Source organism: Streptomyces sp. NPDC002564 (assembly GCF_042889645.1).
Classification (GTDB): Bacteria; Actinomycetota; Actinomycetes; order Streptomycetales; family Streptomycetaceae; genus Streptomyces.
Genome location: NZ_JBIARE010000001.1, coordinates 845,960 through 902,960 on the forward strand (window position 1 = coordinate 845,960; position 57,001 = coordinate 902,960).

The 57,001-nt window shown below is 73.0% G+C and carries 46 protein-coding genes and 1 pseudogene (2 of these 47 cut by a window edge); 24 read left to right on the top strand and 23 right to left on the bottom strand.

The window, feature by feature from the left end; translation table 11 throughout:
• A protein-coding gene (locus ACFYXE_RS03870) for a Na+/H+ antiporter (RefSeq protein WP_389308518.1) crosses the window boundary here: on the top strand, window positions 1-1,029 show its 3' portion. Its footprint begins 570 nt before the window's first position; the window shows 1,029 of its 1,599 coding nt (coding positions 571-1,599); its start codon lies off the left edge, out of view; it ends in the stop codon at window positions 1,027-1,029.
• A gap of 18 nt (window positions 1,030-1,047) precedes the next feature.
• Here ACFYXE_RS03870 and ACFYXE_RS03875 read toward each other — a convergent pair whose 3' ends face one another.
• The 4 genes from ACFYXE_RS03875 to ACFYXE_RS03890 form a co-directional block, all read right to left on the bottom strand.
• Entirely contained in the window at window positions 1,048-1,992 is a 945-nt protein-coding gene (locus ACFYXE_RS03875; protein WP_389308520.1) for a 1-aminocyclopropane-1-carboxylate deaminase/D-cysteine desulfhydrase, read from the bottom strand.
• Between the two features lie 90 nt (window positions 1,993-2,082).
• Window positions 2,083-2,673: an N-acetylmuramoyl-L-alanine amidase gene (locus ACFYXE_RS03880; RefSeq protein ID WP_389308522.1), complete on the bottom strand. Its 591-nt coding sequence runs from the start codon at window positions 2,671-2,673 to the stop codon at window positions 2,083-2,085.
• A 138-nt stretch (window positions 2,674-2,811) separates the two neighbouring features.
• On the bottom strand, window positions 2,812-3,048 hold the full coding sequence (locus ACFYXE_RS03885; RefSeq protein ID WP_361167808.1) for a hypothetical protein: 237 nt from the start codon (window positions 3,046-3,048) through the stop codon (window positions 2,812-2,814).
• A 115-nt stretch (window positions 3,049-3,163) separates the two neighbouring features.
• Window positions 3,164-5,755, bottom strand: coding sequence for a bifunctional lysylphosphatidylglycerol flippase/synthetase MprF (locus tag ACFYXE_RS03890; RefSeq protein WP_389308525.1), 2,592 nt, complete (start codon window positions 5,753-5,755; stop codon window positions 3,164-3,166).
• Window positions 5,756-5,939: 184 nt separating this feature from the next.
• Here ACFYXE_RS03890 and ACFYXE_RS03895 point away from each other — a divergent pair, with 184 nt between their 5' ends.
• The 7 genes from ACFYXE_RS03895 (at window position 5,940) to ACFYXE_RS03925 (ending at window position 14,410) form a co-directional block, all read left to right on the top strand.
• Window positions 5,940-7,346, top strand: coding sequence for a family 2B encapsulin nanocompartment shell protein (locus ACFYXE_RS03895; protein WP_389308527.1), 1,407 nt, complete (start codon window positions 5,940-5,942; stop codon window positions 7,344-7,346).
• 102 nt (window positions 7,347-7,448) lie between these two features.
• Window positions 7,449-8,591, top strand: a complete 1,143-nt coding sequence (locus ACFYXE_RS03900) for a family 2 encapsulin nanocompartment cargo protein polyprenyl transferase (RefSeq protein ID WP_389308529.1) — start codon at window positions 7,449-7,451, stop codon at window positions 8,589-8,591.
• 709 nt (window positions 8,592-9,300) lie between these two features.
• Complete coding sequence (locus ACFYXE_RS03905; RefSeq protein ID WP_389308531.1) at window positions 9,301-9,933, top strand: GNAT family N-acetyltransferase; 633 nt, start codon at window positions 9,301-9,303, stop codon at window positions 9,931-9,933.
• 98 nt (window positions 9,934-10,031) lie between these two features.
• A complete protein-coding gene (locus ACFYXE_RS03910) occupies window positions 10,032-10,784 on the top strand; it encodes a GAF and ANTAR domain-containing protein (RefSeq protein ID WP_389308533.1) in 753 nt (250 codons plus the stop codon).
• Between the two features lie 511 nt (window positions 10,785-11,295).
• On the top strand, window positions 11,296-12,270 hold the full coding sequence (locus tag ACFYXE_RS03915) for a hypothetical protein (RefSeq protein ID WP_389308536.1): 975 nt from the start codon (window positions 11,296-11,298) through the stop codon (window positions 12,268-12,270).
• 275 nt (window positions 12,271-12,545) lie between these two features.
• Entirely contained in the window at window positions 12,546-13,172 is a 627-nt protein-coding gene (locus tag ACFYXE_RS03920) for an HAD-IA family hydrolase (RefSeq protein ID WP_389308538.1), read from the top strand.
• 296 nt (window positions 13,173-13,468) lie between these two features.
• Window positions 13,469-14,410 carry an oxidoreductase gene (locus tag ACFYXE_RS03925; RefSeq protein WP_389308540.1) on the top strand — a complete coding sequence of 314 codons (942 nt, stop codon included), beginning with the start codon at window positions 13,469-13,471 and terminating at the stop codon, window positions 14,408-14,410.
• A gap of 61 nt (window positions 14,411-14,471) precedes the next feature.
• On the opposite strand, the gene ACFYXE_RS03930 is transcribed toward ACFYXE_RS03925, so the two are convergent.
• On the bottom strand, window positions 14,472-15,383 hold the full coding sequence (locus ACFYXE_RS03930; RefSeq protein WP_389308542.1) for an aminoglycoside phosphotransferase family protein: 912 nt from the start codon (window positions 15,381-15,383) through the stop codon (window positions 14,472-14,474).
• A 158-nt stretch (window positions 15,384-15,541) separates the two neighbouring features.
• Window positions 15,542-15,979, bottom strand: a complete 438-nt coding sequence (locus tag ACFYXE_RS03935; RefSeq protein ID WP_389308544.1) for a carboxymuconolactone decarboxylase family protein — start codon at window positions 15,977-15,979, stop codon at window positions 15,542-15,544.
• Window positions 15,980-16,071: 92 nt separating this feature from the next.
• On the opposite strand from ACFYXE_RS03935, the gene ACFYXE_RS03940 reads away from it, so the two are divergent.
• On the top strand, window positions 16,072-17,046 hold the full coding sequence (locus ACFYXE_RS03940) for a sigma-70 family RNA polymerase sigma factor (protein ID WP_389308546.1): 975 nt from the start codon (window positions 16,072-16,074) through the stop codon (window positions 17,044-17,046).
• 61 nt (window positions 17,047-17,107) lie between these two features.
• Here ACFYXE_RS03940 and ACFYXE_RS03945 read toward each other — a convergent pair whose 3' ends face one another.
• Entirely contained in the window at window positions 17,108-19,228 is a 2,121-nt protein-coding gene (locus ACFYXE_RS03945; protein ID WP_389308548.1) for a GTP-binding protein, read from the bottom strand.
• A 199-nt stretch (window positions 19,229-19,427) separates the two neighbouring features.
• Between ACFYXE_RS03945 and ACFYXE_RS03950 the strand changes: the two genes are divergently transcribed.
• Window positions 19,428-19,901 (top strand): hypothetical protein, encoded by a 474-nt coding sequence (locus ACFYXE_RS03950; protein WP_389308550.1) that lies wholly within the window; start codon window positions 19,428-19,430, stop codon window positions 19,899-19,901.
• 99 nt (window positions 19,902-20,000) lie between these two features.
• Here the strand turns inward: ACFYXE_RS03950 and ACFYXE_RS03955 are convergent.
• Window positions 20,001-21,086 (bottom strand): annotated as a pseudogene (locus ACFYXE_RS03955) (CPBP family intramembrane glutamic endopeptidase).
• Between the two features lie 273 nt (window positions 21,087-21,359).
• Between ACFYXE_RS03955 and ACFYXE_RS03960 the strand changes: the two are divergent.
• Window positions 21,360-23,789, top strand: a complete 2,430-nt coding sequence (locus ACFYXE_RS03960; RefSeq protein ID WP_389308552.1) for a histidine kinase — start codon at window positions 21,360-21,362, stop codon at window positions 23,787-23,789.
• The gene (locus ACFYXE_RS03965) at window positions 23,789-24,442 is read left to right on the top strand and encodes a response regulator (protein WP_389309512.1); all 654 of its coding nucleotides are present in this window, start codon (window positions 23,789-23,791) and stop codon (window positions 24,440-24,442) included. The genes ACFYXE_RS03960 and ACFYXE_RS03965 overlap by 1 nt, the downstream gene beginning before the upstream one ends.
• A 152-nt stretch (window positions 24,443-24,594) precedes the next feature.
• Here ACFYXE_RS03965 and sodN read toward each other — a convergent pair whose 3' ends face one another.
• Window positions 24,595-24,990, bottom strand: a complete 396-nt coding sequence (sodN, locus tag ACFYXE_RS03970; protein WP_361176538.1) for a superoxide dismutase, Ni — start codon at window positions 24,988-24,990, stop codon at window positions 24,595-24,597.
• Between the two features lie 144 nt (window positions 24,991-25,134).
• Here sodN and sodX point away from each other — a divergent pair, with 144 nt between their 5' ends.
• Window positions 25,135-25,569, top strand: coding sequence for a nickel-type superoxide dismutase maturation protease (gene sodX / locus ACFYXE_RS03975; RefSeq protein WP_389309514.1), 435 nt, complete (start codon window positions 25,135-25,137; stop codon window positions 25,567-25,569).
• On the opposite strand, the gene ACFYXE_RS03980 is transcribed toward sodX, so the two are convergent.
• Window positions 25,452-26,102 (bottom strand): CGNR zinc finger domain-containing protein, encoded by a 651-nt coding sequence (locus tag ACFYXE_RS03980; RefSeq protein ID WP_389308554.1) that lies wholly within the window; start codon window positions 26,100-26,102, stop codon window positions 25,452-25,454. The two genes, sodX and ACFYXE_RS03980, sit on opposite strands and share 118 nt — an antisense overlap.
• Before the next feature lie 91 nt (window positions 26,103-26,193).
• Here ACFYXE_RS03980 and ACFYXE_RS03985 point away from each other — a divergent pair, with 91 nt between their 5' ends.
• Complete coding sequence (locus ACFYXE_RS03985) at window positions 26,194-26,979, top strand: class I SAM-dependent methyltransferase (RefSeq protein ID WP_361176534.1); 786 nt, start codon at window positions 26,194-26,196, stop codon at window positions 26,977-26,979.
• A gap of 118 nt (window positions 26,980-27,097) precedes the next feature.
• On the opposite strand, the gene ACFYXE_RS03990 is transcribed toward ACFYXE_RS03985, so the two are convergent.
• Genes ACFYXE_RS03990 through ACFYXE_RS04000 form a run of 3 tightly spaced genes read right to left on the bottom strand, consistent with a single transcriptional unit; the run spans window position 27,098 to window position 29,794 of the window.
• A complete protein-coding gene (locus ACFYXE_RS03990; protein WP_361176532.1) occupies window positions 27,098-27,859 on the bottom strand; it encodes an amino acid ABC transporter ATP-binding protein in 762 nt (253 codons plus the stop codon).
• A complete protein-coding gene (locus ACFYXE_RS03995) occupies window positions 27,856-28,797 on the bottom strand; it encodes an amino acid ABC transporter permease (protein WP_389308557.1) in 942 nt (313 codons plus the stop codon). The genes ACFYXE_RS03990 and ACFYXE_RS03995 overlap by 4 nt, the downstream gene beginning before the upstream one ends.
• 40 nt (window positions 28,798-28,837) lie before the next feature.
• Window positions 28,838-29,794: an ABC transporter substrate-binding protein gene (locus ACFYXE_RS04000; RefSeq protein WP_389308559.1), complete on the bottom strand. Its 957-nt coding sequence runs from the start codon at window positions 29,792-29,794 to the stop codon at window positions 28,838-28,840.
• A gap of 707 nt (window positions 29,795-30,501) precedes the next feature.
• Between ACFYXE_RS04000 and ACFYXE_RS04005 the strand changes: the two genes are divergently transcribed.
• The 4 genes from ACFYXE_RS04005 (at window position 30,502) to ACFYXE_RS04020 (ending at window position 33,720) form a co-directional block, all read left to right on the top strand.
• On the top strand, window positions 30,502-31,716 hold the full coding sequence (locus ACFYXE_RS04005) for an NADP-dependent malic enzyme (RefSeq protein WP_361176526.1): 1,215 nt from the start codon (window positions 30,502-30,504) through the stop codon (window positions 31,714-31,716).
• A gap of 177 nt (window positions 31,717-31,893) precedes the next feature.
• Window positions 31,894-32,856 carry a zinc-binding dehydrogenase gene (locus ACFYXE_RS04010; protein WP_389308562.1) on the top strand — a complete coding sequence of 321 codons (963 nt, stop codon included), beginning with the start codon at window positions 31,894-31,896 and terminating at the stop codon, window positions 32,854-32,856.
• A gap of 55 nt (window positions 32,857-32,911) precedes the next feature.
• On the top strand, window positions 32,912-33,121 hold the full coding sequence (locus ACFYXE_RS04015; protein WP_355802881.1) for a sigma factor-like helix-turn-helix DNA-binding protein: 210 nt from the start codon (window positions 32,912-32,914) through the stop codon (window positions 33,119-33,121).
• Window positions 33,121-33,720 carry a Clp protease N-terminal domain-containing protein gene (locus ACFYXE_RS04020; protein WP_389308565.1) on the top strand — a complete coding sequence of 200 codons (600 nt, stop codon included), beginning with the start codon at window positions 33,121-33,123 and terminating at the stop codon, window positions 33,718-33,720. The genes ACFYXE_RS04015 and ACFYXE_RS04020 overlap by 1 nt, the downstream gene beginning before the upstream one ends.
• Before the next feature lie 67 nt (window positions 33,721-33,787).
• On the opposite strand, the gene ACFYXE_RS04025 is transcribed toward ACFYXE_RS04020, so the two are convergent.
• Window positions 33,788-35,029: a helix-turn-helix transcriptional regulator gene (locus ACFYXE_RS04025; RefSeq protein WP_389308567.1), complete on the bottom strand. Its 1,242-nt coding sequence runs from the start codon at window positions 35,027-35,029 to the stop codon at window positions 33,788-33,790.
• A 1-nt stretch (window position 35,030) separates the two neighbouring features.
• Window positions 35,031-36,002: a DUF4097 domain-containing protein gene (locus ACFYXE_RS04030; protein WP_389308569.1), complete on the bottom strand. Its 972-nt coding sequence runs from the start codon at window positions 36,000-36,002 to the stop codon at window positions 35,031-35,033.
• A gap of 201 nt (window positions 36,003-36,203) precedes the next feature.
• On the opposite strand from ACFYXE_RS04030, the gene ACFYXE_RS04035 reads away from it, so the two are divergent.
• Window positions 36,204-37,082, top strand: coding sequence for a hypothetical protein (locus ACFYXE_RS04035; protein WP_389308571.1), 879 nt, complete (start codon window positions 36,204-36,206; stop codon window positions 37,080-37,082).
• 178 nt (window positions 37,083-37,260) lie between these two features.
• Here the strand turns inward: ACFYXE_RS04035 and ACFYXE_RS04040 are convergent, their stop codons facing one another.
• A complete protein-coding gene (locus ACFYXE_RS04040) occupies window positions 37,261-37,443 on the bottom strand; it encodes a DUF6104 family protein (protein WP_003961784.1) in 183 nt (60 codons plus the stop codon).
• Window positions 37,444-38,110: 667 nt separating this feature from the next.
• Here ACFYXE_RS04040 and ACFYXE_RS04045 point away from each other — a divergent pair.
• Complete coding sequence (locus ACFYXE_RS04045) at window positions 38,111-39,448, top strand: FxsB family cyclophane-forming radical SAM/SPASM peptide maturase (RefSeq protein WP_389308573.1); 1,338 nt, start codon at window positions 38,111-38,113, stop codon at window positions 39,446-39,448.
• Window positions 39,449-39,548: 100 nt separating this feature from the next.
• Here the strand turns inward: ACFYXE_RS04045 and ACFYXE_RS04050 are convergent, their stop codons facing one another.
• The 4 genes from ACFYXE_RS04050 to ACFYXE_RS04065 all read right to left on the bottom strand — a co-directional run bounded on the left by ACFYXE_RS04050 (window position 39,549) and on the right by ACFYXE_RS04065 (window position 46,213).
• Complete coding sequence (locus ACFYXE_RS04050; RefSeq protein ID WP_389308574.1) at window positions 39,549-43,361, bottom strand: multifunctional oxoglutarate decarboxylase/oxoglutarate dehydrogenase thiamine pyrophosphate-binding subunit/dihydrolipoyllysine-residue succinyltransferase subunit; 3,813 nt, start codon at window positions 43,359-43,361, stop codon at window positions 39,549-39,551.
• A 275-nt stretch (window positions 43,362-43,636) separates the two neighbouring features.
• The gene (locus tag ACFYXE_RS04055; RefSeq protein ID WP_389308575.1) at window positions 43,637-44,716 is read right to left on the bottom strand and encodes a sensor histidine kinase; all 1,080 of its coding nucleotides are present in this window, start codon (window positions 44,714-44,716) and stop codon (window positions 43,637-43,639) included.
• Window positions 44,717-44,729: 13 nt separating this feature from the next.
• Window positions 44,730-45,470 carry a response regulator transcription factor gene (locus ACFYXE_RS04060; protein ID WP_389308577.1) on the bottom strand — a complete coding sequence of 247 codons (741 nt, stop codon included), beginning with the start codon at window positions 45,468-45,470 and terminating at the stop codon, window positions 44,730-44,732.
• Between the two features lie 65 nt (window positions 45,471-45,535).
• Complete coding sequence (locus tag ACFYXE_RS04065) at window positions 45,536-46,213, bottom strand: spermidine synthase (protein ID WP_389308579.1); 678 nt, start codon at window positions 46,211-46,213, stop codon at window positions 45,536-45,538.
• Between the two features lie 162 nt (window positions 46,214-46,375).
• On the opposite strand from ACFYXE_RS04065, the gene ACFYXE_RS04070 reads away from it, so the two are divergent.
• Window positions 46,376-47,383, top strand: a complete 1,008-nt coding sequence (locus tag ACFYXE_RS04070; RefSeq protein WP_389308581.1) for a rhomboid-like protein — start codon at window positions 46,376-46,378, stop codon at window positions 47,381-47,383.
• Between the two features lie 102 nt (window positions 47,384-47,485).
• Here ACFYXE_RS04070 and ACFYXE_RS04075 read toward each other — a convergent pair whose 3' ends face one another.
• Complete coding sequence (locus tag ACFYXE_RS04075; protein ID WP_389308583.1) at window positions 47,486-48,523, bottom strand: methyltransferase; 1,038 nt, start codon at window positions 48,521-48,523, stop codon at window positions 47,486-47,488.
• Window positions 48,524-48,831: 308 nt separating this feature from the next.
• Between ACFYXE_RS04075 and lon the strand changes: the two genes are divergently transcribed.
• Entirely contained in the window at window positions 48,832-51,252 is a 2,421-nt protein-coding gene (gene lon, locus ACFYXE_RS04080; protein WP_389308585.1) for an endopeptidase La, read from the top strand.
• A gap of 103 nt (window positions 51,253-51,355) precedes the next feature.
• Here lon and ACFYXE_RS04085 read toward each other — a convergent pair whose 3' ends face one another.
• Window positions 51,356-52,189, bottom strand: coding sequence for a lysozyme (locus ACFYXE_RS04085; RefSeq protein ID WP_389308587.1), 834 nt, complete (start codon window positions 52,187-52,189; stop codon window positions 51,356-51,358).
• A 258-nt stretch (window positions 52,190-52,447) separates the two neighbouring features.
• Here ACFYXE_RS04085 and ACFYXE_RS04090 point away from each other — a divergent pair, with 258 nt between their 5' ends.
• The gene (locus tag ACFYXE_RS04090; RefSeq protein WP_389308589.1) at window positions 52,448-52,936 is read left to right on the top strand and encodes a MarR family winged helix-turn-helix transcriptional regulator; all 489 of its coding nucleotides are present in this window, start codon (window positions 52,448-52,450) and stop codon (window positions 52,934-52,936) included.
• 36 nt (window positions 52,937-52,972) lie between these two features.
• On the opposite strand, the gene ACFYXE_RS04095 is transcribed toward ACFYXE_RS04090, so the two are convergent.
• Window positions 52,973-53,818 (bottom strand): protein phosphatase 2C domain-containing protein, encoded by an 846-nt coding sequence (locus tag ACFYXE_RS04095; RefSeq protein WP_389308591.1) that lies wholly within the window; start codon window positions 53,816-53,818, stop codon window positions 52,973-52,975.
• A gap of 357 nt (window positions 53,819-54,175) precedes the next feature.
• Here ACFYXE_RS04095 and ACFYXE_RS04100 point away from each other — a divergent pair.
• On the top strand, window positions 54,176-57,001 hold part of the coding region annotated (locus ACFYXE_RS04100; protein WP_389308593.1) for a nitrate- and nitrite sensing domain-containing protein (this coding region is incomplete at its 3' end). The annotated region continues 150 nt past the right edge of the window; 2,826 of 2,976 annotated nt are visible.

The following is a 57,001-nucleotide window of genomic DNA, read 5'->3' on the forward strand; positions in this document are numbered from 1 at the left end:
GTCGGACTGCTCCTCATGGTGCCGATCCACTGGCTGCGCACCCACCTGAGGGAGGCGATGCTGCAGAACACGCTGTCCCTGCTCATCCCGTTCGTCGCGTACGCCGCCGCCGAGCAGGTGGGTGCCTCCGGAGTGCTCGCCGTGGTCGTCGTCGCCCTCTATCTGGGCCACCGCTCCTGGCAGGTCGACTTCGAGACGCGGCTGCAGGAGGCCGCCGTGTGGAAGGTCGTCGCGTTCATCCTGGAGTCCGCGGTCTTCGCGCTCATCGGACTGCAGTTGCCCGTCGTCCTGAAGGGGCTCGGCGAGTACAGCGTGGCGCAGGCGGTCTGGTACGCGGTCGGGGTGTTCGTCTGCGTCGTGGTGGCCCGCTTCGTGTGGTCCTACCCGGCGACCTATCTGCCCCGGCGGATGTCGGCCCGGATCAGGGAGCGCGAGGGCGACATGGACTGGCGGCGGCCGCTGATCGTCAGCTGGGCCGGGATGCGGGGCGTGGTCTCGCTGGCCATCGCCTTCTCGATCCCGCTCGTCATGGACGACGGCGAGCCGTTCCCCGCGCGCAATCTTGTCCTGTTTCTGACGTTCACCACGGTGATCGGCACGCTCGTCGTGCAGGGGCTCTCGCTGCCGTGGCTGATCCGTGTCCTGAAAGTGCCGGGCCGCGACGCGCAGGCCCAGACGCTCGCCGAGGCGCAGGCGCAGAACGCCGCCTCACAGGCCGCGGAGGAACGGGTGGAGGAACTCATGCGCGACGAGCGCAACCAGCTCCCACGGCCCCTCCAGGACCGCCTGCGCACCGTCCTGGAACGGCGCCGCAACTCCGTGTGGGAGCGGCTCGGCCAGTCCAACCCGGTGACGGGGGAGTCGGCGGACGACACCTACCGCCGCCTCGCGCGCGAGGCGATCGCCGCCGAGCGCGAGGTGTTCGTGAAGATGCGCGACGAGCGGCGCATCGACGACGAGATGATGCGGACGCTGCTGCGCAAGCTCGACCTGGAGGAGGCGGCGGCCCACCGCGAGATCGAGGAGTGAGGCGCCCCTCGGGGAGTCCTACGCCCCGACGGGCTCCCCGAACGACTCCTCGCGCGCCGCGGTGATCACCGCCGTGAGACGGGTGCCGGAGGGGAAGGCGCCCTCCGCGCAGAGGGCGGTCAGGGCGTACAGGAGCTTGGCGACGTACAGGCGCTCCACGGACAGGCCGGTCGCGTCGCCGTGCCGCCGCTCGAAGTCCTCGGCGAAGGCGAGCAGTTCGGGCGGGGTGCGGGCATAGCCGCCGCCGTGGAAGCGCTCGTCGAGACGCCAGTTGCCGGTGGGTTCGCCGAACGCCCCGCGCTGCAGGGCCGCTATGTCCGCGCCCAGGAAGCCGCCCTTGAGGACGGGGATGCCCAGGGCCCGCCGGTCCGGGCCGAGCCCGGCGGCCAGGCCCGCCAGGGTGCCGCCGGTGCCGCACGCCACGGCCGCCACGTCGGTGTGCTCCCGCAGCTCCTCGCCGAGCGCCGTGCAGCCCCGCACGGCCAGGGCGTTGCTGCCGCCCTCGGGGATGACGTACGCGGCCCCGGCGTCCGCTGCGCGCAGCAGCGCCGCCAGCGTCTCCGGCTCGCTCTTGCGCCGGTACGTCGACCGGTCGGCGAAGTGCAGGCGCATGCCGTCGGCCGCGCAGCGCGCGAGGGACGGGTTCAGGGGGCGCCCGGCGAGCTCGTCGCCGCGGACGACGCCGATGGTGGCGAGGCCCAGGATGCGGCCCGCCGCGGCGGTGGCGCGCAGGTGGTTGGAGTAGGCGCCGCCGAAGGTGACCAGGGTGTCGTGGCCCGCGTCGGCCGCGGCCCGCAGGTTCAGGACCAGCTTGCGGTACTTGTTGCCCGGCAGGTCGGGGTGGATCAGGTCGTCCCGCTTGAGCAGCAGCCGCACGCCGCGGCGGGCGAAGCGGTCGTCCTCGACGGGCTGCAGCGGGGACGGGAGCCGGGGGCGCAGGACGTCGGGCGGGGTGGGGCGCACCCCGCCATTGTCTCCCGGGTCCCGCGGTCCGGCAGGGGAGCCCGGTGCGGGTGGCTCCCCGGGCGTTCCCCGGGAGGTCGGGGAGAGGGGTTACTTGAGCCGCTCCCCGATGCGGTCCCGCATCCAGTCCATCGTGAAACCGAGCGGGTCGATCTTGCCCGGCTGCCACTCCAGGTGGCCGATCACCGAGCGTTCCGTCCAGCCGTGGACCCGGCAGACCGCCGCCGAGACCCGTTCGATGGCGTCCAGCTGCTCGTCCGGCCACGGATCCTCGCCGTCGCCGAGGTTCTCGCACTCGAAGCCGTAGAAGTGGCTGTTGCCGTCGGTGTTCGCCTCGTTGTCCGGCGGCAGGCGCTTCTCGGCGATGACGGCGCGGAGCACGTCGTCGTCGCCGAGGCCGGCGTGGTTGGCGCGGCCGTAGCCGACGAGGTGGACGTGGCCGTCCTTGGTGATGACGCCGTGGCACAGCGGCCCGGGCAGCGAGGCGTAGCCGTCACGGCAGATCTCCACCGTGCGCTCGCTGCCCGAGGTCACGGTGTGGTGGATCACCACGCCGTGCACCGGCCCCCACGGGCCCTTGTGGTTGCGGTTGTGGTGTTCCCAGTCGCCGACCTCGACGACGGTCACGCCCTCGTCCCGCAGTGCTTCCAGGAATCTGCTCGCGGACATGGGTGGGGACATGGCCGCCTCCTTCGCAAGGCGCGACGGCCGCCGGTCGCGGCCGTCTCGTATGCCCTGCTTGTACCGCTACTCCGGTGCGCGGACCAGTTGTTCGGAGGCGATCCGGGGGCTGTTCGGGCCCCGTGCGAGCCGATCCGGTCAGGCGCCGTGCAGGAAACCGTCCCCGTTGGCCGCGATGTGGGACTCCAGGGCCTGCAGCGCCTGCTGGGTGTCCTGCGCGGAACCGGTGCCCCGGCGCTCGGCGTAGTACGCGGCGCCGAGCTTCTTCAGGAGGGCGTCGCCCGCGCGCTTGTCCTGCACCTCGTCGAGCTTCTGCTTGCCCTGGTTGATGCCGCGCTGCGCCTGCTCCTTGGCGCGATCCAGGAAGCCTGCCATGGGTGTCTCCTGTCGTGTGGTGCGAAGGGTGCGGGCGGTGCCGATGCCCCGCGTGAGGTTCAACGGGCCCGCCGATCCGGTGGTTCCCGGAAGTGCCGGGAGGTTTCGGGACGTTCTACGCGGTCAGTTTGCGCATCAGGCGCACCCCCTGGGAGGGCTTCATGTGCGGCAGGTAGGCCTTGCCGATCGCCCGGGTGATGGCGGGCAGGGCCGCCGGGTCGGGGTAGCACATGTACATCGGCCGGTACTGGGGCTGGAACTTCGCCTTGAAGTTGAGCAGCGAACGGAAGCCGTACACCGGTTCCAGGGTGCGGCCCGCGTAGTCGAGCAGGCGCTGCAGCGCGGCGGGCGGCTCCGCCGTGTCGGAGCGGGCGAGCGGGGCCCCGGAGAGGCTGAGGAACCGGGCGCCCTCCTCCTTGAAGCCGAGGGCGGCGGACGCGATCAGGAACTCCATCGAGCCCCGGAAACCGTCGGAGCGGCGGCGCATGAAGTCGAGGGTCCAGCCCACCGGCCGGTCCGGCTCCCCGTCGCCGTACACCGGCATCCAGCTCGTGATGCCGTGCACCGTGCGGTCTCCGTCGACGGCGATCAGGCAGCGCACCCGGGGGTCGTCGAGTTCGTCGAGCCCGCCGAGCGTGAAGCCCATCTCCGGAAGGCCCTTGTCCGCGACCCACTCCTCGGAGATCGAACGGATCTGGTCGGTGAGCGCGATGGGCGCCTCCGGGAAGGCGTGCCACTCCGCGGTGATGCCCTCCTTCTTGGCCTTGTTCAGGGCCGTGCGGACGTCCTGCCACTTCTTGCCGGTGAAGGCCAGCTCGGGCAGCGGCACGACGGTGTCCTCGGCGACCTGCACCGAGGACCAGCCCAGGGCGTCCGTGCGGGCCTTGGCGTCGGCGGTCACGCTGTAGAAGCAGGGCGTCCAGCCGCGCTGGTCGCAGTACGCGGCGAAGCCGTCGATGGCGTCCGCGCGCGCGGACGGCTCGCCGAAGGGGTCGCCCGTGGTCAGCGCGACCGTGGAGTGCACCCGGTAGGCGACCGCGGCCCGGCCGTCGGCGGCGAACCAGTAGTGGTTGCCCGGCCAGGTCGTCAGGTAGGAGAGCGTGCCGCCGCCGTGTGCCGTGAGCAGGGCACGCGCGCGGGTGGCCGCGTCCGGGTCGGCGTGCATCAGGGGCCGCCGGAACGCCAGGAAGAGGGCGACCAGGGTGACCACCCAGAACAGCATCCCGCAGTACTCGTACAGGGACAGGGCGGTGCCGCCGACCGGGATGGGGGCCTGCCCCTGGAAGAAGAACGGTTCGTAGCTGGGCGGCAGGAACTGCGTGGGCAGGCCGGAGACCAGCTTCGGGAACGTCGCGTCGGGCGTGAACTGGTCGCGCACCGCGTACCCGATGCCCACGTACGCGACGCACGCGAGCAGCAGCGAGCCGCCGACCGCCCCCGCGAGCCAGGTCACGGTGGTGCGCGACAGCTGCTGGTCGAAGAGCCGCCGGGTGAGGAACAGCAGCACCAGGACGAGCAGCGGCAGCATCATCTGCTCGACCACCGCCTGGATCATCGCCGCCTTCTGGTCGGACAGGTCGCTGCCTTCCAGGACGTACCGGTCCGGGTGCGCGGCGATGTCCCCCAGCAGGTACGCCATGAGCCCGAGCCACACCAGCTGCGCGGCCACCGTGATCCGCCAGGACAGCCGCAGGCCGCGGCGCAGCCCCTCCGCGAGGACGAGCAGCAGCATGGGGATCGCGATGCCCATGAGCATCGCCGGAGAGCCGTAGAAGTGGTCCTGGGCGTGGATGCGGGCGCAGTCGGCGCTGCCCGCGCGGACGCAGGCGGCGGCGATGTCCTGGGCGCCGGGCCCGCCGGAGACGTACAGGTCCAGGACGTTGAAGGGGCCGAGGGAGTCCTTGTACAGCGTGGCGATGATCGGGCCGACGGCGGAGGCGGCCACCACGAGGGCGACCAGGACGCGGCCCTCGGAGTGCGAGGCGTGCGGCATCCGCAGGCGGTGGGTGTCGCGGTGCGCGAGCGCGCCGAGGCCGAGGCCCACGACCGTGCCGGCCAGCCGCAGCACGCCCTGGAGGTGGCCGACGTACAGGGCGAGCATCAGCGGGAAGACGATCAGGCACAGCTGCAGCCTGCGCCGCCACAGGGCGCCGAGCCGGTAGCTGAGGAAGGCGCCGACCGCGCAGGCGCCGATGCCGGGCGTCGCCGTCAGGTCCTGCGCGAGGTCGTCCAGCCAGTCCTCGCCGGCCAGCGCGCCCAGCTTGACGACGCCGGTGCCCAGGAGCGAGCCGAGCACCTGGCCGAGGACCAGGACGACGGCGGTGCGCACGGAGCCCATGCGCTGCTCGGCCGCCGCGCCGAGGAGCAGCAACAGCAGGGTCGAGCCGATGTAGTTGCCGATCCCCGGGCACCACAGGATCGAGGTGAGCGGGGTCCACCAGCGCCCGTCGGCGAGCGCGGGCACGCCCACCCCGATGTCGCTCAGGAGCCTGCGGGAGGGGCCGGCGCCGAGACTGCCGGTGAAGGCGCCCACGGCCCACAGCGCCACGACGACGAACACGGTCACCGGCGCGCGGCGCACGGGCTCGAAGGCCCGGCCGACGGCGCGCAGCCGGCGCACCGCTCCCCGCTCGCCCGGCGGTGCGAGCGGGGCCGCCGGGGCCGGCTCCCGCGCGTCGGCGCCGGCAGAGGCCTCGGAGGTGGTCATCTCCCGAGCCCACCAGTCCGCGGGGCCCGACACATCCCGGGTTGACCCGAACGGGTGGAAACGCGCCTCCTGCCCCGTCGGGGCGTGATCCATTCCCGCTCTTTTGTGTAATGGCGCGACCACGTTCCGTGCTGGAAGGGTGGTGCGCGCAGGTCACCGCAGGGACGTCGGGAGGGCACAGCCAATGTCGGTAGGCGAAGAGATCCGTACTGAGTCGGAGAAGCCGCAGCAGAGCCTCGGCACATCCGCCGCGCGGAATCTGGCCACCACCACCAAGTCCGCGCCGCAGATGCAGGAGATCAGCGACCGCTGGCTGCTGCGGACGCTGCCATGGGTCCAGGTCCAGGGCGGTACGTACCGGGTGAACCGCAGGCTCAGTTACTCGATCGGCGACGGCCGGGTGACCTTCGTCAAGACGGGGGACCACGTGCAGGTCGTCCCCGGGGCGCTGGGCGAGCTGCCGGTGCTGCGGGACTTCGAGGACCAGGACGTGCTGGGCGAGCTCGCGCAGCGCTGCCGGCAGCGGGAGTTCGCCGCAGGGGAGGTCCTGACCTCCTTCGGGAGCCCCGCGGACGAGGTCTTCCTGCTCGCGCACGGCCGCGTCGAGAAGGTCGGCACCGGCCCCTACGGCGACGACACGGTCCTGGAGACGCTCGCCGACGGCGCCTACTTCGGTGAGCAGGCGCTCGTCGACCCCGAGACCATCTGGGAGTACACCGCCCGTGCGGTGACCGCGGGCACCGTCCTCACGCTGCCCCGGCAGGACCTGGAACAGGTCGCCGAGCGCAGCGACGCCCTGCGCGAGCACCTGCACCGGCTGCGCTCCATCCCCGCCCAGCGCACCAATGACCTCGGCGAGGCCCCCATCGACCTCTCGGCGGGCCACGTCGGCGAGGCCGTGCTGCCGAGCACCTTCGTGGACTACGAGGCGGCCCCGCGCGAGTACGAGCTGAGCGTCGCCCAGACCGTGCTGCGCATCCACACGCGCGTGGCCGACCTCTACAACCAGCCGATGAACCAGACCGAGCACCAGCTGCGGCTGACCGTCGAGGCGCTCAAGGAGCGCCAGGAGCACGAGCTCATCAACCACCGCGAGTTCGGCCTGCTGAACAACTGCGAGTACGACCAGCGCATCCAGCCGCACGACGGCGTGCCCGGCCCGGACGACCTGGACGAGCTGCTCAGCCGCCGGCGCGGATCCAAGCTGTTCCTGGCCCACCCGCGCGCGATCGCCGCGATCGGCCGCGAGTTCAGCAAGCGCGGACTCGTCCCCGAGACCATCGACGTGGAGGGCACCAGGATCCCCACCTGGCGCGGGGTGCCGATCTTCCCGTGCAACAAGATCCCGGTCACCGAGGCCAGGACGACGTCCATCATCTGCATGCGTACGGGCGAGGAGGACCAGGGCGTCGTCGGCCTGCGCCAGAGCGGCATCCCGGACGAGATCGAGCCGAGCCTGTCCGTCCGGTTCATGGGCATCAGCGAGCAGGCGATCATCTCCTACCTGGTGTCGACCTACTATTCGGCCGCCGTGCTCGTGCCCGACGCCCTCGGCGTCCTGGAGAACGTCGAGATCGGCCGCTGGACGTGACCCCACGGCCGTGTTCACGGCCGCGGCACGGGGTACACCCTCTCCGTACGCGCCCACACACCGAGGAACCGCCACCGTCCGCATCCTTCCCGGGGTGAGTCCATGACGGACGCGACGACGGGCACGGCAGGCACGATGGACGCGAAGGGCCGGGCCCCCGGGTCCGGTGAGGGGCACGAGGCCGCGGAGATCCTGGCGGCGGCCCGCGCGCACGTCGATCCGGAGCTGCGCAGGGCGATCGACTCGCTGCCCGGATCGCTGCGCCGGATCGCGCTCTACCACTTCGGCTGGGAGCACGCGGACGGCACACCGGCCGCGGGCCACCCCGGCAAGGCCATCAGGCCCGCGCTGGTGCTCACCGCGGCGCGGGCGCTCGGCGGGGAGCCCGCCATGGCGGTGCGGGCGGCGGCCGCGGTGGAGCTCACCCACAACTTCACGCTGCTGCACGACGACGTGATGGACCGCGACACCACGCGCAGGCACCGGCCCACCGCCTGGACCGTGTTCGGCGAGGCCGACGCGATACTCGCCGGTGACGCCCTGCAGGCCCTGGCGCAGCGGCTGCTCGCCGAGGATCCCCACCCGGGGGCCCCGGCGGCGGCCGCCCGCCTCGCCGGGTGTGTCGTGGAGCTCTGCGCGGGCCAGCACGCGGACTGCGCCCTGGAGCGGCGCGGCCCGGACGAGGTCACGCTCGACGAGTGCCTCGCCATGGCCGAGGCCAAGACCGGCGCGCTGCTCGGCTGCGCCTGCGCGCTCGGCGCGGTGTACGCGGGCGCGGGCCGCGAGGAGGTCGAGGCGCTCGACGGCTTCGGCCGCGAGGCCGGGCTCGCCTTCCAGCTCATCGACGACGTCATCGGCATCTGGGGCGACCCGGGGCGCACCGGCAAGCCCGCGGGCGCCGACCTCGCGGTCCGCAAGAAGTCCCTGCCGGTCGTCGCGGCGCTGGCCTCGGGCACACCGGCCGCGGCCGAACTCGCCGAGCTGTACGGCACGGTGCCTGCACAGTCCCGGGGTGATTCGGCCGGGAGGGACCCGGCCTGGGGGGATCCGGCCGGGAGTGATCCGGAGCGGGCGGCCCGGGTGGCCCGCGCGGTGGAGAGCGCGGGCGGCCGCGACTGGGCGCAGGTGCACGCGGCCGACCGGATGTCCCGGGCGATCGGCCAGCTCGCGCGGGCGGTTCCGGACCCGGAGGCGGCGGGCGGCCTGCTGGCCCTCGCCGAGTTCGTGACCCGCCGTACGCATTGACCCGGGCTTGTGCCGGGTGGTGTCTGTGCGGGGGCCTGTACTGGGCGGTGCCGGTGCCGGTGCCGGTGCCGGTGACGGTGCTGGGGGTGCCCGTACGGGGCGGTGCCGGTGCTGGGGGTGCCCGTACGGGGGCCCGTACTGGGCGGTGCCCGCGCTGATCTGGGCCCGCGTTGGGCGGTGCCCAGGCCGGCCGCGCCTGCGCTGGTCCGCGCCCGCGTTGGGCGGTGGCCGGGCCCGCCCGCGCCCGTGCTGGTCCGCGCCCGCGCCGTACCCGCGCCGGCCCCGCACCGGCCCGTGTCCGCCCTGGTCCACGGTTCACGCGTGCGCTCGCCCCTGCCCGGAGGGCCTGCGCGAAAGTCGTGCGTGCTGGGGCTCGTGTGCGCTGACGGGCTCCCGGGGGCGGCGGCGGAGCCGCGCAAGGGCGGGCGAACAAGCCAACGGTCGTGGGGTGGGCGGAGGCGGTCGTGGGCATCGGGGATGAGGGCCCGCGACCGCGTGTTCCGTGACCACAGGCCCGGAATGACCGCCGCCGCCCGCCGGGCCCGCGCCCGGCGAAGGGGACCGCACGCCCCGTGATCCGGCCAGGCTGCGGGGCCCCTCCGTGCTCACGGGGACGATCACCTACCCTGCAACCGGTGCGTCGTGGCCAAGAGTTGGCGAACGGCCGGACGCGCCGCACGTGACGGGCGAGGCACAGGGGGCACAAGCGGTGGGTGTGGCGATCCGGCGGGCCGGCGAGGGCGACCGGGCGGACGTGGTCCGGCTGCTCGACGCGGCGTTCCTGCACGATCCGGTGAGCAGCTGGGTCTTTCCGGGCGAGGAGCACCGCCTGCGCACGCACGCCGCGCTGATGAACGCCTTCTTCGACCTCGCGCTCGCCGAGGGCCATGTCGACCTCACCGAGGACGGCACGGCCGTGGCCCTGTGGTGGTCCGTGCCCGCGGGCACGGACCAGGACGACGACGGGGCGCAGGCGCAGGACACCGAGGAGGACGGACCCGCGATGCTGCGCCGGGCCGTCGACCCCGACAACGAACGCGTCGAGCTGATCGGCCGGTTGACGGATGCGATCCATCCGACGGACCGGCCGCACGAGTATCTGCACCTCATAGCCGTGCACCCGGACCACCAGGGCCGGGGCCTCGGCACGGGACTCGTCGCCGCCGTGCTCGACCGCTGCGACCGCGAGGGTCGGCACGCCTACTTGGAGGCGAGCAACCGACGCAGCCGTGACCTCTACGCGCGCCTGGGGTTCGCCTTCATGGGGGAGACGCTCGACCTGCCGGACGGGCCACGGATGTGGCCGATGTGGCGCGAGCCGCTGGAGAGCGGCCCCCGCTGACGGGGCGGTACGGGCCAGGGGTCCGTCCGGTCCCGGGGCGCACGCCGCACGGGTGGCGCCCGTGAACTGTCGTACCGACAACAGGACCGGAGAGCGCCGTGGACTTTCTGCAGGATCTGACCGCTCGCTGCGTGGACCTTCTCGGGATCGACGCCGCGTCGGTGCTGCTCGTGGACGAGCGCGGGCTGGACGGCGCCCGTGACGCGGGCGCGGGCGGCCCCGGAGCGCGCGGGGCCCCGGGGCCCGTGTCGGCGTCGGACGAGCGGACGAGGAAGCTCGAACTGGCCGCGTTCCTGCGGGGCGAGGGCCCGTCCCTGGACACCTGTGTCTCCGGTGCGGCCCTGCCCGACGTCGACCTCGGCGGGGCGGCGGCGGCCGAGCGCTGGCCGTGGTTCGCGGCCGAGGCGCGGACGGCGGGATTCGCCGCGGTGCGGGTCCTCTCGCTGCGCGGGGAGCCCCGGAACGACGACCAGGCGGTCGGGTCCGAGTGGGGGATCGGCACGCGGGTCGTCGGCGCGCTCGGCCTGTTCAGGACCGGGGGCGCGGCGCCGCTGAGCGAGGACGACGTGGCCTTCGCGCAGACGCTCGCCGACCTCGCGGCGGTCACGGTGGCCCGCCAGCGGTCCCTGGAGCGCAGCCTCGTCGAGTGCGGGCAGTTACAGGCGGCGCTGACCAGCAGGATCGCCATCGAGCAGGCGAAGGGCGTGCTCGCCGAGCGGTGGCAGTGCTCGGTCGACGACGCGTTCGCGGCGCTGCGCCGGCACGCGCGGCACGAACGGGTGCGGCTCGGGGAGTTCGCGCGGCAGGTGGTGACGGGGGAGTTCGACACCTCGGAGCTCCGGCGGCAGTGAGCGTCGGCCGGTTCCGCGGGTGCCCGGCGCGGCCCGTACGGCCGTCGAGGAACCCGTCGCCGCAGGGCTGCCGAGCCCGGCCGAACGCGCATAACCTGGAGGTATGGGCAGCGAAGGGTCACCGCCCGGCCCGGCCCCGCGGGACGTGTTCCTGTGCGGGGTCTGCGGAGGGCAGGTGGGTACGGCGATCCGGCGGCGCAAAGTGCTCGGGGTGTTCGTTCCGGTGTGGGGTCCCGGGCCGTGCCGCAACGAACAGTGCGAGGCGTGTGTCGTCGCGGTGGACGAGGGCGCGGACGGCAGGGCCGGTGGTGGCCGGGGCGGCGGGCGCGCGGGCTCCAGGCGGTCCCGGTCGCGCCGCGGCAGAAGGCCGGGTCCCTCTCCCGGCGGCGGCGCGTGAGGCACGCGCACCCCTGAGCCCGGGGGCGCGCCTTCACCGGGCGTCGCGGCCAGGTGATCCACCACGGCGGTAGGGTCGCACGGTTGCGCATGGGGCTGCCCGGGGAGGGGTGCGATGAGGCTGCGGTGGGGTGTGCTCGCGCTGGTGGGCGCGGTGTTGGCGGGGTGCGGGGCCGATGGGGGCGGAGACGACTCGCTGCCCGGGTACGCGCGCGCGGACGGCGTGCCGCGGGTGCGCAGCGCCGATGACATGCCCGAACTGCCTTTGGAACGCTACGAGTTCAGCAGCCGCGACCACCGGCGTATCGAGCAGGCGCAGAAGCGGCTGACGCAGAAGTGCATGCGCTCCTACGGGTTCGCCGACTTCCCGCTCGACCCCGGGTCGCCGCCCCCGATGGCGAACTCCGTGTCCATGACGGCGAGCGCGGTGTCCCCGTACGGGATGCTCGACCTCGACCACGTCCGCCGCTGGGGCTACGGGTTCGACCCCGAGAGCACGCGGGAGTTCGTGCAGCGGATGCGGGGGACGGGGCGGGTCCCGACCGCCCGGGAGGACGAGGTGCTCCGGGGCTCCGGCGCGACGCCCGGCGAACGCGTCGTGGCCGACGGCCGCAGGGTCCCGGTGGGCGGCTGCTCGGCGGAGGGCACGCGCGGGGTCATGGGGGACGGGGCCGGGACGGACCGTCTGCGGGAGTACGTCGGTGAGCGCACCCGGAGGATCGAGAAGGCCGTCGCCGCGGACCGGCGGATCCGCAGGGCGTTCGGCGACTGGTCGCGCTGTGTCCGCGACAAGGGGTTCGGGCGGTACGCGAACCCTGCGGAGGCTTTCAGGGACAAGGCGTGGACGAAGGGGAGTCGGGACGGCAACACCCGGCGGACCAAGGAGGAGTTGGGCACGGCGGTCGCCGACGTCGAGTGCAACCGGGAGCTGAACACCGCCGGGGTCTGGTGGACCGTCGGCGCCGAGAAGCAGCGAGCGGACCTGCGCCACCATGCGACCCGGTACGCGGCCGTGCGCAAGGACCTGGACCGGGTGCGGGCCAACGCCCGTGCGGCGCTGCGCGGGGAGCGGGTGGACGACGCGGGGTGAGGGCGGGCTCCGGGGGGGGGCTTCGGGTGGTGGTGTTCGGGTCGGGCTCCACGGATGTCCAGGGCCGGGCTCCGCGTGGTGTCCGGGATCGTGTGCGGGCGCGCCCCGGTGCTGCGCGAGGGGGCTGCCCGTGGGGTTCGGTACGTGGGGTTCGGTACGTGGTCCCGGTGCGGTCCGGGGGTGTGTAGCCGTGGTCCCGGTGCGGTCCGGGGGTGCGTGGCCGTGGGGTCCGGTCCCCCCGGAAGCGCTCTTGCGGTGCGTGATAGACACGGGAGATGACCACCGGCCGGGCGTTCGACGCCGTACTGAGTGACCTCGACGGCGTGATCCGCTTCTACGACATGGCGGAACTGGAGGAGCGGGAGCGCGCGGCCGGTCTCGCGCCGGGCAGCACCGCCGAGCTCGCCTTCCGGCCCGAGACCGACCTGCCGCTGATGCGCGGCGAGATCACCAAGGAACGGTGGATCGCGGCCATCGCCGACGGGCTCGCCGACCGGGTGCCGTGGGCGCGCGGGCACGAGCTCGGGACGACGCTGGCCGAGGCGAAGTTCCGGGCCGACGAGACCGTCGTCGGGCTGCTGCGGCAGGTCCGCGCGGCCGGGCTGCCCGTCCTGCTCGTCACGAACGCGACCCCGTGGCTCGCCGACGACCTCGCCCTGCTCGGCCTCACCGGCCCCGACGGCTTCCTGGACGACGTGATCAGCAGCGCCGACCTCGGTGTCGTCAAGCCCGACCGGCGCATCTACGAGACGGCGGCGCGGCGGGCCGGGGTCGCCCCCGCCCGCTGCCTCTTCGTGGACGACCGCGAGGAGAACGTGGACGCCGCGACCGCGCTCGGCATGACCGGCCTGCACTACCGCGAACCGGCGGACCTGCGGGCGGTGCTCGGCCCGCTGCTCTGACCCCCGGCCGGGGGCGGCCCCGCCCTCGGCTCCGGCCCACTTCCCGGTGGGCGCCCGCGACTTCCCTGTCGGTGGGCGCCCACCTTCTTCATGCCCGGGGGCCGGTCGTCCGGCCGGTGGCGCCCCGGGCAGGCTGGTCGCGCCCCTGGCCAGGCCCGTGGCGGACTCCCTCACGTCCCCCCCCGATCCCCCACGCCTCTCACGCCTCTCGCGCCCTCGCGTCCCGCACCCTGTGCCCTGTGCGGCATTACGAGTAGCCGTTGACACACAGTGCCACATGCGGCAGCTTGTGCCGTATGGGAATTCCAAGTGGCTGGACCGCCGAGCAGATCCCCGACCTGAGTGGCCGCGTGGCCGTCGTCACCGGGGCCAACAGCGGCCTCGGCCTCGCGACGACCCGGGCGCTGGCCGGCAAGGGCGCGCGCGTGCTGCTCGCCGTGCGCGACGAGGACAAGGGGCGGGCGGCGGCCGACGCGATCACCGCCGACCTCCCGGACGCCGCGCTGGAGGTGCGGCGCGTCGACCTGGCCGACCTGGACTCCGTCCGGGCCTTCGCCGGAAAGCTGCACGCGGACCACGGGCACCTGGACGTACTCGTCAACAACGCGGGCCTGATGGCGCCGCCGCGCCGCACCCTCAGCGCCCAGGGGCACGAGGTGCAGTTCGCGGCCAACCACCTCGGGCACTTCGCGCTGACGGGGCTGCTGCTCGACCTCCTGGCGGCGGGCACCGATCCCCGCGTGGTGACGGTGAGTTCGCCCAACCACCGCTCGGCGACCCTCTACTTCGACGACCTCGGCGGCGAGCGCGGGTACGCCCCGATGGCGTACTACAACCAGTCGAAGCTGGCGAACGCCGTCTTCGGGCACCAGCTCCACCGGCGGCTGACCGCGGCCGGGAGCCCGGTGCGCAGCGTGCTCGCCCACCCCGGCTACGCCGCGACCAACCTGCAGACGAGCTCACCGGCCGGTCTGGTGAGGTTCCTGTTCGGGCGTCTGCTGCTGCCGCTCGCCCAGAGCGCGGACCGGGGCGCGCTGCCCACGCTCTGCGCGGCGACCGAACCGGGCGTCACGGGTGGCGAGTTCCTCGTCCCCGACGGCATCGGCGAGCTGCGTGGGGCGCCCACAGCGGGCGAACCGGCGCCGCGGGCCACGGACGAGGAGACCGGCCGCCGGCTGTGGGACGTGTCGGAGGAGCTCACGGGCGTGCGCTACACGTTCCCGGCCGTCGCCGCCTGACCGGCCCGATGCCGGGTACGCCCGGACATGGCGCCGGGGCGGTCGGTGCTCCCCTCCGGTGCTACCTCCGCTGTCCGTGCTCCGCGAAGTCCGCCAGCACCGCGTCCAGGTGGCGCAGCGATGCCGTCACCCGGGCGGGAACGGCGAAGAACGGGTCGTCGGGGACGGGCAGTGACCCGGCCAGTGCCAGGCCGCGGGCCCGCGCCCACGTCGCGTCGTCCAGGGCGACCGCCTCGCGGAAGGCGTCCCGCGCCTGCGCGGGAAGGAACATCCAGGTCGGGATGAGATCGCAGGCGGGGTCGCCGACGGCCAGCGTGCCGAAGTCGATGACGGCGCTCAACTGCCCTTCCACCGCGAGGAGATTGCCGGTCGCGAGGTCGCCGTGCAGCCACACCGGTGCCCGGTCCCAGGCGGGTGCCGCGAGCGCCGCCTCCCAGACCGCCGTCACGGCGTCCGTGTCGACGATCCCGTCCAGCTTGGCGATCTTGGCGCGGACCAGTGAGTCGGCGGCCAGCGAGTCGCACTCGGTGCCCACGCGCTCGCCCCGGAAGGCGTTGCTCAGGTCGGGTGCGGGGCCGCCGGTCGCGTCGATCTTCTGCAACGCGGTGATGAAACCGGCGAGTTCGCGGGCCGCGCGCACCGGGTCGGCGAGGCCCTCGGTGGTCGCCGCCTCGCCCTCCAGCCAGCGGTAGACCGACCACGGGAAGGGGTAGCCCTGGCCGGGCCGCCCCGCCGCGACCGGCGTCGAGACGGTCAGCGGCACCTGCGGGGCCAGCCACGGCAGCCACCGCTGCTCCCGCTCGACCTGCCCGATCCACCGGGGGTGGCGCGGCAGCCGTACGGAGAGGTCGTCGCCGAGGCGGAACGTCGCGTTGTCCATGCCGGGCAACGGCACCGCGGACACCGGCAGTTCGGCCCACTGCGGGAACTGCTCGGTGATCAGGCGGTGGACCAGGTCGGCGTCGATCTTCAAAAAAGGCTCCGGGCTTCGGGAGGGAGGACGGCAGGATCGGGGGGGGGCGACAGGACCGGGGGATGACGCCTCATCCCACCTCGCGCCCCGGCCGCTGTCCACCGAGTTTCGCCGGAGCCCGATCCGCCGGGCCGCCCGCCGCCCGCCGCCCGGCCCGGCTACGGGGTGATCGCGTCGAGAGTGATCACGTCGAGCCGGTTGAAGAGGTGGGTCGCCCCGATCATCAGGACGAGCGCGGCGAGTTGGCGCTCGTCGTAGTGCGCGGCGGCGTCGTCCCAGACCGCGTCGGGCACGGCGCCCGGGTGGTCGGCCAGGCGTGCCGCGTGCTCGGCGAGGGCGAGCGCGGCCCGCTCGGCGGCGGTGAAGCAGGAGGCGCCGCGCCAGGCGGCCAGGGCGTGCAGGCGCGCCTCCGACTCGCCGTGGTCCAGGGCCCCGCGCACCCCGGGGCCGACGCAGGCGGCGGCGCCGTTGATCTGGCTCGTGCGCAGGTGGACGAGGTCGAGCGTGGCGTCGGGCAGCCCGGCAGCGCGCGTACTCTGCAACAGACTGTGGAGGGCGGGCACGGCGTCGGGGAGGACCTCGGTCGGGTTGCGCATGCGGGCGTTCAATCCTGTCCACCTCGGTCGTCACGTATGTGTGGGGTTGGTCCGTCACAGCTATGACGGAACGCGACGGGAGAATGTGACGCATGGACGAGAACGGAGCGGCGCAGGTCGCGCTCGCGGCCCGGTTCGAGGAGCACAGGCCCCGCCTGAACGCGGTCGCGTACCGCATGCTCGGCTCGCTGAGCGATTCCGAGGACGCGGTGCAGGAGGCGTGGTTCCGGCTGAGCCGCACCGAGGCGGGGGCGGGGGCGGGGGCGGGCCTCGGAGAGGGTGGCGGCGCTCCGGAGGATGCGGGCCAGGTGCGGAACCTGGGGGGCTGGCTGACGACGGTCGTGGGCCGCATCTGCCTGGACCAGCTGCGCTCGCGCACGTCCCGGCGCGAGGACTCCCTGGACGCGTCCCTGCAGCACTTCGGGGAGACGCACATCCCCGATCCGGTCGTGACGCGCGCCGACGTGGTCGACCCGGAGCAGGAGGTGCTGCTCGCCGACTCGGTGGGCCTCGCGCTGCTCGTGGTCCTGGAGACGCTGGCGCCCGCCGAGCGGCTCGCGTTCGTGCTGCACGACATGTTCGCCGTGCCCTTCGACGAGATCGCGCCGGTCGTGGAGCGGTCGGCGGCCGCGACCCGGCAGTTGGCCAGCCGGGCGCGGCGCCGCGTGCAGGGCTCGGCGCCCGCCGCGGAGACCGACGTCGCCAAGCAGCGCGAGGTCGTCGAGGCGTGGATGGCGGCCACGCGCGCGGGCGACTTCGAGGGACTGCTCGAACTCCTCGACCCGGACGTCGTGTTGCGGGCCGACACCGGTGAACTGGCCTCGGGGCTCTCGAAGGTGGTGCGGGGCGCCGCCGAGGTGGCGGGCCAGGCGGCGATGTTCGCGGCCATGGCCGCCCACCAGCACCTGGTGCTCGTCAACGGCCTGCCGGGGCTGGTCGGGCTGCCGGGCGGCGAGGCGGTCGCGCTCGGCGCCTTCACGGTCGTCGACGGCAGGATCGTGGAGATCAACATCATCGCGGACCGGGAGCGGCTGGCGGGCCTCGGCATCCCGGCGATCGGGGTCTGAGGCTCCCCCTGAGGGGCCCTCTCAGGGGGAGCCTCAGGGGATGGCCAGGGGGGGAGACGGCTCAGTCGCCCACCGCGTTCCCCCGTCCTGTGCCGTCGGTCCGGCGGACCACCCGCAGCAGGTAGTCCTTGCGGTGCAGCGGATCGTGGTCCGTCCGCTCGCGCGTGGGCACCGTGCCGCCCCGCACCGGCTCGTAGTGGTCGAAGGCGGACTCCCACTCGCCCTCGCCGCGGGTCAGTCCGGGCAGCACCTGCTCCAGGGTGTGCACCTGCCGGGCGGGGATGTCGCCCTCCAGGCGGTACGAGGTGCCGCTCGTCGTCGGCGTGTGCGGCACGGCCCGCAGCCGGGTGAGGACGGGCAGCACCGCCGCGAACGTGTCGGCGGGCACGTCGAGCCGGAAGCGGTGCATCGGTTCGTGCACCGCCGTGCCCGCCCGGCGCAGCGCGTCCATCAGGACCAGCGGCGTCAGATTGCGGAAGTCGCTCGCGGTGCTCGACATGCTCTTGTCGAAGGTGCCGTGGGCGTGGCTCTGGCGCGGCCAGTACCCGGCGTGCGTCATCGTGACCGCGCAGTCCGGCACCCGCCAGCCGTGCACGCCCTGGAGCAGCGTCTCCCTGACGGTCTCCTCGACCGCGCGGAAGAACGCGTACGGCATCGAGCCGAGCTCCACGCCCAGGCGGAACTCCACGCCGGAGCCGACCGGCGCGGGTCCGACGCGCAGTCCGACCGTGGCGAGGAACGGGTTGGGCTCCTTGTCGATGATCTCGAACGCGGCGCCCGTGCCGACGACCCGCTCCACACAGATCGTCGTCGTCTCCCGGAAGGCGACGTCGAGCCCGAAGTCCTCGGCGAGCGTCGCCTGGATCACCTCCTTCTGCACCTCGCCGTAGAGCGAGACCGACACCTCCCGGCGGACGGGGTCCTGCCGCAGGCCGATCAGCGGGTCCTGCTCGGCGAGCCGGGTCAGCGCGAGGTGCAGCGCGCCGCGGTCGGCGGGGCGCACCGGGGTGACCACCGTCTCCAGGGTCGGCGGCGCGAAGAAGCGCGCGGCCGGGTCGACTCCGGTGCGCGGTACGCCGATCACGTCGCCGATCCGGACGTCCCCGAGCCCCCAGAGCCGGCCGATCTGCCCCGCGCGCACCTCCGGGCGCCGCTCGTCCGCGCCCCGGTCGAAGACGCTGATGCCGGTGACCTTGCCCTCGCCGGTGCCGGTGCCGGTGCCGGTGCCCGTGCCCGTGCCCGTGCCCGTGCCCGTGCCCGTGCCGGGCTGGTCGCGGGTGCCGATGTCGAGGCGGTCGCGGGTGCGGATCGTGCCGGAGAACACGCGGACGTACGCGATCTTCTCGCCGGCCGGGCCGCGCTCGACCTTGAATACGCTGCCGGAGACCGGCCCCTCCGCGTCACCGGCCGGAGCGGGCAGCAACTCCCGGATGCCGTCCATGAGTTCGGGAACCCCGAGGCCCGTCGCGGCCGACCCGAAGAACACCGGGTGCACCAGCGCGCGGCGGGTCTGCCGGGCCAGCTCGGCCCGCAGCCGGTCGTACGAGAGGGACGCCGGGTCGTCGACGTACGCGGCCAGGAGCGTGTCGTCGTGCGCGGTGAGCAGCTCGGCGAGCCGGGCGGTGAAGCCGCCGGAATCCGCGTCCGCGGCGGTGAACGGGGTGAAGCGCGCGGCGCGCGTGCCGAGGGCGCCGACCGTGCCCATCGGCACGACGTCCGGGGTCAGGCGCTCCGCGATGTGCCGCAGGACGCCCTCCTGGCGGGCGCCGCGGCGGTCCGTCTTGTTGACGAAGACGAGCGTGGGGATGCGCAGGCGCCGCAGCGTCCGCAGCAGCACGCGGGTCTGCGCCTGGACGCCCTCCACGGCGGAGACCACGAGCACGGCGCCGTCGAGCACGCTCAGGACCCGCTCCACCTCGGCGATGAAGTCCGGGTGGCCGGGGGTGTCGATGAGATTGACCGTGACGCCCTCGACGGCGAAGGAGACGACCGCCGATTTGATGGTGATGCCGCGCTGTCGCTCCAGGGCGAGCGAATCGGTCCGGGTGTTTCCGTCGTCGACGCGGCCGACCTCGTCGATGACCCCGGCGGTGTGCAGGAGCCGCTCGGTCAGGCTGGTCTTACCGGCGTCGATGTGGGCCAGAACGCCCAGGTTCAGCGTGTGCGGGGAGGATGAATGCACGTACCGTCATGTCCTTTGCGGAAGTGGGATTTCCTTTCGTGTGGGACATGCACGAACGCCGCATTTCCTGCTCCTCGCCGGACTCCGTAAGACTTCGCCGGGCTTTCCCCCGGCTGCCGTCAGTTCAGCAGGAGGCGGTCGGGCGCGGCAAATGATTAAGTACGCGCACACAGCACGTTCGCAACGGGAGAGTTCCAGCATGCGCAAGACGGTCACCGGAGTCGCCCTGGTCGCGGCCCTCGCCCTGCTCACGGGGTGCGGCAGTTCGGACGACGGCGGGGGTTCCGGCGAGAAGTCCGGGAAGAAGGAGGGCTCCTCGTCGGGGGCGGCGGCGAAGCCGGGCGGCGACGCGGACGCGGGCGGGTCCGGGAAGGGCGCCGCGCACCAGGTGACCCTGGAGGTGGGCGGGCAGGGCAAGACGCAGATCATGTACGTCTCCGACACCAACCACATGGAGCAGGTCACGCTGCCCTGGAAGAAGACCTTCGAGATCACGCTGGAGGGCGCCGAGAAGAAGGTCGGTCACGTGGTCTCGGTCGTGCCCGGCTCGGTGCAGGGCGGCGACGGCATGCTGAGCGCGGCCCCCTGCACGATCACGGTCGACGGCGACAAGGTCTCCGACAACGACGGCGGCAAGGCCAAGAAGCCGATGTGCGAGCACATGCTGAAGTAGGCGGATTCCGGCGGGGGCGGGCGCCGAGTGGGGGTCCCTCTAGGGGAGTCCGAGGTCCCCTAGGGGAGTCCGAGGTCCCCTAGGGGAGTCCGAGGTCCCCTAGGGGAGTTCCTCCCCGGCGCCCCGCGACCCCGCGCTGAGCGCCGCGATCCGGTGCCGGGCCGCGAGGCGCAGCACGATCGCCGCGTAGGCGCAGAGCATCGCCACGTCGACGGCCACCGAGAGGGCGTCCATGTCCGCGGCGGTCTCCTCCGAGGCCAGCGCCCCGGCCACCGCCGACGAGAGGCCCATCGCCAGCAGGTTGTTGACGACGTGCAGGCCGATCGCCGCCTCCAGACCGCCCGTACGGACCGTCAGGAACCCGGCGACGAGGCCGAACACCACCAGGTCCGCGAACCCTCACGGCGTGCCCCACCCGTGGGCCGCGGCGAACAGCAGGGCCCCCGGCACGATCGCCACCCACGGCGAGCGGCACCACGCGCCGACCGCCTGGGTGAGCCAGCCCCGGAACGCGTACTCCTCGGCCGACGCCTGGAACGGCACGAGGAGGCACACCGTCGCGAGGCCCAGCAGGAAGTCCGGGAGCCCGGCCCACGCCATGTCGTCCCCGCCGCCCGCCGGTTCGGGCAGCAGCAGCATGACCCCGAGCGACGCGGTCACCAGCGGCAGCGCGACGAGCAGGCACCGGCCGAGCCAGCGCCACCGCAGCCGGCCGGTCACCGACGACAGGGTTCCCGCCGGCCGCCGCTGCGCCCACCGTGCGGCCAGGAACACCGCGGGCGTCACCAGGGCGAGCGAGAGTAGGGCGAACGCGGTGTCGCCGATGCCGCCCCACGCGCGGAGCCCCTCGTCGTCGGTGGGCCGGTCCAGGAACGCCCCCGCGACCTCCCCGACGAGCAGCACCACCAGGGCCGCGACCAGCACGCCCGCCAGCACCAGCGCGGTCCCGGCCACCGGCCGCCACCGGCCGCGCCGCCCGGTGACCAGGGCGAGCCGGTGGTAGGGGAGGGGCGGCACGGGTTCGACGGGCTGCGGGGCGTACGGGCCGACGCGCGGGGGCCAGCCGTGGGGCGGCGGTGCGGGAGGGGCGTACGGGGAGTGTGGGGCGTACGGGGACTGCGGAGCGTACGGGGACTGCGGGGCGTGCGGGGACTGCGAGGCGTGCGGTGGGGGCGTCGGCGTCATGACACCAGCATTCCGGTGCCGCCGGCCCCGGACGTCGGCCGCTCGCACGATCGTGTTCTCCAACCAGGGATAGACACGCCGGGGCCAGACACACCAGGGACAGGGGCAGGGACAGGGACAGGCACGGGGCGGGCACAGGAGCAGGGACAGGCGGCAGGCGCGGGGGCGGCCGGCGCCGGGGAAGCCGCCCCGATGAGCCTCCCCGTCCGGCGACCCGCAGGGAGAGGCAGCTCTTCTGGCCAGAGCGCGACCCTCCGTATCATCGAGCCCGATATGGACCGGATACGCACCTGGCTGCTGCCCGCCCTGCTGGCGATCCAGCAGCTGGCCTACTGGCCGGGCCGCGCCCTGCGCGACGCCGACCCGGTCGGTGCCGTCCCGCTCACCGCTGCGCTCGTTCTCGCGGTCGTGGTCACGGCGGCGCTCGGCGCGCGCCGCGACCGCCCCGTCGCCGCCGCGCTCACCGTCGAGGCGGCGCTGGTCGCCGGGGTGTTCCTGCCGGAGGACGCGACGCTCCTGCACGCGCTGGGCGTCCTGGTCGCCCTGTACTCGGTGACGGTGCGCTGTCCGGGGCGGACGGCCCTCGTGGTGGGGGCCGTGCTGGCCGTGTGCGAGGCGGGGCGTTCGGCGTTCCTGGTCGACTCGGGGGTCGAGGCCGGCGGCGAGGCCGTGATCAACAGCGTGGCGTTCCTGACGGTCGCGGGCCTCGGCCGCAGCCGCCGCCGCTGGCTCGCGGGCCGCCGCGGCGCCGCCCTGGAGCTGGCGCGGGCGGAGTCCGAACGGTCCCGGGCCGCCCTCACCGAACGCGAACGCCTCGCCCGTGAACTGCACGACGTCAGCGCCCACCACCTGACCTCCGTCGTGGTCACCGCGGACGCCGCGCGGCGGCTCGGCGACCGCAGGCCCGAGCTGACCGCGCAGGCCCTGGAGTTCGCGGCGGACACCGGGCGCGAGACCCTGGCGGCACTGCACCGCCTGGTGGCGATGATGCGCACCTCGGCGGCGGACGAGGAGAGCGCGCTGGAAGAGCGCGTCGGCGAACTGGCCGCCGGGTTCGCCCGCCTGGGCCTGCGCCCCGCCGTCGACGTGACGCCCGACCTCGCGGCGCTGACGGGCCCGGTGGCCGAGGCCGCCTTCGGCATCGTGCGCGAGGCCCTCACGAACGCGCTGCGGTACGCCCCCGGGGCGGCGGTCCGGGTACGGATCGGGGCCACCGGGCCGGACGGCGCGCTCGATCTGGCCGTCGAGGACGACGGAGCGGCGGCCGGGACGTCCGGCGGGGCGACCGGTGGGCCCGCGGGGCGGCAACGGCTCGGCTCGGGGCGCGGTACGGCGGGCATGCGGGAGCGGGCGACCGCGCTCGGCGGCACGCTGACGGCCGGGCCGCGCCCGGACGGCCCCGGCTGGTCCGTGCGGGCCCGGCTGCCGCGTACGGCCGGTGCCCCGGGGCTGCGCGCCCGGCGCCCGCGCGCGCTGCGCGGCCTCGACCTGTCCGACGGGGCGGTCGCCCTCGCCGCCGCCACGCTGCCGCTCTTCGCCGTCCTCGCCGACGACCCGCCCGCCACCGTGCTCGCCTGCGGCCCCGTCGTCGCGCACGCGCTCCCGCTCCTGTGGCGGCGGCGGGCGCCCTGGGCGGTGCTGTGCGCGGTCCTCGCCACGGCCTGGACCGCGCCGCTGGCCCTCGCGTTCGGGCTGCTCACCCCGGCCGCCGCCCTGTGCCTGGCCGTGGCGGGCGCGCTCAGCGAGTGCGTCGCCGTGTACGCGGTGGCGGCGTTCGCGGGGCCGCCGCGCCTGACCTGGCCCGCCATCGGCGCGGCGGGCGCCGGCCTGTGCCTGTCCTGGCTCGCCGTGGCGGCCGCCGACGGCATCGCGGACCTGCGGGAGGACGGCGGGCCCGGCCTGTTCCTCTTCCTCGTGGTGGTTCTCGGAACGGTGCTGCTCGTGCCGATGGCCGCGGTCTGGGGGCTCGGCGCGACCGTGCGCACGCGGCGCGAACGCGTCCGGGCCCGGGAGGACCACGCGCTCACGGCGACGGTGTGGTCGGCGGTCGCCGAGGCGCACGAGGAGCGCCGCCGCATCGCCGCGGAGCTGCGCGGCGAGGTCCTGCGGCACGCCGACGCGGTGGTCAAGCGGGCCGAGGCGGGCGACCTGGACGGCGTCGCCGAAGCGGCCAGGGCGGGCCTGGCCGCGATGCGGGACCTACTGGCGGCGCTACGCGAAGTGACGGCGCCCACGGACGTACGCGCGACGCGTCAGGGCACGGGGCCCGCGGACGTACGCGCGACGCGTCAGGGCATGGCGCCTGCCGAGGTACGAGCCCCGCGTCAGGGCACGGCCCCCGCCGACGCCCACGCCTCGCGTCAGGGCTCGGCGCCCGTCGAAGTACGCGCTCCGCGACAGGGCATGGCGCCTGCCGAGGTACGAGCCTCGCGACAGCGCACGGCCCCCGCCGACGCCCACACCCCACGACAGAGCACGGCCCCCGCCGACACCCACACCCCGCGTCAACGCACAGCCCCCGCCCCCGAGCACCCCCCGACCCCCGGATCACCCGCCCTCGGCACCCCCGCCGAGCGCCCGAAGGAGGCACTGCCATCCGTACCGACCACGTGCCCGGCACCGAAGGCACCGAAGGCGCCGACGCCCGCCCCCGTACCGGCCCGGGCGGCCCCGGCGGCTCCGGGGGCGGGCCCACCCGGGTGATGGTCGTCGACGACCAGGCCGTGGTCCGCGCCGGATTCGCGGCGATCGTCGACGCCGAGCCGGACCTGCGGGTCGTGGCGGAGGCGGCGGACGGCGCCGACGCGGTGCGGCTGGCGGCCGAACTCGCCCCGGACGTCGTCCTGATGGACATCCGCATGCCCGGCATGGACGGCCTCACCGCGACCCGGCTCCTGACGGCGGGCGCGGGACCGGGGCCCGTCCCGCGGGTCCTCGTCCTGACCACCTTCGACCAGGACGCGTACGTCCACGACGCGCTGCGCGCGGGCGCCTCCGGCTTCCTCCTCAAGGACGCGCTGCCCGAGGAACTCCTCACCGGCATCCGCATCGTGGCCGCGGGCGAGGCGATGCTCGCGCCCACCGTGACCCGCCGTCTGATCGACGCCTTCGCCGGCACGGCCCCCGCCCCGGACCCCGAGGTCCTGCGGGCCCTGACGCCCCGCGAGCGCGAGGTCCTGACGCTGGTGGCCGGGGGCCACACGAACGCCGAGGTCGCCGACGCGCTCGGCGTCACGACCGGCACGGTGAAGTCCCACGTCAACGCGGTCCTCGGCAAACTGGGCCTGCGCGACCGCGTCCAGGCCACGATCCTCGCCTACGACCTGGGCCTGGCCCGCCCCCGGCGCGCACCGTAGCGGGCGACACGGGCGGCAAGGGCGGCACGGGCGTACGGAACGCCGAAGGGGCCCGGCCGAGGTGATTCGGCCGGACCCCTTCGCAGGGCCCGCTGACCCGCGGGGGTGCACCGCTCGCCGGTCAGGGCGGATCCACGCCGGTGGGCGGTGGATCAGGCCTTCTTGGTCTCCCAGAAGATCTTGTCGATCTGGGCGATGTGGTCGAGCGCCTTCTGGCCCGTGGCCGGGTCGGTCGAACCCTTGGCGGCCGAGAGGGCCTTGAGGGTGTCGTTGACCAGCTGGTGCAGCTCCGGGTACTTCTCGAAGTGCGGGGGCTTGAAGTAGTCGCTCCAGAGCACCGAGACGTGGTGCTTGGCGAGCTCGGCGCGCTGCTCCTTGATGACCGTGGCGCGCGCCTGGAAGTGCACGTCGTCGTTGCCGGCCATCTTCTCCTGCACGGCCTTGACCGACTCCGCCTCGATACGGGCCTGGGCCGGGTCGTACACGCCGCAGGGCAGGTCGCAGTGGGCGCTGACCTTCACCTTGGGGGCAAACAGGCGGGAAAGCATGTTGCTGTCCTCCTCGTGATCGTCTTCTCAGGTGGGACATTACTCCGTGAGAGACGGGTTTTCTCGAGTGCCCCCATGGGCTTAGGACAAAAGTCCAGGGTCAGACTGGGACTCGTGGAGGATAGGACCGGGGAGGTGCCGGTGATGCCGGAGCTGTCGCAGGAGTCCGAGCGCGGAAGGGCCGTCGTGCCGTGGGGTGCCGCGGAGGTGACAGGACCCTCGATGGTGCCGACGCTGCACCACGGGGACCGGCTGCTCGTGCGGTGGGGGGCACGGGTGCGTCCGGGTGACGTGGTGATCCTGCGCCACCCCTTCCAGCAGGACCTGCTGGTCGTCAAGCGGGCCAAGGAGCGGCGCGAGGGCGGCTGGTGGGTGCTCGGCGACAACGCCTTCGCCGGCGGGGACAGCACGGACTACGGCGTCGTCCCCGAAGACCTCGTCCTCGGAAAGGTGGGGTTCCGCTACCGCCCGCCGACGCCCGGCCGCCGTTCCCCGCTCGTGCTGGCGCGCTGGGCGCTGGGCGCCGTACGCCCGGTGGCGGCGGAGCGCTCCGTCTCCAGGCGCTTGCGGGCGCGGTAGGCGGCCACGTTGGCGCGGGTGGCGCAGCGGTCCGAGCAGTAGCGCCGGGAGCGGTTGGTCGACGTGTCCAGGTAGGCGTTGCGGCACGGCGCCGCCTCGCACAGGCCCAGGCGGTCCACGCCGTGCTCGGTGAGGTGGAAGGCGAGGCCCATCGCGGCGATCGCGGCGTACCCCGTCGTGGCGTTCGAGGAGTGGTCGGCCAGGTGCATGTGCCACAGCGGGCGGCCGTCCTCGTCCCGGTGGTCGTGGCCCGAGATCTGCGGGCTGACCGGGAACTCCAGGAGCAGTGAGTTGAGCAGGTCGACGGCGAGCGTCTCGTCGCCGCCGCTCGCCGCCTCGAAGACCGCCCGCAGGCGGGCCCGCACGGAGCGCAGCCGGGTCACGTCGGCGTCCGTGGCGCGCCGGGCCATCTGCGTGCTCGGGCCGAAGAGCTCCCGGATCTTCTCGACGGACGTCAGCGTGTCCTTGTCGCGGCCCGGCTCCTCGCTGTTGACCAGACGCACGGCGAAGTCCGAGTAATGGGCCAGTTCCACTTGTAGTCCTTACCGGGGCGGGCTAGGGTCGGCACGTCGGCCGGTAATGGCCGATTGCGGTACCAGGGTATTACGTAATGGAGGGGTTCCGATGACGGAGACAGGGACGGGAGCCGAGGCCCGGGGCGCGCTCGGCACCGACTGGCGCGCCTGGCAGGACAGCTGGGACCGGCAGCAGCAGTGGTACCTGCCCGACCGCGAGGAGCGGTTCCGGATCATGCTCGACATGGTCGAGGCCGTGGTCGGACCCGCCCCGCGCGTCCTGGACCTGGCATGCGGTACGGGAAGTATTACGGACCGGCTGCTCCAGAGGTTCCCGGAGGCGACCAGTGTCGGCGTCGACCTGGACCCCGCGCTGCTCACCATCGCCGAGGGCACCTTCGCCGGGGACGACCGGGTCACCTTCGTCACCGCGGACCTGAAGGACCCCGGCTGGACGGCGGCCCTCCCGCACGACGCGTACGACGCCGTGCTCACCGCCACCGCCCTGCACTGGCTCTACAGCGAGCCGCTCGCCGCCCTCTACGGCCAGGTCGCCGGACTCGTCCGCGACGGCGGCGTGTTCATGAACGCCGACCACATGCCCGACCCGGCGACCCCGCGCCTGAACGCCGCCGAGAGCGCGCTGCGCCACCGGCGGATGGACCGCGCCAAGGCCGAGGGCGTCCTGGACTGGAAGCAGTGGTGGGAGCTCGCCGGCCGGGACCCGGTCCTCGCCGGACCCACCGCCGAGCGGTTCGAGATCTACGGCGAGCACGCGGACGGCGACATGCCGTCCGTCGACTGGCACGCCCGCACGCTGCGCGAGGCCGGCTTCGCCGAGGCCCGCGCGGTCTGGGCGTCGCCCTCGGACGCACTGGTCCTCGGCCTCAAGTAGCCCGCGCCCCAAGCGGTTCCCGCAGGGGAGTGCGCGGACGAGGGGTCACGCGCGAGAGGGGCGGTACGGATCACCGATCCGTACCGCCCCTCTCGCGTGCCCCTGCCGGGGGCGCGGGCTACAGCACCTTGGACAGGAACGACTGGGTGCGCTCCTGCTGCGGGTTGGTCAGGACGTCGCGCGGGTTGCCGGACTCGACCACCACGCCGCCGTCCATGAAGACGAGACTGTCGCCGACCTCGCGGGCGAAGCCCATCTCGTGCGTGACGACGATCATCGTCATGCCGGTCTCGGCGAGGTCGCGCATCACGTCGAGGACGTCGCCGACGAGCTCGGGGTCGAGCGCCGAGGTCGGCTCGTCGAACAGCATCAGCTTCGGGTCCATCGCCAGCGCGCGGGCGATGGCCACGCGCTGCTGCTGGCCGCCGGAGAGCTGCGAGGGGTAGCTGGACGCCTTGTCGGCGAGGCCGACGCGCTCCAGGAGCTGGCCCGCGCGCTCGCGGGCCTGGGCCTTGGGGATGCCCTTGACCTGGACCGGCGCCTCCATGACGTTCTCGATGGCCGTCATGTGCGGGAAGAGGTTGAAGCGCTGGAAGACCATGCCGATGTCCCGGCGCTTCAGGGCGACCTCGCTGTCCTTGAGCTCGTACAGCTTGTCCCCCTTCTGCCGGTAGCCCACCAGGTCGCCGTCGACGTACAGCCGCCCGGCGTTGATCTTCTCCAGGTGGTTGATGCAGCGCAGGAACGTCGACTTGCCGGAGCCGGACGGGCCGATGAGGCAGAACACCTCGCCCGACTCGACCTCCAGGTCGATCCCCTTGAGGACCTCGACGTTGCCGAAGGACTTGTGGACGCCTTCGGACTTCACCATGGCGGTCATGCGGTGCCTCCCCGCGTGCTGTTGAGGGACAGCATGTTGGCCTTGATCTTCTGCCACGGCGTGGCGGGCAGCGAGCGGGACGAGCCGCGGGCGTAGTAGCGCTCCAGGTAGAACTGGCCGACGCTGAGGATGGACGTCATGATCAGGTACCAGCAGGCGGCGAGCAGCAGCGTCTCCACCGTCGCGCCCGACGAGGTGCCGATGTCCTGGGCGTACTTGAGGAGTTCGTAGTACTGGACGGCCGCGACCAGCGAGGTCGTCTTCAGCATGTTGATGAACTCGTTGCCGGTCGGCGGCACGACCACGCGCATCGCCTGCGGCAGCACCACGCGGCGCAGCGTCTTGCCGTGGCTCATGCCGAGCGCGTGCGACGCCTCGGTCTGGCCCTCGTCGACCGAGAGCAGGCCGGCGCGGCAGATCTCCGCCATGTACGCGGCCTCGTTGAGGCCGAGGCCGAGCAGCGCTGTCAGGAACGGCGTCATGAAGTCCGACCACTCGTCCTTGTAGACCGGGCCGAGGTTCACGTAGTCGAAGACGAAGCCGAGGTTGAACCAGACGAAGAGCTGGACCAGGACCGGCGTACCGCGGAAGAACCAGATGTAGAACCAGGCGATCGACGAGGTCACCGGGTTCTTCGACAGCCGCATCACCGACAGGAGCACGCCGCCCACCACGCCGATGAGCATCGACAGGAAGGTGAGGATCAGGGTCTCGCGGACACCCTTGAGGATGCGCTCGTCGAAGAAGTTGTCGGGGATGGCGCCCCAGTTGATGTCACCCTGCGAGAAGGCGTAGACGATCGAGGCGAGGATGCCGATCGCGAGCACCGCGGCCACATAGCGGCCGAAGTGCCGGACGGGGATGGCCTTGATGGCCTCCGCCGGGCGGGCCGTGGGGACGTCGTCCGCGGGGCCCTTCTTGGAGATGTCGGGGGTCACGGGAGTGGCCTTTCAGCGACTTGGAGAGAGGGGGAGGGGGTCACTTGCCGCCGTTGACCACGGCTTCCTTGACCGCGCCGTCCTCGACGCCCCACTTCTTGATGATCTTGTCGTAGTCGCCGTTCTTGATGATCGCGTCGAGCGCGGCCTTGATGGCGTCCCGCAGCTCGGGGTTCTTCTTGGAGACCGCGATGCCGTACGGGGCCGCCTCGACCTGCTCGCCGACCAGCTCGAAGTCCTTGCCGCCGCCCGAGGTCTTCACCGCGTACGCGGCCACCGGGAAGTCGGACGAACCCGCGTCGGCGCCGCCGGAGCGCAGCCGGGTCTGGGCCTGCTGGTCGTTGTCGAACTGCTCGATCGCGATCTTCTTGCCGCCCTTGCACTTCTTCGACTCGGCCTTGGCCAGGTCGTGCGAGACGGTGCCGCGCTGGACGACGATCTTCTTGCCGCAGAGGTCGCCCCAGGTCTTGATGCCCTGGTCGTCGCCCTTCTTGGTGTAGATCGAGACGCCCGCCGTGAAGTAGTCGACGAAGTCGACGCCGGTGCCGACCTTCTTGCCGGTGTCCTCGTCGATGCCCTCCTGACGGTTCTTGGTGTCCGTCATGGCCGACATCGCGACCTGGTAGCGCTTGGAGCGCAGGCCGCCGAGGAGGGTGTCGAAGGTGCCGTTCTCGAACTCGAACGTGACGCCGAGCTGCTTGCCGAGCGCCTCGCCGAGGTCGGGGTCGATGCCGACCGTGTTGCCGGACTTGTCCTTGAACTCGACCGGCGGGTAGGCGATGTCCGACCCGACCTTGATGGTGCCCTTGTCGCGTATGTCCTTGGGCAGCTTGTCGGCGAGCGGGGCGTTGCTGACCGTGTCGCTCTCCTTGTCGTTGGTCTGGTCGCCGCAGCCGGAAAGCAGCAGCGTGCCGACGACCGCGATCGTGCCGACCGCCGAAATCCGGGTCTTTGCGGACTTGGCTGCGGTCTGCCGACAAATGGAGCGTGCGGTCATGGTGGGTCCTCCGGCGGATGAGGGAGTTGCCGATGGGTCGGGCACACACCTTCGGGTGTCGCGACCTCGTGTGATGACGGCATCTTGCCATTCGGACCGTCCGATTCTGGGTGCCGGAGATGTCAAAATCGGATAACGGGCGAGCCTCGAATCCCCTCATCCCGGTACGGCAAGGGCGCAAGGGGGCGGGAGCGAATCATCGTTAACCAAGCGATATCCGGTGAATCTCGCCATGCGGACCGGTGCAGCGCACTATTCGGAGAATTCGGACATCGGTTGTTCGGGGCTTCTTTGTACGGTGCGTTTCCCGTCGATCCCGGCGATGCCGGAAAAGCCGGGCACTTCGCTCTTGATCACCCGGCCCGGGGGGGGAGTCTCCGCGGGACCTTCCCCGCGGTGCCTCCGCGGAGCCCTCCCCGCGCGCCCCCGGCTCCCCACGGGCCCACCTGCCCGCCTAGGGACACTCGTCCCGGCCTCTAGGGACGTCTGCCGAGCTGGCTGCAACCAATGTCACTCGCCCGTGCCCACTGCCTTCGGGTACAAAGGTTGGCTACACCCCTCATCCGGGGCCCAGGGCGCGTGTGCGGCGCGCCCGCGTGTCCGTACCTCCCTCCGCCGACAGGCGGGGAACGGACGCGGTGCCCGCCCACTTCTCAACCGGGAGTGGACACCCTCAACTGATGATTAAGACTTAAGGGGTCAGACAAGTGGCAGCGGAGATCGTCAATCCTCGCAGCGACAGCAGTACGGATCACGAAGGCGACAGCGATCCCTTCGATCCGGCCTTCGCGCTGCATCGCGGCGGCAAGATGGCCGTGCAGGCCACCGTGCCGGTCCGCGACAAGGACGACCTGTCCCTGGCGTACACGCCCGGCGTCGCGAAAGTGTGCAGCGCGATCGCCGACCAGCCGGAGCTCGTCCACGACTACACGTGGAAATCCAATGTCGTCGCCGTGGTGACCGACGGGACCGCGGTGCTCGGTCTCGGCGACATCGGCGCCGAGGCCTCCCTCCCCGTGATGGAGGGCAAGGCCATCCTGTTCAAGCAGTTCGGCGGGGTCGACGCGGTGCCGATCGCGCTCGCGACCACCGACGCCGACGAGATCGTCGAGACGGTGGTGCGCCTCGCGCCGTCGTTCGGCGGGGTCAACCTGGAGGACATCTCGGCGCCGCGGTGCTTCGAGATCGAGCGCAAGCTCCAGGAGCGGCTCGACATCCCCGTCTTCCACGACGACCAGCACGGCACGGCCGTCGTCACGCTGGCCGCGCTGCGCAACGCGGCCCGGCTGACCGGGCGCACGCTCGGCGAGCTGCGCGCCGTCATCTCCGGGGCCGGCGCGGCGGGTGTCGCCATCGCCAAGTTCCTCCTGGAGGCGGGCCTCGGCGACGTGGCGGTCGCGGACCGCAAGGGCATCGTCAGCCGTGACCGGGACGACCTCACCCCGGTCAAGCGCGAGCTCGCGGAGATCACGAACAAGGCGGGCATCAGCGGTTCGCTGGAGGCCGCCCTGGAGGGCGCCGACGTCTTCATCGGCGTCTCGGGCGGCACCGTCCCCGAGCCGGCCGTCGCGTCCATGGCGCCGAACTCCTTCGTGTTCGCCATGGCCAACCCGAACCCCGAGGTCCACCCCGACGTCGCGCACAAGTACGCGGCCGTGGTGGCGACCGGCCGTTCGGACTACCCGAACCAGATCAACAACGTGCTGGCCTTCCCCGGCATCTTCGCCGGCGCCCTCCAGGTGCGGGCCTCCCGCATCACCGAGAGCATGAAGATCGCCGCCGCCGAGGCCCTCGCGGCCGTCGTCGGCGACGAGCTCTCCGCGGAGTACGTGATCCCCTCGCCGTTCGACGAGCGGGTCGCCCCGGCCGTGACGGCCGCGGTGGCCGCCGCCGCCCGTGCGGAGGGCGTGGCCCGGCGCTGACGCCGGTCCCGCGATCCCTCGCGCCCCCTGCCGCCCCGCGCGACAGGGGGCGCGGTGCGTCGCGGCGGCGCGTGGCGCGCTGGGCGCGCTGGGGGGTGCACCGCGTCGCGACCGCGCGGCGCGTGTCACAGCCGTACGTGGTTCCGTCGCGGCAGCCCCGCCGCCTAGGGTCGGCTCATGTTCGCTGCCTACGCTGCCCGAATCGACCGTGACCAGCCGCTCGACGGCCTCGAGTTGGGGGAGCGGCCCGCCCCCGAGGCACGCCCCGGCTGGTCGACCGTGAACGTCAAGGCCGCCTCGCTGAACCACCACGACCTGTGGTCGCTGCGCGGGGTCGGCCTGGCCGAGGACAAGCTGCCCATGATCCTCGGCTGCGACGCCGCCGGGATCGACGAGGACGGGAACGAGGTGGTGCTCCACTCCGTCATCGGGCAGACGGGGCACGGCGTCGGCCCGCACGAGGGCCGCTCCATCCTCACCGAGAAGTACCAGGGCACCTTCGCGGAGCGGGTCGCCGTGCCCGCCTGGAACGTGCTGCCCAAGCCGAAGGAGCTGTCCTTCGCGGAGGCGGCCTGCCTGCCGACCGCCTGGCTGACCGCGTACCGCATGCTCTTCACCAACGCCGGGGTACGGCCCGGTGATTCGGTCCTCGTGCAGGGCGCGGGCGGCGGGGTCGCCACGGCCGCGATCGTGCTCGGCAAGGCGGCCGGTCTACGGGTCTTCGCGACGAGCCGGGACGAGGCCAAGCGGAAGCGGGCCCTGGAGCTGGGTGCCGTGGAGGCCGTCGAGGCGGGTGCGCGGCTGCCGCAGCGGGTGGACGCCGTCATCGAGACGGTGGGCGCGGCCACCTGGTCCCACTCGGTCAAGTCCCTGAAGCCGGGCGGCTCCCTGGTCATCTCGGGCGCGACCAGTGGGGACCGGCCCTCGCACGCCGAGCTGACCCGGATCTTCTTCCTGGAGCTGAAGGTCGTCGGCTCGACCATGGGCACCAAGGACGAGCTGGAGGACCTGCTGGCCTTCTGCGCGGCCACCGGGGTACGTCCGGTGGTCGACGAGGTGCTGCCGCTGGACCGGGCCCGCGAGGGCTTCCGGCGCCTGGAGTCCGGCGAGCTGTTCGGCAAGATCGTGCTGGAGGTCTGAGCGGCTCTGTCAATGGTGGTTGACACTCGCCTCCTGTCAACTTAGGTTGACATGTATGACCGAAGCAACGGATCTCGCCGAGCGCGCGGGCGATCGCGACCCACGGATCGGGCTGCGGGCCGTCACCGCGCTGCGCAAGCTCGTGGAGCAGCTGGAGGCCGTGCAGGTGCGCAGTGCGCGGCTGCAGGGCTGGTCGTGGCAGGAGATCGCCGCGGAGCTCGGCGTGAGCAGGCAGGCCGTGCACAAGAAGTACGGGAGGCAGTGATGTTCGAGCGCTTCACCGAAGAGTCCCGCGCCGTGGTCCTCGGCGCGGTCGAGCGGGCGGCGGCAGCGGGTGCCGAGAAGGTCGACGACGGACATCTGCTCCTCGCCCTGCTGGACCAGCTCGACCACGGGGTGGGCGAGCGTGCCGCGTTCGTCCTGACGGCCCTGGGCGCCGCCGACCGGCGCGCGTCCATCGAGGGGGCCCTCGCCGACGCGCGGCGCAGGGGCGGGCTCTCGCAGGCCGAGACCGAGGCGCTCGCGGGCCTCGGCATCGACCTCGAGGAGATCGTCGCCCGGGTCGAGGAGGTGCACGGCGCCGGGGTGCTCGCCGGGGCGGGCGCGGGCGGTGCCGGTGACGCGGGCCGGTCGGCCCGCAAGGGCCGCAGGAACCGGCTCGGACGGCTCCCGTTCACCCGGGACGCCAAGGAGGTCCTCGCCAAGTCCCTGCGGATCGCGGTCGCGCGCCGCGACCGGGTCATCGCGGGACACCACATCCTGCTGGCCCTCACCGTCCGGCCCGGCGTCGTCGCGGAGGTCCTGGCGGATCACGGGGTGACGTACGGGGAGTTGGAGCGGGTGCTGTTCGCCGGGGCGACCTGAGGGGCGCCGAGTCGGCTCCCCGCGCCCGTCACCAGGCGGCGCCGGGAGGCCGACAGTTCCCGAGGCGTCAGGAACTGCTGGGCGTACGCAGTGACGCGCCGATGTGCGCCGCCGCCTCGGACAAGTGGCGCCGGGCCACGCGGAGCTGTTCGTCGGTCACGCCGTGGTCGCGGGCCGCGTCGCGGATGTCGTCGCGGAAGCGGTCCAAGAGTCGGTCGAGGTCCTTGCCGGGGTCGCCGGTGGAGTCCTCCTTGGCCCACCCCGGGCTGTACTCCACGGGGAGGTCCTCGGCAGCGGGGCTGAACTTGGGGCCGGAGCCGGGTGCGGGGGTGGACGGGGGCGCGGGCGTCGGCGTGGGGTCGGTGGCCGCGGCTGCGCTCGCGCCTGCGTCGGTGCCGCCGGGACCGGCGCCTTCGGGGTCGCCCACGGGCTCGGCGGCGGACGGCCGGGCGCCGGGCGCTCCGGTGCCGGGTGCCGGGTCGGACGCGGCGCCGCCTCCGGTGCCTGCCGCGGTCCCGAAGTTCTTGGCGAAGTCCTTTCCGAAGTCCTTGCCGAACTCGCCGAACTCCTTGGCCAGTTCCGTCAGGCCCTCGCGAACGCCCGTCGGCCAGTCGCCCCGGGCGAAGTGGTCCTGGACCTGCTCCTGCACGCGCCGCGCGATGCGCTGGACCTCCTCCTGGGCCTCCCTGGTCTGGGCGCGGGCCTTCTCCTGGGCGTCCTTGGCCTGACGGCGGGCGCGCTGGGCCTCCTCGCGGGCGCGGCGGCTCTCGTCCTTCGCGCGGCGCGCCTGCTCCTTCCACTCCTGCTTGGCGCGCTTGAACTCCTCCTTCGCCTGGCGCCAGCCCTCCTTGTCGCCCCAGGCGCCGTCGAAGAACTCGCCCGGGTCGGGGAAGGGCTTGAGCGGAGGCGTGCCGCCCGAGGAGCGCGCCTCCTTGGCGGCGGCCCGCATCTCACGGCGCAGCTCGCCCGCGGCGCCCTGGACGCCGTCGCGGATCTCGGCCGCGAGCTCGGCGACCGACTCGCGGATCTCCAGCTCCAGGTCGGCCAGCTCGCCGCTGCGGTCGGCCAGCTCGGCGCGGCCGGCGTCCGTGATCGCGTAGACCTTGCGGCCGCCCTCGGTGGTGTGGGTGACCAGGCCCTCGGCCTCCAGCTTCGCCAGGCGGGGGTAGACCGTGCCCGCGGAGGGGGCGTACAGCCCCTGGAAGCGCTCCTCCAGGAGACGGATGACCTCGTAGCCGTGGCGGGGGGCCTCGTCGAGCAGCTTGAGCAGGTACAGGCGCAGGCGGCCGTGGGCGAACACGGGGGGCATGTCAGAGCACCTTCTTGTCGGTCGGGCCGTCCGTGAGGCCGTCGGCCGGGGCGTCCGTGAGGTCGTCGGTCGGGCCGTCGGTCGGGCCGGGGGGCGCGGGGGAGCCGGCGGGGGCGGTGTCGGCCGGGGGGAGGTCCAGGGGGATCTCGCCGAGGGGGTCCTCTTCGCTCGGTGGCCTGCGCAGGAGCGCGATGGAGCCGGACACCGTCGTCGCCTTGAGCCGGCCGCGGCCGGTGCCGAGGCGGCCGGTGATCCGCTTGGCGCCCCACTGGCCGCCCACCCGCAGGTCCTCGAAGGCGTTCGACACCGAGCCGCTGGCCGTGTCCACCTCGACCTCCGCGTCCGCCGGGTGCGGCAGGCGGATCGCGATCTCGCCCGAGACGCTCGTCAGGGCCACGTCGGTGCGGCTGCCCGCCGGGTCGAGGTCCACAATCATTGAACCGCTCACCGAGTCGGCCCGCACGGACGAGCCCGCGGCCTCGACGACCGTCAGGCTGCCCGAGACCGAGTTGAACCGGAGGTCGCCGGTGACGCCCTGGGCCTCCAGGCTCCCGGAGACGGTGTCCGCACGGACCGGGCCCGCGAGGCCGAGCAGGGTCGTGTCGCCCGTGACGCCCTTCACCTCCGCGTGGCCCGCTATGCCGGAGACCATGGCGCCCGCGCCGACCACGCCCACCTCGACCCGGGTCGCCGCGGGCACGGCGAGCGAGACCACGGCGCTGCGCCGCCAGCCCTTGCGGTCGAGCCACTTCAGGAAGCCCTTCCAGGGCAGGTCGTCGTAGGCGACGGTGAGGGTGCCGCCCTCCTGGGTCACCCGCAGCGGAGGGCCCTCGATCTCGGAGACCTCGAGGCGGGCGGAACCTTCGTCGGTGCCCACCACGTTCACCATGCCGTTGACCACGCGGACGTGGAGTGCGGTCACCGGGGCGTCGAAGGTGAGCTTCCGAGGCTCGGCGACGGACCACTCTGACATGGGCTGGCCTCCTTGGCTGGCGGACGCGACGCGCCATATCGCGTCTCTCTCATTCACGATATATCGCGGATCCGCGAAGTCAAGACAGCCGGAGGGTGAACCCTTCTCCCGGACTCCGCCCGGAACCCGCTCGGATCCCGCCGGGCTGCCATAGGCCTACGTTTATGCGCCGAATGACCGGATCTGTCCTAGCGTGGGGCCATGTCGTCCGATGCTGAGTCCCTCGATTCCCCCGAAGCCTCCGGGGCCGCGTCCGAGGGCCCCGGGCCCGCGGGGTCCGTCAGGTCCGCCGGCGCGCTGCTCCTCTGCCGGGCCGAGCCCGACGTCGTCGAGATCGCGGCCCAGCTGCTCCGCGAGCGGATGCTGCTCGTGGAGGCGGGGCGCGGCTGGAGCGTCCTCGTGCCCGAGGGCAAGCCGTGGCTGCACGGCGAGGAGCCCGTGGACCGGGTACTGACCGGGTGGGCCACCGCGCTCGCGGTCGGCTCCGGCTGGCCCGTGCTCGCCCTGTGGTGGGACACGGACCGCTCCGGCTACACCCTCGCGGCGGGCTTCCGGCGGACCGTCGGATACGTCTGGCTGGCGAACGGGACGCCGGTCGGCGAGGACGAGGCGATGCGGACGTTCGCCGCGCGGCTGGGCCTCGATCCCGTCCTGGACGTGCAGTCCCTCGAAGCGCTCGCCCGGCCCGACACGGCCGCCGACGCGCGCGCCAGGATGCTCGGCCTGCTCGCCGTCCTCACCCGCACGGGGCTGACGCTGCCGGCGGGCCTCGGCCCCGGCGAACCGGCCGACCGGCTGCGCGAGGTCGCCCGCGTCCAGGAGGGCGTGCGACAGGTGGAGTGGTCCGGGTGGCGGGACGCGGTACGGGCGGAATTCGGCGCGGTCGAGAAGGGACCGCTCGGCCCCTGGGTACGCGGGCCACGCGCGCGGGTGCTCGCCGCCGCCCAGGTGGCCGCGGGCCTGCCGCTGGCGGTGTGGGCGGTCCGGCGACGCAGCGGCGGCTGGGCCGCGGCGGCCGCGCTGCTGCTCACGCAGGGCGCGGCGGGCCTCGCGTACGACCGCATGCGGGCACGGGACTGACATGCGGGCACGGGACTGAGCTGGGCTCTTGGGGGCGTGCGAGGCGCGGAGGCCTCGGGGGAGGGGCCATGGGCTACGGGGGCGGGTCGCTGCGGACGGCACAGCACGCGTCGCGGGCCCTGGCCGGTGACGCCACCCGGCCGCCGCGCGGGTCACGACCGGCCGGGGCAGTACGGACCTACTCGTCCTCGTCCTCGTCGTCCAGGCGGGCCAGCCACGTCGCCAGGCGCTCGACCGGGACCTCGAAGTCGGGGTTGAGGTCCACGAAGGTGCGGAGCTGCTCGGCGAGCCACTCGAACGTGACCTCCTCCTCGCCGCGCCGCTTCTCCAGCTCCTCGATGCCACGGTCGGTGAAGTACAACTCAAGCTCCTGTTGCGGACGGCCGCGGGGGACGCGGGTGGTGGTGCGGATGCAGCTGGCTCGGCTCCATTTTAGGCGTCGCCTGCCCCTGCCGGACGTGCACCCGAACCACACGCGTCCTGCTCGCCCGTGAACACTGCTTCCACGTTCGTCCGGGCGTGAAGTGGCGCCGTCCCATCGTGTCCGTGGCGGGCGTTCCGGCAGATGGAATACCGACCTTTTGGGTCGGGTCGCCGTAATGCGTGGCGTGCTGCTCTCTCCCGTTGTCGTCCCGGCGCAATGACCTGGAAAAACGCCGGACGCTGCGCAGTTGGGGATTCCGGCCGAGGCGACCGCGTTCGGGTCGCCCGAAACGTTGCGGTCTTGTCCGGTGTTCGACCGCATGGATAGCCTGCGTCGGTACCTTCGACTGCTCAGAGAGTATGAGCCGAGAGGATTCCTGTGGTGGATGAAAAGAGAGGTGAACTCGCCTCGAGGGCGGGCCTGGTGACCGCTTCCCTGGCGGAGATCGGGGCCTCCGGAGTCGCGGACGCGGCACGGGCGGCACAGCCGGGGAGCGCCCTGAGTGCCGCCCTGGAGCGAGTCGGCGCGACCAGCGGAATACCGGCGCAGGCGGTCTACGAAGACGCCCCGTAAAGATTCTGGTGCGGCGGCATCCATGGCATCCATGGCATCCATGGCATTCATGTGTCGCCTGTCGCCGCACCGGTGGTCATCCACCCTGGTGGGAGAAGTCTTGGTCGATCTTCCTTTCCCCGTTGCCGTCGGCCGTGCTCCCGAATGGCCGACGCAGAGGTTTGTCGATGAGGCGTTGGCCGATCCCGCCTGGGAGCCGATGCCCTTTACGGAGTACATCGTAAAGATCGAAAGTCGCTGCAATCTCTCCTGCGACTATTGCTATGTGTACGAGATGGCGGACCAGAGCTGGCGCGACAAACCGACGGTCATGACGCGTCCGACGATGGACCGGTTCGCCGACCGGCTGGGAGAGCACCTGGCCGCCCACGCGGAGAGTGTCCCGGCCGTCCGGATCGTCATGCATGGCGGCGAACCGCTGTTGGCCGGCGCGGAGCGCATCGGCTACGCGGCGGCGGCGTTTCGCGCGGCGGCTCCGGAAGGCACCGAGGTCACGCTGGCGATGCAGACCAACGGGGTGCTGCTCGACGAGGCCACGCTGCCCGTCCTCCGCGAGCACGACATCCGGCTCGGGGTGAGCCTCGACGGATCCCGGGCCTCACACGACAAGCACCGTAAGTACGCGAACGGCAAGGGCAGTTTCGATGCCGTGCTCCGCGGCATGGACGCCCTGCGGCATCCCCGGTACGCGGACCTCTTCCAGAGCGTGCTGTGCACGATCGATGTGACGTCGGACCCGATCGAGGTCTACGAGGCGCTGCTGAGCACGGGCTCTCCCACTCTCCACTTCCTGCTTCCGCACGCCAACTGGTCGGAGCGCCCGCCCGGGTGGGCCGGTGAAGAGGGAGGTACGCCGTTCGCGGACTGGCTCATACCCCTCTTCGACCGTTGGTACGGCACGACGCCCGTGCCGGTGCGGATCCGGCTGTTCGACGAGATCATCGCGCTGCTGCTCGGTGGGGAGAGCCGTACCGAGGGACTCGGTCTCACTCCGATCCGGGTGCTGACCGTCGACACCGACGGCGCGCTGGACCTGGCCCACACGCTCAAGTCCAGCTACGCGGGTGCGATGGCGACGGGCATGAACGTCTTTCGTGATTCGTTCGACCAGGCGATGACGCTGCCGGGGATCGTCGCGCGGCAGCGGGATCCGATCGGGCTGTGCGACACCTGCCGACGGTGTCCCGTCGTGAAGGTGTGCGGGGCGGGCAACTACACGCATCGCTACCGGCGCGGCAGCGGTTACCTCAATCCCAGTGTCTACTGCGCCGATCTGGCCCGGCTGATCGCTCATGTCGGCGAGCGCGTGCTCTTGGACGTGCGCGAGGCGGCAGGGGCCCAAGGGCCGTCGTCGCCGGAGTTGCCGTAGTCGCTGTCGTCCGGGCCCCGGACACGCCGGTGGGCCCGGCCCCCGGTCAATGTGACCGGGGGCCGGGCCCACCGTGCGTGCTGCCGCCGGAGCGGTTCGGCTAGGCCTCGAAGACCTCGCTGAGCAGGTGCTCCTGCTCGGCCTGGTGACGCTTGGCCGAACCGACCGCGGGGGACGAGCTGTGCGGCCGCGAGATGCGGCGCAGGCGCTCGCCGTGCGGGATGTCCGCGCCGACCGCCAGGTCCAGGTGGTCGATGAGGTTGAGGGCGATGAAGGGCCACGCGCCCTGGTTCGCCGGCTCCTCCTGCGCCCACAGGTACTTCTCGGCGTTCGGGTACTTGGCGATCTCGGCCTGGAGCTCGGCGCCGGGCAGCGGGTACAGCCGCTCGATGCGGATGATGGCCGTGTCCGTGGCGCCGCGCTTCTGCCGCTCGGCCTCCAGGTCGTAGTACAGCTTGCCCGCGCAGAAGACGACCTTGCGGACCGCCGACGCCTCGACCGAGGCGTCGCCGATGACCGGGCGGAAGCCGCCCGTCGTGAACTCCTCCGCCTTCGAGGCCGCCGCCTTGAGGCGCAGCATCGACTTCGGGGTGAAGACCACCAGCGGCTTGTGGTGCGGGTTGTGCACCTGCCACCGCAGGAGGTGGAAGTAGTTCGACGGGAGGGTCGGCATGGCGACCGTCATGTTGTTCTGCGCGCACAGCTGCAGGAAGCGCTCGATGCGGGCGGACGAGTGGTCCGGGCCCTGGCCCTCGTAGCCGTGCGGCAGGAGCAGGGTGACACCGGAGTGCTGGTTCCACTTCTGCTCGGCGGCCGAGATGTACTCGTCCACCACCGTCTGCGCGCCGTTGACGAAGTCGCCGAACTGCGCCTCCCACATGACGAGGGACTCGGGACGGGCCAGCGAGTAGCCGTACTCGAAGCCCATCACCGCGTACTCGGAGAGGAGCGAGTCGTAGACGTTGTAGCGCGCCTGCTCCTCGGAGAGGTACATCAGCGGCGTGTAGTCCTCGCCGGTCGCGCGGTCGATGAGGACCGCGTGGCGCTGGCCGAACGTGCCGCGGCGGGAGTCCTGGCCCGACAGGCGGACCGGGGTGCCCTCCAGGAGCAGCGAGCCGATGGCGAGGGTCTCGCCCATGCCCCAGTCGATCGTGCCCTCTTCGACCATCGTCGCGCGGCGCTGCAGCTGCGGCAGCAGACGCGGGTGGACGGTGACCCGGTCGGGGATGTTGACCTGGGACTCGGCGATCCGCTTGACGACCTCCTGGGAGATCGCGGTCTCGACGTGCACCGGGAACTCGGCCTGCGGTGAGGGCACCTCGGCCTGCGCGGGCTGCGAGACGGCCTCGCGGACCTCGGTGAAGACCTTCTCCAGCTGGCCCTGGAAGTCCTGCAGCGCCTGCTCGGCCTCTTCCAGCGTGATGTCGCCGCGGCCGATGAGGGACTCGGTGTAGAGCTTGCGCACCGAGCGCTTCTTGTCGATCAGGTCGTACATCAGCGGCTGCGTGAACGCCGGGTTGTCCGACTCGTTGTGACCGCGGCGGCGGTAGCAGATGAGGTCGATCACGACGTCCTTGTTGAACGCCTGACGGAACTCGAACGCGAGCCGCGCGACGCGGACGACGGCCTCGGGGTCGTCGCCGTTCACGTGGAAGATCGGCGCCTCGATCATGCGGGCCACGTCGGTGGCGTACATGGAGGAGCGCGAGGACTCCGGGGCGGCGGTGAAGCCGACCTGGTTGTTGATGACGATGTGGACCGTGCCGCCCGTGCGGTAGCCGCGCAGCTGCGACATGTTGAGCGTCTCGGCGACCACACCCTGGCCCGCGAAGGCCGCGTCACCGTGCAGGGCGACGGGCAGGACCGTGAAGTCCGTGCCGCCCTTGTTGATGATGTCCTGCTTGGCGCGGACGATGCCCTCGATGACCGGGTCGACCGTCTCCAGGTGGGAGGGGTTCGCGGCCAGCGAGACCTTGATCTGCTCGCCGTCCAGGCCGGTGAAGGTGCCCTCGGCGCCCAGGTGGTACTTCACGTCGCCGGAGCCGTGCATGGACTTGGGGTCCATGTTGCCCTCGAACTCGCGGAAGATCTGGGCGTACGACTTGCCGACGATGTTCGCCAGGACGTTCAGGCGGCCGCGGTGGGCCATGCCGATGACGACCTCGTCCAGGCGCGACTCGGCGGCGCTGTCGAGCACGGCGTCGAGCAGCGGGATGACGGACTCGCCGCCCTCCAGGGAGAAGCGCTTCTGGCCGACGTACTTCGTCTGCAGGAACGTCTCGAAGGCCTCGGCGGAGTTCAGCCGGCGCAGGATGCGCAGCTGCTCCTCGCGCTCGGGCTTGGTGGCGTGGGTCCGCTCGATGCGGTCCTGCAGCCACCTGCGCTGCTTCGGGTCCTGGATGTGCATGAACTCGACGCCGGTGGTGCGGCAGTACGAGTCGCGCAGCACGCCGAGGACGTCGCGCAGCTTCATCATCGACTTGCCGGCGAAGCCGCCGACCGCGAACTCCCGCTCCAGGTCCCACAGGGTGAGGCCGTGCTCGGTGATGTCCAGGTCGGGGTGCTTGCGCTGCTTGTACTCCAGCGGGTCCGTGTCGGCCATGACGTGGCCGCGGACGCGGTAGGAGTGGATCAGCTCGAAGACGCGGGCGGCCTTCGTGACGTCGTCGTCGTGCGAGGCGTCGATGTCCTTGAGCCAGCGGACCGGCTCGTAGGGGATGCGCAGCGCCTTGAAGATCTCGTCGTAGAACTCCTGCTCGCCGAGGAGGAGGTTCGCGACGATCCGCAGGAACTCGCCGGAGGCGGCGCCCTGGATGACCCGGTGGTCGTAGGTCGACGTGAGCGTCATGACCTTCGAGATGCCGAGCTTGTTCAGGGTGTCCTGGGAGGTGCCCTGGAACTCCGCGGGGTAGTCCATGGAGCCGACGCCCATGATGACCGACTGGCCGGGCATCAGGCGCGGGACCGAGTGGACGGTGCCGAGGCCGCCGGGGTTGGTCAGGGAGACCGTCACCCCGGTGAAGTCGTCCATGCCCAGCTTGCCGTCACGGGCGCGCCGGACGATGTCCTCGTAGGCCTGCCAGAACTCGAAGAAGTTCAGGGTCTCGGCCTTCTTGATGCCCGCGACGACGAGCTGGCGGTCGCCGTTGGGCTTCACCAGGTCGATGGCGAGGCCGAAGTTGATGTGCTCCGGCTTGACCAGGGTGGGCTTGCCGTCCTTCTCCTGGAAGGAGTGGTTCATCGACGGCATGGCCTTGATGGCCTGCACCATCGCGTACCCGATGAGGTGCGTGAAGGAGATCTTCCCGCCGCGGGCGCGCTTGAGGTGGTTGTTGATGACGATGCGGTTGTCGAAGAGCAGCTTCACCGGGACCGCGCGGACCGACGTGGCCGTCGGGACCTCGATCGAGGCGTTCATGTTCTTCGCAACGGCGGCGGCGGGGCCGCGCAGCGTCACGAACTCGGGACCGGCCGGGGCCTCGGCCGCGGGCTCCGCCTTGGCGGCGGGCTTGGCGGCCGCGGGCTTGGCGGCGGCCGGCTTCGCGGCGGCGGGGGCCGGAGCGGCGGCCGCGGGCTTCGCGGGTGCGGCCGGCGCGGCGGCCGGAGCCTGGGCCGCGGGCTTCGCCTCGGGGGCGGGCGCGGCGGGTGCGGCGGGAGCACTGGTGGACGCGGCCCCCGCGGCCGCGTCACCCGCCGGCTTCGCCGGGGGAGCGGCTACGGAAGCGCCCGCCCCTGGCTTGTAGTCGGCGAAGAAGTCCCACCAGGCTCGGTCGACCGAATTCGGGTCCTGGAGGTACTGCTGATAGATCTCGTCGACGAGCCACTCATTGGGACCGAAGGCAGCAGCAGGGTCCTTGCCCTGCCCGTCTTGGTCGGTCGAGATGCTCGAGTTACTGGGGGACTGTGGCGACACGGCGGTAACCGCCCTCTTCCGCTTCACAAGGTGATGGACAGCGGAAATAAAGGCTACGCCTCCCAGGGCGCGAGGTGCAGACCGGGCCCGGCATCCGTCGCGTAAGTCACACTGGATCGTTGGTTTCGGCGCTGTAATTGGCGGGAAACAAGCGAGGTTCTGCAACGCCAGATGGCCGCGCGGGTACGTCGGGGGGACGTCTACGCGCGGCGGCGGCTCCCGAGTGCCCTGAACAGGCACCCTGAATCGCTTCCGCTTCGAACCCTACGTCAACTTCAGGCTTCGGGCAGGCCCGGAAGAGTGACCTGGATCCGGCAACCACGAGGGGATTCGGCCACCCCGATGTGCCCGCCGTGCAGGTCGACCGCCCACCGCGCGATGGCGAGGCCGAGGCCGGTGCCGCCGTCGTTCCCGGACCCCTTCACGGGGGCTCCGGCGTGGCTGCCGCGGTTGAACCGCTCGAAGACGCGGTGCCACTCGGACTGCGGGATGCCGGGGCCCTCGTCGAGCACTTCCAGGTCCAGGGACTCGGGGTAGGGGCCGCGCCGGGCCCGTACCGTCACCCGTCCGTGCGGCGGACTGTGCTTGACCGCGTTGTCGATGAGGTTCGCCACCACCTGGTGCAGCCGCTCCGCGTCCGCGTGGGCCGTCAGCTCGGGGGGCGAGACGTCCAGGTGCAGGTGGACGTCCGTACGCGTGTGGCTGCCGGAGCCGGAGGCGATGCCCGCGCGCGCGGAGGCCACCATGTTGGCCTCCTTCAGGACGCCGGACAGATAGGGCCACACCTCGAAGCGGCGGGCCTTGAGCGGCACCACGCCGTTGTCCAGGCGGGAGAGGTCCAGGAGGGTCTCCACGAGCCGTCCCAGGCGCTCGGTCTGCTTCAGGGCGGTGCGCATCGTCTCGGGGTCGGCGGCCGAGACGCCGTCGACGACGTTCTCCAGGACGGCGCGCAGCGCGGCGATGGGGGTGCGCAGCTCGTGCGAGACGTTGGCGACGAGCTCCTTGCGCTGGGTGTCCTGGGCCTCCAGGTCGTCGGCCATGGCGTTGATCGTGGAGGCCACGTCGCCCAGCTCGTCGCGCCGGTCGGCGCCGCGCACCCGGCGCGTGTAGTCGCCGTGCGAGACGGCGCGGGCCACCGCGTTCATCTCGTCGAGCGGAGCGGTGAGGCTGTGCGCCACGAACTGCGTGATGAGGAGGGTGGCGATCACCGAGAAGACGGTGATGAAGCGCAGCTCGGTCTCGGTCTCCATGGCCACCAGGAGCAGGCCGGTGGTGATGAACACCGAGACCACCACGAGGGCGCCGAGTTTGGTCTTGATGGAGAACGGCCGCAGCCCGGTGAAGGGTCCGCTCATCACGCGACCCTCCTCACGGGGTGGGGGTCTCCAGCGCGTACCCGACGCCGTGCACGGTACGGATCCGCTCGGCCCCGATCTTCCGGCGCAGGGCCTTGATGTGGCTGTCGACGGTGCGGGTGCCGGACGCGTCGGCCCAGTCCCACACCTCCGCGAGTAGCTGCTCGCGGGAGAGGACCGCGCGCGGGGTGTTGGCCAGGCAGACCAGGAGGTCGAACTCCGTGGGCGTCAGGTGGACGTCCTCGCTGCGCACCCGGACCCGCCGCTGCGCGTGGTCGATCTCCAGTTCGCCGAGGCGCAGGATGCCGCTGCGGGGCGTGGTCGCGGCGAGGGTGGCCCGCTCGATGCGGCGCAGCAGGACGTGCACGCGGGCGGCGAGCTCGCGCATGGAGAACGGCTTGGTCATGTAGTCGTCCGCGCCGACGCCGAGGCCCACCAGCATGTCGGTCTCGTCGTCACGCGCGGTGAGCATGAGGACCGGGACGGGCCGCTGGGCCTGCACCCGGCGGCACACCTCCAGGCCGTCGAAGCCCGGCAGCATGATGTCGAGGATCAGCAGGTCGGGCTGCCAGGCCTGGGCGGTGTCGACCGCGGACGGGCCGTCGCCCGCCGTTTGCACGACGAAACCCTCGGCACGCAGCCGGGCGGCGATGGCGTCGACGATCGTCGGGTCGTCCTCGACCACCAGCACCCGGCGCTGGGCGCCCGGCGTCGCCGCCGTGGCGCCGTTGTGGGAGGTGTGTGTCTGCTCCATCGCCCGCCCCTGACACTGATCGCTTGTGTTCGGTCAGCAGGGTACGGGGCGCGAAGGGCCCGCGGCTACGCAGCCCTGACGCCGAGGTGGACCACGTCCGGGACGCCTCGGGCAACGGGGATCTCTTCGGCCCGTACCTGCTGGAATCCGGCATTCCGTAGAGCGTCGTCGAAAGTGGACGAGGGCTTGGCGGACCATACGGCGAGCACTCCGCCGGGGTTCAGGCGGTGCGCACAGGCCGTCAGACCGGCAGGCGAGTAAAGGGAGTTGTTGCCCTCCGTCACCGTCCATTCGGGGCCGTTGTCGATGTCCAGGCAGAGCGCGTCGTACGTCCGCGCGGCGTCGTGGAGGTGGGCGACGAGGTCCGTGTGAAGAATCTGCGCACGTGGGTCGGCGAGTGCCGGGCCGGACAGTTCGGCGAGGGGGCCGCCGCGGTGCCAGTCGATGATCGCCTGCTCGCGCTCGACGACGTCGATGCGGCCCCAGCGGGGGTCCGCGGCGGCGTGGGCGAGGGAGAAGCCGACGCCGAGCCCGCCGATCAGCAGGGCCGGGCGGGGGCGGCCGTCGAGGGCGTCGCGGGCCGCGTCGACGAGCAGGCGCTCGGAGCGGCCGTCGGAGGTGTCCATCAGGAAGCAGCCGTTGGCGATGATCTGCAGCAGGTCGCCGTGGCGCCGCAGGACGACCTCGCCGTGCGGACCCTCGCGCCGGTCGAGCACGACGGGGGCGGTGGTGTGCGGGTGCATGGCGTCAGCCTAGAGAGCGCCGACCTGGGTAGGGAGGAATTCTCGGCGCAACGCAGAAGCCGCGCGGCGGGTTGCTGTGACGTGCGTCTCACGTGGCGCCGGTCATAGACAACGCCGGAAAAAAGGGCAAAGGGTTGGCCGGGACGGAAGGAGCTCCTCACCGTGAATCGCAGTGGGCCGACGGCACCCGCCCCCGAAGCGCCGGACGTGGCCGAACGCGCCCTGAGCGCGATCCCGGCCCAGTCCCCACCGGGGGAGAGCCGTGCCCCGCGCGGGAACGGCTTGGCAGGTGCGAACGGTCCGGAGCGGGTGGACGACCCGTCGGGGTCCGCCGCGGACCACTCCCGCGGTGAACACCGCTCCGACGGTGGACGTCGGGCCCGCGGTGAGGACCGGGCCCACCATGACGAGCGCCCCGACGGTCAGGACCGCGCCGGAGTCCCGGGCGGGGCCGGCGGGTCCCGGATCCGGACCGCGTCCCGCGCCGGGGCGGCCCCCGCGACCGGCGTGACCGGCGCCGGACGGGCGGGACGGCTGCGGTTCCGGCCCTGGCGGCTCCTGCCCACTCCCACCGGCACCCCCTTCACCTTCGGCTACGCCCTCGTCCTCGTCGCCACCTCGCTCTTCACCGAGTACGCCGACCCGGACGTCGTCTCCTCCCTGCTGCGCGGTTCGAGCACCGACGTCGCGCACCTCGCGCAGAGCCCCTTCCTCGTCCTGATCGCCAGCGCGCTGTGGGTCGCGGGCGGCATCACGTCCCCGTACGCGATCGGGTTCCTGCTGGTGCTCACCGCGCTGGAGCGCCGCATCGGCGGACTGCGCACCGCCGGCGTCTTCCTGCTCGGCCACGCCGTGGCCACGCTCGCGACGGAAGTGCCGGTCGGCCTCTCGGTGCTCGCCGGGCACCTGCCCGACAGCTCGCTGCACCGCCTCGACTACGGCATCAGCTTCGGGGTGGCCGCCAGCGTGGGCGCGCTGGCGGGCCTCCTCACGCCGTGGCTCAGGTGGGCCGTCCTCGCCGGGTTCGGCTGGATGCTCGTCGACGACCTGATCGCGTTCACGGACCCCATGACGAACTGGGGGCACCTGCTCGCGCTGGTCATCGGCGTCTCCACCTGGCCGCTGCTCCGGCGCAGGCCGGGCGGCGGCGCGGCCCGTACGGACGCGTAGCACCCCGTCTCGACCTGTAGCACCCCGCCTCGACCTGTAGCACCCCGTCTCGACCTGTAGCCCCGTCTCCGCCACGGCCCGGAACGGCACCTCCGCCACGACCTAGAACGCCGCCTCCGCCTCCACGATCGAGGGGAACGCGTCGGTCGGCAGGATTCGCGTCAGCCGCAGTCCCGCCCCCACCAGCAGCGCGGCGAATTCGTCCTCCGTGCGCTCCCGCCCGTCGACGATCGCCGCCATCGCCACGTCCAGCGTCTTGCCGACGTGCGGTTCGTTGCCGACGGGCAGCACGCAGTCGACGATCAGGAGGCGGGCGTCCGGCGCCATCACCGCCCGGCAGTTGCGCAGGATCCGCAGGCACGCCTCGTCCGGCCAGTCGTGCAGGACCTGCTTGAGCACATAGAGGTCGCCGCCCTCGGGCACCGCCGCGAAGAAGTCCCCGGCCTCGGCCCGCCACCGCCCCCGTACCTCGTCGTCGTCGGCCAGCACGTGGGTGCTCACCGCCGGGGCCTGGTCGTAGAGCACCCCGGTCAGGCCGGGCCGCCCGCGCAGCACCGCGCGCAGCAGCCCGCCCCGGCCGCCGCCGACGTCGACCACCGTGCCCTTCTCCGGGAAGGGGTACGTCCCGGCGATCACCGCGTCGACCGGCCCCGACAGGGACGTCATGCCGGCGTCGAACAGCTCCCGCAGCTCCGGGTCCCCGGCGAGATGGTCGAAGAAGGGCTTCCCGAAGAGGCGCTCGAAGGACGGGCCCGCGGCGCGCACCGTCTCCTCCAGGCCCGCGGAGTTCCGCACGAAGGACGGGTCGGTCAGCATCAGGACCGCCGCGTGCAGGGAGTCCGGCACGTCCGTGCGGATCGCGTCCGCGAGCGGGGTCAGGTGGAAGGCGCCCCCGCCGTCCTCGCGGAACAGGCCGCGGGTCGCCAGATAGCGCAGGACGCGGCGCAGGTGACCGGGGTCCGTCCCGGTCCGCGCGGCCAGCTGCTCGGCGGTCCGCGGCCCGGCCGCCAGATGGTCGGCGATCCGGCAGCGGGCCGCCGTGCGCAGCGCCGCGGAGAAGAGGTGCCCCAGCGCGAGCTCCACGAGCTGTCCGGCCGCGTCCCGCACGTCGCCGTCGCCGTTCCCGGGTGTGTCCACCACAGATCCCCTCCTGAAGGTCGGGCCGGAGGGTCGCAGCGACCACGGTCCCAAGGGCCACGGTCCCAAGGCGAGGGCCAGGAGGGAACGCCGCAGGGGGGCGGCCCCGGCCACGTGACCGGAAATGGGTCCGGATCCCGTCGTACGCCCGCCCGGCGCACCCGCCGCGATCCCGTCGTACGCCCGCGCGCCGTACCCGTCACGGAGGCGGCTTCCGGGTGATCGCTCACAGCGAACAGGGGTCGGGGAACATCTCGGCACTCACCAGCATTGAGTCGGTATAGCTCAACTTGAATGCCGAAGGGGAGATCATGGCTTCTGAGTCCGCTGCCAACACAACGCTCACTCTGCCTGTGCTGCCGCTCGACGACGAGGTCGTCCTGCCCGGCATGGTGGTTCCGTTCGACCTGTCCGACGCCGACGTGCGCGCCGCGGTCGAGGCCGCCCAGGCCGCCGCGCGGTCCACCGGGGACAGCAAGCCGAAGGTGCTGCTTGTTCCGCGCATCGACGGGACGTACGCCGCGACCGGCGTGCTCGGCACCGTCGAGCAGGTCGGACGGCTCTCCGACGGCGACCCCGGCGCCCTGATCCGCGGCCGCCACCGGGTGCGCATCGGCGCGGGCACGACCGGACCCGGCGCCGCCCTGTGGGTCGAGGGGCTGAAGCTCGACGACTCCGTGCCCGAGCCGCTGCCCGGCGCGGTCACCGAGCTCGTCACGGAGTACAAGGCGCTTGCCACCAGCTGGCTGAAGAAGCGCGGCGCCTGGCAGGTGGTGGACCGCGTCACGCAGATCGACGACGTCTCCGCGCTCGCCGACAACAGCGGCTACTCGCCGTTCCTCACCGTCCCGCAGAAGATCGAGCTCCTGGAGACCGAGGACGCGGTCGCCCGCCTCAAGCTCGCCACCGAGCAGCTCCGCGAGCACCTCGCCGAGCAGGACGTCGCGGAGTCCATCGCCAAGGACGTGCAGGAGGGCGTGGACAAGCAGCAGCGCGAGTTCCTGCTGCGCCGCCAGCTCGACGCCGTCCGCAAGGAGCTGCGCGAGATCAACGGCGACAGCAAGGACGCGGCCGAGGAGTCCGACGACTACCGCGCCCGCGTCGAGGCCGCCGACCTGCCCGAGAAGGTCCGCGAGGCCGCCCTCAAGGAGGTCGACAAGCTGGAGCGGTCGAGCGACCAGTCGCCCGAGGGCTCCTGGATCAGGACCTGGCTGGACACCGTCCTCGAACTGCCCTGGACCGAGCGCACCGAGGACGCGTACGACATCAAGGGCGCCCAGGAGATCCTGGACACCGAGCACTCCGGGCTGCAGGACGTCAAGGAGCGCATCACCGAGTACCTCGCGGTGCGCAAGCGCCGCGCGGACCGCGGCCTCGGGGTCGTCGGCGGCCGCCGCGGCGGCGCCGTGCTCGCCCTCGTCGGCCCGCCCGGCGTCGGCAAGACCTCGCTCGGCGAGTCCGTGGCGCACGCCATGGGCCGCAAGTTCGTGCGGGTCGCCCTCGGCGGCGTGCGCGACGAGGCGGAGATCCGCGGCCACCGTCGTACGTACGTGGGGGCGCTGCCCGGGCGGATCGTGCGGGCCATCAAGGAGGCCGGGTCGATGAACCCGGTGGTGCTCCTCGACGAGATCGACAAGGTCGGCTCCGACTTCCGGGGCGACCCGGCGGCCGCCCTCCTGGAAGTCCTCGACCCGGCGCAGAACCACACCTTCCGCGACCACTACCTGGAGGTCGAGCTCGACCTGAGCGACGTCGTCTTCCTGGCCACGGCCAACGTCCTGGAAGCCATCCCGGAGGCCCTGCTCGACCGCATGGAGCTGGTCCGCCTGGACGGCTACACCGAGGACGAGAAGGTCGTCATCGCCCGCGACCACCTGCTCCCGCGCCAGCTGGAGCGGGCCGGGCTCGGCACCGACGAGGTGACGCTCGACGAGAGCGCGCTGCGCAAGCTCGCCGGCGAGTACACCCGCGAGGCGGGCGTGCGGAACCTGGAGCGGTCCGTGGCACGGCTGCTGCGCAAGGTCGCGGCCCAGCACGAACTGGGCGACAGGGAGCTGCCGTCCACCGTCACCGACGCGGACCTGCGGGGCCTGATCGGGCGGCCGCACCACGTGCCCGAGTCCGCCCAGGACCCGGCCGAGCGCCGCACCGCGGTGCCGGGCGTGGCCACCGGGCTCGCGGTCACCGGCGCGGGCGGCGACGTGCTCTTCGTCGAGGCCTCGCTCGCCGACCCGGAGACGGGGGCCTCCGGGCTCACGCTCACCGGCCAGCTCGGCGACGTGATGAAGGAGTCGGCGCAGATCGCGCTGAGCTTCCTGCGCTCGCACGGCGCGGAGCTGGAACTGCCCGTCGCCGACCTCAAGGAGCGCGGCGTGCACGTCCACTTCCCGGCGGGCGCCGTCCCCAAGGACGGGCCGAGCGCGGGCGTCACCCTGACGACCGCCCTCGCCTCGCTGCTCAGCGGCCGGCTGGTCCGCACGGACGTGGCGATGACCGGTGAGGTCTCGCTGACCGGCCGGGTGCTGCCGATCGGCGGCGTGAAGCAGAAGCTGCTCGCCGCCCACCGGGCCGGGATCACCACGGTGATCATCCCGAAGCGGAACGAGGCGGACCTGGACGACGTGCCCGCCGAGATCCTGGAGAAGCTGGACGTCCACGCGGTCACGGACGTGCGCCAGGTGCTCGAACTGGCCCTCACCGAGGCCGAGGTGCGGGTCCCGGCCGCGGCGTAGCGGACCGGGCGGGACGGCAGGACCGTCCTCCGCACGGCGGCCACCCCGCACCGGGGTGGCCGCCGTTCACGTACGGGCCGACGCGTCCGACCGGTCGCCGGGCTCAGCCGTTGGCGAGCGCCACCACGCGGTCGAGGGCGCCGTTGAACTTGTCGTGGTCGCCCACCGTGGGGCCGGACGAGGTGTACTGCCACATGGTGTGGAAGCCCCAGCCCGCCGGGAGTTCGCCGGGGGAGGTGTTGTAGCGGGCGATCCACAGCGGGTTGCTCGCGCCGAAGCCGCCGTAGTTGCCGGTGCAGTCCTTCCACCAGCTGGTGGCCGTGTAGATGACGGCGTCGCGGCCGGTGCGCGCCTTGTACGTGTTCAGGAAGTCCCGGATCCAGGCGACCATGTCGGCCTGGGACTTGCCGAAGCAGGCGGCGCCGTACGGGTTCCACTCGATGTCCAGGACGCCGGGCAGCGTCCTGCCGTCGCGCGACCAGCCCCCGCCGTTGCCCGCGAAATAGTTCGCCTGGGCGGCGCCGGACGAGGTGTCGGGCGTCGCGAAGTGGTACGCGCCGCGGATCATGCCCACGCCGTACGAGCCGTCGTACTGCTGGGTGAAGTAGGGGTTCTTGTACGAGGTGCTCTCGGTGGCCTTGACGTAGGCCCACTTCACTCCGCTGTTCCACAGCGTCTGCCAGGCGACGTTGCCCTGGTGGCTGCTGACGTCGACGCCCTCGGTCTGGGCGGCGTCACTGCCGCTGGGCCGGCCGCCCTGGCCGTCGTGTTCGACGACGCCTTGGCCCAGGCGCGCGGTGCCGCGGTCGGGGACGTCGTCCGCCTGGGCCGCCGTGGGGAGCGTCAGGAGGAGGGAGAGTGCGGACAGTACTGCGAGGAGAACCCCCGCCGGCGACAAGCGCGAGCGGCGGGCCGGTCCGGGTCTGTGCACGGGCATGGGCGTGCCTCCGAAGGCCTCGGTGGTGCTCGGTGGGGACCTGTCGACATGACCTGGTGTGAACATGTCATGCAAAACGCTACGCACGTAGACCGCCGTTGGGGAAGAGGTGCAGGCTTCTGCCGTTGGTCCACTCCTGTGGCGGTGCCGCCGGGGGAGAACGGCCGCAACCTTGCGAAATACTGGTCAGGCCGCTGCCGCCGAGGCCGCGGCGCGCGGGTCATCCGGCGATAACTTTCAGAATCGGGAAAGCGGGACATGGGTGCTGCAGAAGAGGGCGTGGAGCCCGGCGCGCAGGACGAGGTGGAACAGGGTGCCGACCCGGAGTTCCTCTCCCTGGAGCGGGAGTTGTCGCTCCTGCTGCGCCGCGCGCGGGCCTCGTCGGGCGAGATGGCGCGTCAGGTGCACCCCGACCTGGAGCCGTCCGCGTACGGGCTGCTCGTCTGCCTGGACGACTCCGGACCGCAGCGGGCCACCGAGCTCGCGGCCTTCATCGGCGTCGGCAAGGCCACGATGAGCCGCCAGTTGCGCGCACTTGAGGAGCTCGGCCTGGTCTCGCGCGAGCCGGACCCGGCCGACGGGCGCGCCTGGCTGATCCGCCTGACACCCGACGGCCGCACCCGGTTCCGCACCGTGCGAGCCGCCCGCCGCGCCCAGTACGTGCGCCGCCTGGCCAGCTGGGAGCGTCCCGAGGTCGCCGAACTCGCCAGGCTGCTGGGCCGCCTGAACGCGAGCGCGGACACCTGAGACCGGGGCGGACCCGGCCCCGCGGCCGGGTCCGCCTCACCACTGCGCGTACACGACCGCCGCGTCGTCGTGCCGCTTCCCGCGCGGGAAGGCCAGGCGCTCCGGGTCCGCGCGCTCCAACTCCCGCACCCGGTCCACCAGGTGCTGCGCGCCCTGCTTGCGCAGCAGCGCCAGGCAGTCCGCCCAGTCGCCCTCGCGGAAGGTCTCGACCCACCGCCCGGCGCCGTCCGTGAGCGCCGCCACCTCCGTGACGTCCGCCCGGGGCGTCTCGCCGGTGACCGCGCGACCGGCGGCCGAGGGGTCGGCGGCCGCGGTGTAGAACCCGTCCTCCGCGTTGCGCAGGGCCTCGACGGCCGCGCCGTACGCGCGGCCCGCCACGTCCCGCTCGGCCGAGCCGCGCGGCAGCGCGCGCACCTGGTCGCGCAGCGCCCGCACGGCGGGCGGCAGTTCCGCGAGGCGCCGGTCGAGGACGGCGGTGACCGACCCGTCACGGCCCGCCATCAGGAGCGCCGAGTCGGACAGGACCAAGTGCTCCACGCGTTCGGCGTCCCACCGCACGAGCACCACCGTTGCCTGAGGTGTGCGCGGGTGAGAAAGGTCACAGGTTGAACGATGGGCGTCGGCGGTACGCGAGATGGCGGCCGCCAGGATCTCAGTGAGCGTCATATCCCGTCGTGAAACGGACAGTTCGCCCAGCGCGCCACCGAGTCGCGCGGTGAACCAGGGGACGGAATGCGGACACCCGACCGAGCCCTCGGGCGGCGTCACGCCGTCCAGGACGACGAGCGATCCGCCCTGTCCGGACGCGGGAAGCGCGACCGACGCGTAGTCCTCGTTGGGGCGTGCGGGGTCGCCGGGTTCGGTGGCCAGTTCGATACGCATCCGGCCAGTCTGCACGAGGCCTTCACAGGGTCCGCGCGAGGCCGTGACGGGGGCGGAGGGGGGCCCGGGCGGGGCGCTCGCACGCCGGAATTCGGCCGGAATGATCACCTCCGGCGGGGTGTGGCGGCGCATCCTGCCAAAGCCCGTCGGAGACGTCCAACCGGCGCACCGCATATGCCGCGCAGCAGCCATCCCGGGACTTGCCCGCCAACTCCCCGCCGATGTTCACTCCTTCGGGTGGCCAGGCAGGCGATGCGCGACCGCCACTCACCGGCACTGGAAGGGTCAGGAACCGTACCGGGGGAGCGCTCGCGTCGACAGATCGTCACCCGGGCCCAAGGGCAGACGAAAACTAGAATGCGAGCACCGGTGCAGAAGATGCGGCCTGGGCGCAAAGGCAAGCAGAAGGCCCCGGAAGGGGCCACGCCGGGAGCGACCACACCGACCGAGCGTGCGCCGGAGCGCACGGCCACGGACCCCTCCGCGGGCGCCGACGCCCCGGCGCAGGGCGAGCGGACGGTCGCCCCCGCCACACCTGACGGCCCCGCGACCCCTCACGACTCCACGGCCCCTCACGGCCCCGCGAACCCTCACGACTCCGCGGCCCCGCACGGCGCCACCGCGCCTGACGGTTCCGGCGCCCCCGGCGCCTCTCCCGCGGCCGACGCCCCCGCCGCGCAGCCCTCCGTCGCTCCGGCACCCCCCGCGAACCGCAAGCCCACCGCGCGGGTGCGCAACCGGCTGATCATCGCCGTCGCCGTCGTGGCCGCCGCCGTGCTCGGCGCGGGCGCGCCCGCCGTCCTCGCCGCCTCCGGCCGCCTGAACGACACACAGGACCTGGTGACCCTCGCCGAGCAGACCCAGCAGGCGGTCTCCCTCGGCCACTCCCTCGCCGACGAACGGGACGAGGTCACCACGTTCATCGCCTCCGGGCGCCCGCAGGGCAAGGGGCTCTCGCAGAGCCGCAGCGCCCGCGTGGACCGGCAGATCGACGAACTGCGCGGCGCCGAAGGGCCCGCCGGGCTGCGCGACGACCTCGCCGACATCGGCGCCGTCCGCAGAGCGGCGCTCACCGGCAAGAGCAGCGCTCTCGAAGCCCACGACGCGTACACCAAGGTCATCACCGAACTCCACGGCCTGACCCGCGACCTGGCCGAGCGGCTGCCCCCCGAGGCCAACCGCGGCGCCCTCGCGCTCGCCGACCTCGACCACGCCGTCGAACAGGCCGCCGCGGCCCGCGGCCTGCTGCTCGCCGCCCTCGCCCTGCCCCGCCCGGCCGGCACCCCCGCCATCGACCCGGTCACCGGCCTGCCGACCAACGTCACCGAGGAGTCCCCGGCCGACGCCGAGCGGCGCGACGAGCTCAGCTCCGCCGCCCAGCAGGCCCGCATCCGCGAGCTGGCCGCCCTCGCCGACTTCCGCGACACGGCGAGCGACTCCGCCCGCGCCACGTACGAGTCGACCGTCACGGGCTCCGAGGTCGGCGCCGCGGAGAAGTACCTCAAGCGCCTCACCGACCGGCCCACGCTCTCCGCCGCCGAGCAGCGCTACGACCGCGACAAGGTCGACGCCGCGCTGTCCGCCCGCATCGAGACCATGCGCGGCACCGAGTCCGCGCTCGGCGTCCAGCGCACCAAGCAGCTCGCCCGGCTCCGCGACGACGACGTCACCGCCCTGGAGATCCGGGTCGCCCTCGTCGGCGTCTGCCTGCTCGTCGCCGTCGGCGTCGCCATGGGCGCCGCCCGGTCGCTGACCCGCCCGCTCGCCGTACTGCGCCTCGGCTCCGCCCGCCTGGCGGGCGAGCCCGCGCCCCAGGAGCCGATCCGCTTCACCGGCCGCGACGACGAGTTCGCCCAGGTCGTCCGCTCGGTCAACGCGCTGCACGCCCACGCGGCCGCCCTCACCGACCGCCTGGGCACCCTGGAGGCGGACCGCAAGCACCTCATCGGGCAGCGCACCTCCATGGCCGACGAGCGCGCGGCGCTGCGCGAGGAACTCGCCGAGGCCTCCGCGCACCTGGAGCGGGTGCGCCACTCCATCCACGGCACCTTCGTGAACCTGGCCCTGCGCACCCTCGGCCTGGTGGAGCGCCAGCTCGCCGTCATCGAGAACCTGGAGGACCGCGAGCAGGACCCCGACCGGCTCGCCACCCTCTTCAAGCTCGACCACCTCGCCACCGTCATGCGCAGGCACAGCGAGAACCTCCTGGTCCTCGCCGGTGCCGAGCACGGCCACCAGCACCCCGGCGCGGTGCCGCTCGTCGACGTCGTGCGCGCGGCCGTCTCCGAGATCGAGCGCTACGAGCGCGTCCGGATCGCCACGCTGCCGCCGCACGCGCACGTGGCCGGGTTCGCCGCGGACGACATCAGCCACCTCACCGCCGAGCTCCTGGAGAACGCCACGTCGTTCTCGCCGCCGGACGCGGCCGTCGAGGTCTCCGGGTGGCTCCTGGAGAACGGCGAGGTCATGCTCTCCGTCCAGGACGAGGGCATCGGCGTCACCCAGGACCGGATGGACGAGCTCAACGCCCGCCTCGCCGACTTCGACCCCGACGACGCGTACGACCAGGAGAGCGGGGACGGGCTGGGGCTCGGCCTCTACGTCGTCGCCCGGCTCGCGGCCCGGCACGGGGCGCGGGTGCGGCTGCGCGAGCAGAAGCAGGGCGGGGTCGCCGCGGTCGTGGTGCTGCCCAAGGCGATCCTCGCGGCACCGCCGTCGCCGGGGGCGCCCGCCGCCACGGTCGCCTCGCCCCGGAGCGCGGAGCCGGTGGTGCACCTGCCCGGCTCGGAGGCCGAGGCCAACTCGAACGTCCTGCCGGCCCGCCTGACCGGCGCGCCCGGCGAGGATCCGCTGATCGCGGCGGCGGAGAGGACGCTCGAAACGGAGTTGCCGTCGGCTTCCCCTGGACCGACGCCCTCGCCTGCGCCTGCGCCCTCGCCTGCGCCTGCGCCTGCGCCCTCGCCTGAGCCCGAGCCGACGCTCTCGCCCGAGCCCGTGGCTGAGCCCTCGCCCGAGCCCGAGCCGTCTCCCGAGACCACGATGGAGTTGCTGGCGCCTCCGCCGCCCGACCCGGCACCGGGGGCTGTGCCCGCCCGTCCCGCCGTGCGGGACGCCCGCCCACAGCGGGAGGACGCCGAGCCCGAGCCGTCGGAGGAGTCGGCCGCCCAGGCCGCGACCGCCGCC

Coding starts and splice junctions, on each gene's coding strand:
- ACFYXE_RS03880 (WP_389308522.1), bottom strand. CDS start 2,673: ATGTCCCCACCCATGTCCGCGAGCAGATTCCTGGAAGCACTGCGGGAC.
- ACFYXE_RS03885 (WP_361167808.1), bottom strand. CDS start 3,048: ATGGCAGGCTTCCTGGATCGCGCCAAGGAGCAGGCGCAGCGCGGCATC.
- ACFYXE_RS03890 (WP_389308525.1), bottom strand. CDS start 5,755: ATGACCACCTCCGAGGCCTCTGCCGGCGCCGACGCGCGGGAGCCGGCC.
- ACFYXE_RS03895 (WP_389308527.1), top strand. CDS start 5,940: ATGTCGGTAGGCGAAGAGATCCGTACTGAGTCGGAGAAGCCGCAGCAG.
- ACFYXE_RS03900 (WP_389308529.1), top strand. CDS start 7,449: ATGACGGACGCGACGACGGGCACGGCAGGCACGATGGACGCGAAGGGC.
- ACFYXE_RS03915 (WP_389308536.1), top strand. CDS start 11,296: ATGAGGCTGCGGTGGGGTGTGCTCGCGCTGGTGGGCGCGGTGTTGGCG.
- ACFYXE_RS03920 (WP_389308538.1), top strand. CDS start 12,546: ATGACCACCGGCCGGGCGTTCGACGCCGTACTGAGTGACCTCGACGGC.
- ACFYXE_RS03925 (WP_389308540.1), top strand. CDS start 13,469: ATGGGAATTCCAAGTGGCTGGACCGCCGAGCAGATCCCCGACCTGAGT.
- ACFYXE_RS03935 (WP_389308544.1), bottom strand. CDS start 15,979: ATGCGCAACCCGACCGAGGTCCTCCCCGACGCCGTGCCCGCCCTCCAC.
- ACFYXE_RS03940 (WP_389308546.1), top strand. CDS start 16,072: ATGGACGAGAACGGAGCGGCGCAGGTCGCGCTCGCGGCCCGGTTCGAG.
- ACFYXE_RS03950 (WP_389308550.1), top strand. CDS start 19,428: ATGCGCAAGACGGTCACCGGAGTCGCCCTGGTCGCGGCCCTCGCCCTG.
- ACFYXE_RS03960 (WP_389308552.1), top strand. CDS start 21,360: ATGGACCGGATACGCACCTGGCTGCTGCCCGCCCTGCTGGCGATCCAG.
- ACFYXE_RS03965 (WP_389309512.1), top strand. CDS start 23,789: ATGGTCGTCGACGACCAGGCCGTGGTCCGCGCCGGATTCGCGGCGATC.
- sodN (WP_361176538.1), bottom strand. CDS start 24,990: ATGCTTTCCCGCCTGTTTGCCCCCAAGGTGAAGGTCAGCGCCCACTGC.
- sodX (WP_389309514.1), top strand. CDS start 25,135: ATGCCGGAGCTGTCGCAGGAGTCCGAGCGCGGAAGGGCCGTCGTGCCG.
- ACFYXE_RS03985 (WP_361176534.1), top strand. CDS start 26,194: ATGACGGAGACAGGGACGGGAGCCGAGGCCCGGGGCGCGCTCGGCACC.
- ACFYXE_RS03990 (WP_361176532.1), bottom strand. CDS start 27,859: ATGACCGCCATGGTGAAGTCCGAAGGCGTCCACAAGTCCTTCGGCAAC.
- ACFYXE_RS04000 (WP_389308559.1), bottom strand. CDS start 29,794: ATGACCGCACGCTCCATTTGTCGGCAGACCGCAGCCAAGTCCGCAAAG.
- ACFYXE_RS04010 (WP_389308562.1), top strand. CDS start 31,894: ATGTTCGCTGCCTACGCTGCCCGAATCGACCGTGACCAGCCGCTCGAC.
- ACFYXE_RS04015 (WP_355802881.1), top strand. CDS start 32,912: ATGACCGAAGCAACGGATCTCGCCGAGCGCGCGGGCGATCGCGACCCA.
- ACFYXE_RS04020 (WP_389308565.1), top strand. CDS start 33,121: ATGTTCGAGCGCTTCACCGAAGAGTCCCGCGCCGTGGTCCTCGGCGCG.
- ACFYXE_RS04025 (WP_389308567.1), bottom strand. CDS start 35,029: ATGCCCCCCGTGTTCGCCCACGGCCGCCTGCGCCTGTACCTGCTCAAG.
- ACFYXE_RS04030 (WP_389308569.1), bottom strand. CDS start 36,002: ATGTCAGAGTGGTCCGTCGCCGAGCCTCGGAAGCTCACCTTCGACGCC.
- ACFYXE_RS04035 (WP_389308571.1), top strand. CDS start 36,204: ATGTCGTCCGATGCTGAGTCCCTCGATTCCCCCGAAGCCTCCGGGGCC.
- ACFYXE_RS04045 (WP_389308573.1), top strand. CDS start 38,111: ATGGCATCCATGGCATTCATGTGTCGCCTGTCGCCGCACCGGTGGTCA.
- ACFYXE_RS04055 (WP_389308575.1), bottom strand. CDS start 44,716: ATGAGCGGACCCTTCACCGGGCTGCGGCCGTTCTCCATCAAGACCAAA.
- ACFYXE_RS04060 (WP_389308577.1), bottom strand. CDS start 45,470: ATGGAGCAGACACACACCTCCCACAACGGCGCCACGGCGGCGACGCCG.
- ACFYXE_RS04065 (WP_389308579.1), bottom strand. CDS start 46,213: ATGCACCCGCACACCACCGCCCCCGTCGTGCTCGACCGGCGCGAGGGT.
- lon (WP_389308585.1), top strand. CDS start 48,832: ATGGCTTCTGAGTCCGCTGCCAACACAACGCTCACTCTGCCTGTGCTG.
- ACFYXE_RS04085 (WP_389308587.1), bottom strand. CDS start 52,189: ATGCCCGTGCACAGACCCGGACCGGCCCGCCGCTCGCGCTTGTCGCCG.
- ACFYXE_RS04090 (WP_389308589.1), top strand. CDS start 52,448: ATGGGTGCTGCAGAAGAGGGCGTGGAGCCCGGCGCGCAGGACGAGGTG.
- ACFYXE_RS04095 (WP_389308591.1), bottom strand. CDS start 53,818: ATGCGTATCGAACTGGCCACCGAACCCGGCGACCCCGCACGCCCCAAC.